A 57,671-nucleotide genomic window follows, 5' to 3' on the forward strand; every position below is an offset into this window, starting at 1 on the left:
ATGACCCCAATATCTACTACGAAGTGGACAACCCGCGGCTGTTTCAGAACGCGGCGATCAGCGAGCAGTACGAGCCGGGATCGGTCTTTAAGATCGTGACTCTGGCGGCGGGGATCGAGGAAGGGGTCATCCTGCCGGGCAGTACGTATAACGACCAGGCCAGCATGGAGTGCGGCGGGATCACGATCTGGAACTGGGATCGCGCCTCTCACGGCCTGATCGACATGACCCAGGTAATGGTGCAATCGCTCAACGTGGGCACGGCAACCGTAGCCCGCGAGATGGGGCCGACTCGCTTCTACCGTATGGTCAAGGCGTTTGGCTTCGGCGAGCCAACCCGCGTTGACCTGCAGGGGGAGGCTGCCGGGACAGTGCCCATGCCGGGCGACACCGTCTGGCAGGAAAGCCAGATTTGCACTAACAGCTTCGGGCAGGGGATCGCCGTGACGCCGTTGCAGATGCTGACGGCGGTCAACGCCATCGCCAATGACGGGTTGATGATGCAGCCGCATGTGGTGCACCAGATCATCGATGGCAAGACGGTCTACACGACCCAGCCCTCGCCGATGGGACGCCCGGTATCTGTCCAGACCGCCCGCATGATCCGCGACATGCTGGTGCAGACCGTGCAGTACGGGACGCCGGACGCGCAGGTGCCCGGCTACACCATCGCTGGCAAGACCGGCACGGCCCAGATTCCCATCCCCGGCGGCTATGAGCAGGACAAGTCAATTGTGTCGTTTGTGGGGTTTCTGCCTGCCGACGACCCTCAGGTGTCTATCCTGATCAAACTGGATCGCCCGCGGGAATACTGGGGCAGTGTGGTTGCTGCGCCCATCTTCGCCCATCTGGTGGAACGGCTGGTGATCCTGCTGGAAATCCCACCGGATAGCGTGCGGCAGGAACTGGCGTCGCAGGGCGGCATACTCGAAGCAGTAGATCGCTAGATCGGATAGCAGCCTATGGTGGGGGATTTGCCTGTTGCATTGACGATGCTCAGCCTGTCCTTCTTGCTGGCGGTGATCTGGGGCGACCCGTTCATCATTGTGCTGAAGCGACTGGGCCTGGGCAAGCGGATTCTGGAGAGCCTGCCGGGAAGCCATCAGGTCAAAGCCGGGACGCCAACATTCGGCGGCATCCTGATCATTGTGCCCGCCGTCTTGCTGACGCTGGCGCTCAACCTGGCCAGTCTGCTCAACCCGGAAATTCGTACCGGCGCCAGTATCCTGATGCCGCTGGGAGTGCTGCTGGGCTACGGGCTGCTGGGTATGCTGGACGACTGGGAAGGGGTGCAGGGCAAGCGCGAGCGCGGGCAAGGCATTTCCGCGCGGGCCAAGCTGGCCGGGCAGGTTGTCCTGGCGCTGGTGGCGGCCACGGTCATGTCCCTGTGGAATGGCGGTTTTCAGCACGCTAACACGGTCTTTCTGCCTTTCATTGGCATCCCGATTTCACTCCCGCCCTGGATCTGGATTCCGGTTGCGGCGTTCATCATTGTGGCGTCTTCCAACGCGATCAACCTGACTGACGGCCTGGATGGGCTGGCCGGGATCATTGCTGCGATGGCCTATGGCACTTACGGCCTGATCGCCTACCTGCAGGGCCAGATCTTCTTGACCCAGTTCTGTTTCATCATCGCCGGGGCCTGCTTTGCCTTCCTGTGGTATAACGCCTTTCCCGCCCAGTTGTTTATGGGCGATACCGGGGCGCTGGCGCTGGGAGCGGCGCTGGGCGTGGTTGCACTGATGACCGGGCAGTGGGCGCTGCTGCCGGTGATCGCCTTTGTGCCGGTGGCGGAAACGCTCAGCGTGGTGGTGCAGATAGCCTATCTGCGGCGCACCGGGCGCAAACTGTTGCGGATGAGTCCGCTGCATCTGCATTACCAGGAAATGGGCTGGAGCGAGGTGCAGGTGGTTCAACGCTTCTGGATCATTGCGCTGGTCGGTTCCATGCTGGGGATTGCCCTGGCGCTGGTTTAGGATGGGTGTTTAGCTGGTGGAAGACGATAGAGGCAGGCGCGTCGTGGCGGATGAGTTGCATGGCAAGCATGTGGTGGTGATAGGCTTCGCCCGGCAGGGGCAGGCACTGGCCCGCTGGCTGCCGGGGATCGGGGCGCGGGTGACCGTCACCGACGCCCGCCCGGAAGAGTCCTTTGGCGAGGTTCTGGCGTCTTACCGCGCTTGCGGCGTGCGTTTTGTCCTGGGCGGGCATCCGCTGAATCTGCTCGATGATGCGGACGTGCTGTGCGTCTCCGGTGGCGTGCCGCTGACGGCGCCGCTGGTGGCGGAAGCATTCCGGTGCGGTGTGCCGGTGACCAATGATGCCCAGTTGTTCATGGCTCGCTGCCCCGCGCAGACCATCGGCATCACTGGCAGCGCCGGCAAGACGACCACAACCTCGCTGGTTGGCGCCATGTGCCGCGCCGCCGGGCGTGTGACACACGTTGGCGGCAATATCGGCGATGTGCTGCTGGATGTGCTGCCTGCTATTCAGCCCTCCGACGTTGTGGTGATGGAGCTGAGCAGCTTCCAGCTTGAACTGATGACGGCCAGCCCGGCCATTGGCGCGATTCTGAATATCACCCCTAATCATCTTGATCGTCACGGGACGCTGGAAGCCTATGCCGCGGCCAAAGCGAACCTGATCCGCTACCAGAAGGCGGACGACCTGGCCATCCTGGGTCGCGACGATCCGGGCGCGGCGGCTCTGGCAGGCGTGGCGCCGGGGCGTGTGGCCTGGTTCAGCGCCCGTGAGGTCGTGGCGGATGGCGCCTATCTCGATGGCGGGCGCCTGACCGTGGTCGGTATGGCCAGCCCTGAGGGCCTCCCGCAGGCCGTGCTACCGCGGGCGGAAGTCCCGCTGCGTGGTGCGCATAACGTTCTTAACGCGCTGGCGGCATGCGCTATCGCCGGGGCGGCGGGCATCCCGCCGGAAACGCTGGCGGCAGCGATCCGGACTTTCCGCAGTGTGGCCCACCGGCTGGAAGTGGTGCGGGTGCGCGACGGTGTCACCTGGGTCAACGATAGCATCGCTACCGCGCCGGAGCGCGTGCTGGCCGCCGTGCGCAGCTATGACGAGCCGCTTGTCCTGCTGCTGGGCGGCAAAGATAAGAACCTGCCCTGGGACGGGCTGATCGACCTGGTAGTGCAAAAGGCGCGGGCGGTGGTCACATTTGGCGCGCACGGGCCGGTAGTGGCCGCGTTGCTGCACCAGGCGCTGGCCCGCGGCGCGGAGGGATTGCTGGCTCCGGAGCGTGTGCGGGAGGCTGTCACGCTGGAGGAGGCGGTGGCGGCGGCAGCAGCGCTGGCCCGCCCTGGCGATGTGGTGTTGCTCTCGCCTGGCGGCACCAGTTATGACGCTTATCGCGATTTTGAGGAGCGCGGCGCGCACTTCCGGGCGCTGGTCAACGCGCTCTAGGAGTGCTGGTTGGCGAGCAGGATTTGTCTGTCGGCTATAGAATACCTGCACAGGTTGACAATCAAGGACAGCACGCATGGCGACCATGCCACAGTTCTTTGAGGACAAAGCGCCACCCCCTGATTCGGCGCGCATTGCTGAGCGTAAGAAGCTCTTCCGCGCCCGGATTGACCTGTACCTGGTGCTGGTGGTGGGTATCCTGCTGGCGATCGGGCTGATGATGGTCTTCAGCACCACGTTCGACTGGAGCTACCAGACTTACGGCGATCCCTCCGTGATCTTCATGCGGCAGGTGCGGTCGATGGCGCTGGGGGGGGTGGTGACGCTTCTGCTGGCGTTGATCGATTACCGGATATGGAAGAGGTTCGCTCTGTGGATGATGCTGGTAGTGATCGCGCTGCTGATCGCGCTGCTGATGACCGCGCCGGAGGTGTTTGGCGCGCAGCGCGCTTTCATCAACGGCTCGCTCCAGCCCGGCGAGGTGGCCCAGCTGGTGACCATCATTTACATGGCGGCCTGGCTTTCCGCCAAGCAGAGCAAAATCCGCCGCATTAGCTACGGCCTGATCCCATTTTCGATTCTGATCGGCTCGGTGGGCGGGCTGATTGTACTCCAGCCGGACCTGAGTACCGCATCGCTGATTCTGATTACGGCGGTGACAATGTTCTTCCTGGCTGGCGCGGATTTGTTGCAGATGGGTATTATCGGGCTGTTCATGGGGGGGATAGGCTACCTGTTTGCCATGCAGATCAGCTACGCCGGGTCGCGTCTGGCTTCGTACCTGGCGAGTACGACCGATCTGACCAAGGCCAGCTATCATGTCCAGCAGGCGGTGATCGCCTTCCTGAATGGTGGGTTAACCGGCGTTGGGCTGGGCGAGAGCTACCAGAAGTTTGGCTTTTTGCCTGCGCCACATACGGATAGCATTTTCGCTGTGCTGGCGGAAGAACTGGGGTTGCTCGGTTGTATCCTGGTGGCGGGGTTGTTTGTGGTGCTGGCGGTGCGCGGCTACCGGATCGCCCGTGGAGCGCCGGATAGCTTCGGGGCGTTGCTGGCCGCCGGGGTCACCACATGGATTGTCGTGGAAGCGCTGCTGAACATCGCTGTGATGACAGCGGTGTTGCCGTTCAGCGGTGTGCCGCTGCCGTTTATCAGCTTTGGCGGTTCGGCGCTGGTGACTTCGATGGCGGGTGTGGGCCTGCTGCTGAGCATCTCCCGTGTGACGGCGCGCGAATCGGTACCGGAACGGAGAGCGCATGCGGATCCTGATCTCAGCCGGGGGGACCGGGGGCGGAGTGTACCCCGCGTTCGCCGTGGCAGAGGCGCTGCAACAGGGCGCTGACGATCTGCCGCCGGTGACGCTGTTCTTTGTGGGCGGCGTGGGCGCTGGCGGGATGGAACCGGAACTGATCGCCCGCAGCGGGATCGTCTGGCAACGGGTGGTGTACATCCAGGGCGGACCGATCCATGGGGTCAGCCCGGCGCGGCTGGCGGTCAGCGCGGCGAAGCTGGCGGTGGGGTTTATCCAGGCACTGGGGCTGGTGATGCGCTGGCGACCGGAGCGGGTCTTCCTGACCGGTGGTTGGGCCAGCCTGCCGGTCGCCCTGGCGGGCTGGCTGTGGCGCGTACCGGTCTATGCCTTTGTGCCGGATATCGAGCCAGGGCTGACGCTCCGGGTGGCCAGCCGCTTCGCCCGCCGGGTAGCGGCGACTTCCGCCGAGTCCGCCCGTTACTTCCGGGCGGGGCAGGTGGTGGAAACCGGTTACCCGTTGCGGCGGAGCGTGCTGGGAGCTACGCGAGCGGCGGCTGTGACCCACTTCCAGCTGGACAAGGGACGGCGGACGTTGCTGGTCTTCGGCGGGAGCAGCGGCGCGCGCAGCATCAACCGGGCGTTGCTGGCCATTCTGCCTGACCTGCTGGCGGATGAAAACTTGCAGGTGCTGCACATTAGCGGCAAACTCGATTGGCCGGAAGTCAGCGCGGCCCGGGAGCGTTTAGCGCAGGCAGCGCAGAAGCGTTATCATGCCTATGCTTATTTGCATGAGGATATGGGGCTGGCGCTGGCGGCGGCTGACCTGGTGGTAAGCCGGGCAGGGGCCAGTACGCTGGGGGAGTTCCCGCAGTTTGGCCTGCCAGCGATCCTGGTGCCGTATCCGCATGCCTGGCGTTACCAGAAGGTCAATGCGGACTATCTGACATCGCGGGGGGCGGCGATCTGGCTGGCCGACGATCAACTGGCTGAGGCGTTGTATCCGGCGATCCGGCGCCTGCTGGACGATCCGGCGGCGCTGGCGATGATGGGGGAAAAAGCGCGGCAACTGGCCCGCCCGGAAGGCGCCCGCGCGATTGCCCGCCTGCTGGTGAGGGCATGCGAAGTGGAGGGGCGATGATACAACTGTCCACGGTTCTGACAGGCATGATCATCATGTTCGGCATCATCGGTTTTTCGCGCGGGTGGACCAAGGAGATCATCGCCTCAACCGGCATTGTGCTGGCGCTGTTCACCATAGAGCAATTCAAAGCTGTCTTCTTGGAGCCGCTGACCGCTGGCGCTGACCCGGCGCAGAAGTTCTATTTTTACGCGGCTATCCTGCTGATCATCACTTTTTTCGCTTATCAAACGCCGGGACGCTTTGAGCGACGCACCCGTCCCCGGAGAGGCCTGCGTGAAGGCGGTCTTCAGGAGAGCCTGCTGGGGGGTGTGCTGGGGGCCTTCAACGGGTATTTGGTGGCCGGCTCCCTGTGGTACTACATGCGTGTGCTGGGTTACCCCCTCAATCCGAATATCCCGGCTCCCTATGTGGGCACGGTCAGCGAGGCCATGCAGTACAGCCTGCCGCTGGACTGGCTGCTGGAGGGCAATCTGCTGACGTTGCTGGTTGTGATCCTGTTTCTGTTCGTGATTATTGTGCTGATCTAATCGGACGGCCCGGCGCGCCGGCGGGATAGTGGTGCCGTTATGGTCCAACTGGGCTACTTTCTCTGGGCAATGGTGGCTCTGTTCGCGGTGATCGGATTCATCCGCGGTTCGACCCGCGAGATGATCGCCATGGCCGGGATCGTGCTGGGACTGTTTGTGCTTGAGCAGCTCGGCGATGTGATTCTGACTCCGCTGATTGGCAGCGCCCCCCTGGCCCAGCAGTTCTATGTGTATGCTGGCATCCTCACCGTGATCACACTGTTCGCTTATGAGACCCCGGCACGCTTTGAGCGCGGCGAGCGGGCAGAACGCTCCGGACACGACGCCCGCGAGGGCCTGCAGGAGGGTCTTCTGGGGGCGACGATCGGCGGCGTCAACGCCTATCTCTTCTTCGGGTCGCTGTGGTACTACATGGACGTGCTGCACTATCCACTCAGTCCCTCGATCATGGCCCCGCCGCTGAACTCGGCCAGCGCCCAGTTTGTCAACCAGTTGCCGCTGGTGTTCCTGCTGGAAGGCAACCTGCTCACGCTGCTGGTCATTGTCCTGTTCCTGTTTGTAGTCGTTGTGCTGGTCTGAGCCTATGCTGATGCCCGGCCAGCATGTCCATTTTGTCGGGATTGGTGGTAGCGGCCTTTCGGCCATCGCCCGCGTGATGCTCCAGCGCGGCTATCGCGTCTCCGGTTCCGATCGCCAGCTGAACGAGTTGACGGCGGCGCTGGCCCGCGACGGCGCAGTGATCTACGCCGGTCACCGGGCGGAACACATCGGCGACGCTGCGCTGGTGATCATCTCCTCGGCTGTCCCGGCGGATAATCCCGAAGTGCTGGCGGCGCGGGCGCGCGGCCTGCCTGTCCTCAAGCGTAGCGACATTCTGGCGGAATTGATGGCCGGGCAGGTCGGCGTTGCCGTGGCTGGAACGCACGGTAAGACGACAACCACAGCGATGATCGTGCATATCCTGCGGGAGACGGGACGCGATCCCTCGTTCATCGTCGGCGGCGTGGTGCCGGGTGTGGGCACCAACGCCGGGGTGGGCCGGGGGGAGGCGTTTGTCATCGAAGCTGACGAATACGATCATATGTTCCTGGGGTTGCAGCCAACAATCGCCGTGATCACCAATATCGAGCATGACCATCCAGACCTCTTCCCGACTCTGGAGGTATTGACGGAAGATTTCCGCCGCTTTGCCGCGTTGCTTCCAGCGGACGGCCTGCTGATCGCCTGCGCTGACGATCCCGGCGCGGCGAAGCTGGCGGCTGAGCGGCAGTCAGTAGGTGCAGTGGTGACGACCTACGGCCTGGCCAGCCCACAGGCCGACTGGCGTGCTGTAGACGTACAGGCGCGGGGGAAGGGAATGGCCTTCCGCGTGGTACGGGCGGGGCGGGATATCGGCGCCGGGTTGCTGAGCGTGCCGGGCGCTCACAATGTGCAGAATGCCCTGGCAGCGCTGATTGCGGCGATGCGGCTGGGCGTGCCGGAGAAGGATGCGCTGGCAGCGCTGGCAACCTACAGCGGCGCCGGGCGGCGCTTTGAGGTGCGCGGGCAGGCCGGTGGCGTGACTGTGATCGATGATTATGCCCACCACCCGACAGCTATCACCGTGACGCTACGGGCGGCGCGGGCTGCCTATCCGCAGGCGACGATCTGGGCGGTCTGGCAGCCACATACCTTCTCGCGCTTGCGGGCGCTTTTTGACGCTTTCGCCGCAGCCTTTCCGCCGGAAGCCGCCGACCATGTCCTGATCACCGATGTCTATGCCGCGCGGGAGCAGCAGAGCGACGGCCCCGGCATTCCCGAACTGATTGCCCGTATTTCTCATCCAGACGTGCGCCATACACCAACGCTGGACAGCGCCGTCGAGGCGCTGGCAGTGGGGGTGCAACCGGGCGATGTGGTGCTGATCCTCAGCGCCGGTGACGCGCCAACGATCGGCGTCCGCCTGCTGGAGCGACTGCGCCAGGGTCGTTAATAGCGGTCGCTTTCTTTTCCGTCTTTTTGCGGAGGGTCTGGTGGCTGTGGACTACACGCTCCTGGAGGAGCGCTTTGGCGACCGTCTACGGCGGGACGAGCCGCTGGCCCGCCATACGGCGGCCCGGCTGGGCGGCCCGGCGGATGCGCTGGTGGTGGCCCACAACCTGGCCGATCTGATCTTTGCCGCCCGGTTTGCCTGGGAACGGGGTGTGCCGCATCGTATTCTGGGCGGTGGCTCTAATGTGCTGATGGCCGATAGCGGCTTCCGGGGACTGGTCATCATCAACCGGGCAGCGGCGCTGACAATTGGCGCAGACGGCGTCGTCCGGGCGGAAAGCGGAGCCAGCTTGAGTACGGTGGCGCGGCGCTGTATGGCGCGCGGCCTGCGCGGGCTGGAATGGGCGGTCAGCGTGCCGGGTACGATTGGTGGGGCGGCGATCAACAACGCCGGGGCATACGGGGGCGATATGACCGCCTGTGTCCGGGAGGTGGAGGTATACCGCGCGGCGGGGGTGGCTCGTTACGCTGTCGCTGATATGGCCTATGCTTACCGCACTTCGGCACTCAAGGGTATGCAGGAGCCGTACCTGGTGACGACTGTCACGCTTCAGCTGGCGCCTGGCGCTGATCCAGCGGCGCTCAAAGCTCAGGCGGCGGAATACATTGCTCATCGTAAGCGCACACAACCGCCGGGGGCCAGCCTGGGCAGCATCTTCAAGAATCCGCCGGGCGACTACGCTGGACGCCTGATCGAGGCTGCCGGGCTAAAAGGGGCGCGGCGCGGTCAGGTGCAGATCTCAGAGAAGCACGCCAATTTCCTGGTCAACCTGGGCGAAGGCGGCACGGCGACGGACTACCTGGCGCTGATCCGGCTGGCTCAGGAAACCGTCGCGGCCAGGTTCGGTGTGCGGCTGGAACTGGAGATCGAACTGCTGGGCGATTTCAGCACCTGAAACAATGCCTGCCAGCGGTATGAAGTCGTAAATTTCCTGTGAAATCGCCGGGCGGTGGGGTGCGTGCCGCGGCGGGACTTACTTTTTTCACGCTTGGCATATCATGGGATAAGTGGGAAAATAGAGGAACCAGGGGCGCTGGTACAGACTTCGTCTGAGTTTCCGTTGTGATCACTGGCAGGACTGCACGGACAGGTTGGGAATGCTCAGCCTGCCGATGATCGCCTGGCCTGGCTCATCGGCGAGACGCGCTCTAGCGGGCGGGACGAAAGCATTCATGATCGCATCCTCCGATACGGCCAGCAAGTCCCGGCGCAGGCGCCGGGTGCAATCGTCCCATGTGGCGCCACGCGGCCAGCGCGAGCGGGTGGCGCGTCCGGTAGTGCGCCACGTCGAGCCGCTCCCGGTAGTACGGGCGCCAGCGCGTCGTCGGCGTGCAGCGCGGCGGGAGGCGGCAGCCCGGAACGGCGTAAGCGGCGCTGTGGCCATGACGCAGCGGCGCAGCGGCCATCTGGAAGCCATCCTTTCTGCCCGGACGCTCAGCGCGGTCACCGTGGCCAGTTTGCTTGTGGTGCTGTTGATGTTTATCCAGTCGGATGCCTTCTATGTGCACCACATTGAGGTGGGTGGACTGGTCAACCTGACGGCGGAAGAGGTCTTTGCGCTCAGTGGGGTGGCCAATCTGCACCTTTTCTGGGTGGATCCGGCGGAAGTACGGGCGCAGGTGTTGCGCTCGCCGAGTGTGGCGGATGCCGAGGTTCGGGTGGGCTGGCCGCCACACCTGATCCAGATCGAGATTCAGGAGCGCGAACCGGCGCTGATCTGGGAGCAGGCCGGAGTCCGTACCTGGATCGATGTGCGGGGTCGGGTGATGCAGCAGCGGGTGGACCGCACCGATCTGCTGCGGATTGTAGTTGAGGGCAGCGATGCCCCGATCGGCCCGAATGTGGTCATCCCGCAGGATGTGGTGGATGCCGCGCTGCAATTGCGGGAGTTGCTGCCAGACCTGGAAGTCCTGATCTATGACGCTGTGGAAGGGCTGGGCTTTCAGGACCCTCAGGGCTGGCGAGCCTGGCTGGGAACCGGGACAGACATGGCGGCCAAACTCAACGTGTACAACGCCATTGTGGCTGACCTGAATGCGCGGGGCATCTACCCGGAATTCATTGATGTGGGGGATGTAGACGCGCCGTACTACCGCATCTGGTGGCGCGAAGATGAGACCGGTACAGGGCAGTGATCCTCGCCTGTGGGAGCGAGCTGGCGGATTGTTATGGGTGAACTAGTGGTTGGTATCGACGTGGGCACGACCAAAGTGTGCACCATTGTCGGTGAGGTGCGCGAAGAAGATATTCATGTCGTTGGCCTGGGTGTGGAACCGAGCCGCGGCATGCAAAAGGGCGTGGTGACGGACATGAACGCCCTCACGGCAGCGATCTCTTCTTCTGTGCACAAGGCAGAGCGCAGCAGCGGTTACGAGATCGGACGGGCGTTTGTCAGCCTGGCTGGCAGCCAGGTGTCTTCGATCAACAGCCGGGGCGTGGTGGGGATCAGTGGCACGCGCCCGGTAGGGCCGGAGGATGTCACGCGGGCCATCGCTAATGCGCGGGCGATCGCCATCCCGCATAACCGCGAGGTGTTGCACGTTATCCCGCGTACCTACAGCCTGGACGGCAACGAAGGGGTGCGCAGCCCGCTGGGGATGCACGGCTTCCGGCTGGAGGTGGAGACGCACATCATCACCGCCTCGACTTCGACCGTGCAGAACCTGGAAAAATGCGTCGAATCGACCGGCGTCTATGTCGACCGCTTCATCCTTAACCCATTGGCGTCGGGGGATGTGGTGCTTTCGCCCACGGAACGGCAGATGGGCGTGATGGTGGTGGACATCGGCGGGGGCACGACCGACCTGGCAATCTTCATCGAGGGCACTGTCTGGCACACGGCGGTACTGCCCGTGGCCGGTTGGCACATCACCAACGATATTGGCCATGGATTGCGCCTGCCCTTTGAACTGGCGGAAGCGGTCAAGCTGCAGTACGGGCATGCCGACCCGCGTGTCCTGGACTCGGTCGAGTCGTTCGCCGTGCAGCCTTTCGGCGAGGAGTTGCCGAGCAAAGTGCTGCGCTACGACCTGGCGCGGATCATCGGCGCGCGGGTGGAAGAGATTTTCGAGCTGGTGCTGCAGGAAGCCAAACGCTCCGGCTACGACGGCCTGCTGCCCGCGGGCGTGGTGCTCACTGGCGGCAGCACGCTGCTGCCGGGCATCCGCGAAGTGGCCGCGCGGGTAATGCACCTGCCGGTGCGCCTGGCCCAGCCGGAGAAGATCACGGGCATGGCGGACACACTGCGCAGCCCGGCCTATAGCACCAGCGTGGGCCTGTTGCGCCTGGGCCTGGCGATGGACCGCGAAGACCGCCAGTACGCGGATAACGCAGGCGCGGCGCGTTCAGGCTTCAGCCTGGGCAAGATGCTCAGCGGGTTGTTCCGGCGTTTTGTGCCTGAAGACGAGAACAACTAGGGGGACGGGTAGCACTTTTGGACTATTTGGCCTTTTTCAGGGGGTGGCGCAGTTTTGCTGCGCAGCATTTTCGCATACAATAGCACAATAACCCACACGCAGGCCTAACAGGTGGTATCAAGCGCATGGCAACCAGGCGTCTTGATCTGAGGAGGCAGTGATGAGTGATTATGATTTGACCCCCGGTGAGAATTTCGCGCAAATCAAAGTCGTGGGTGTTGGTGGTGGCGGCGGCAATGCCATCAATCGCATGATTGAGGAGGGCATGGGCGGGGTGGATTTTATCTCCATCAATACTGATGCCCAGGCCCTGATGCTCTCCCAGGCCAAGACGCGCGTCCGTATTGGTGATAAGCTGACGCGCGGCCTCGGCGCCGGCGGCAACCCGGAAATCGGGCGCAAAGCGGCGGAAGAAAGCGCCGATGAGCTGTACGAGGTGTTGCGCGGCGCGGATATGGTCTTTATCACCTGTGGCATGGGTGGCGGCACCGGCACTGGCGCAGCGCCGATTGTGGCCCAGGTAGCCAAAGAGCTTGGCTCGCTGACGATTGGCGTCGTCACCCGGCCCTTCTCATTTGAAGGCAAACGGCGCCAGGATGCGGCGGAGGCCGGCATCGAGGCACTCAAGGACCATGTTGACACGCTGATTGTCATCCCTAACGATCGTCTACTGCAGATCGCCGATAAGCGCGCCAGCCTGCAGGACGCCTTCCGGCTGGCTGATGATGTGCTGCGCCAGGGCATCCAGGGCATCTCTGAACTGATCACGGTGCCCGGCCTGATCAACCTGGACTTCGCCGATGTGCGGACGATTATGTCCGAAGGCGGGGCAGCGCTGATGGCGGTCGGCCAGGCCAGCGGCGATGACCGCGCCCGCAAGGCGGCGGAGGCGGCGGTCAGCAGCCAGCTGCTGGATGTCACCATCGATGGCGCACGGGGCATCCTGTTCAATGTGACCGGCGGCACCGGCCTGAGCCTGTTTGAGGTCTATGAGGCGGCGTCGATCATCAAGGATACGGCGCACCCGGATGTCAACCTGATCTTCGGCGCGGTGATCGACCCCAATATGGGTGATTCCGTCCGTATCACGGTCATTGCCACCGGCTTCGAACAGAGCCATGTCGCCCGGCGGCAGGTACAACAGGGCGCTCAGCCGCTGCAAACACCACAGCGTGCCCCGGCTCAACCGGCCCAGCAACAGCCGGCCATGCAGCCTGCGTTGCGCCGGCCCATACAGCCACCACAGCCACCGCAGCAGCAGTCGTCGGTTGACTCCGGTAGCGACTTCTCGTCGTTTGACAGCGGCAATATGGATATCCCGACCTTCCTGCGCAAGCGGTAAGCGCGGCACAACCGGGAGCCGCGCCAGAGTGGGCTGACGCGGTGGCGCCCGGACCATTCTTCATACCTCCTCAGGGACAGGCCCTCCACCCTGTATTTCGGTCTGCGTGCCGGGTGGGGGGCTGCCTGTTTTCTGCCAGGCCGGGAATTTTAATGCAAAATAGTACCGGGGTACTGTTCAACCCTGCCCCCGACCGTGTTACAGTGAAAGCCCATTGACCACCATATGCAGGGGGTGATTCACAACATACCCCTATCTGTGGGGGTAGGTGGGCAGGTGGTCGGTGGCGCCGCGCGGATATTGGGGCCGGGAACCCGGGATGGGGGGGCCAAAGCCATGAAATGCCCGTATTGCGGTGCGACCGGGGCCTCGCGTGTGGTCGACACCAGTCATGATGCGCGAGGAGGAATTCGGCGACGGCGGGAGTGCCTGAAGTGTGGGGAGCGATTCAGCACCTACGAGCGGGCAATCCTGGCCACGCCGATGTTGATCAAATCGGGCGGAGAACGGGAAGCTTTTGATCGGGAAAAGCTGATCCAGGGGATGCGCATTGCCTGTGCCAAACGACCGGTAGCAGCAGCGGATCTGGAACGGCTGGCCGATCAGATCGAAGCCAAGCTACAGCGCATGGGCAAGGCGGAAGTCTCCAGCCGGGTGGTCGGCGATATGGCGATTGAGGGACTGAAAGCGCTCGATGCCATCGCCTATATCCGCTATGCCATCGTCTATCTGCGGCTGGATAACCTGGATAGCGTGCGCGCTGAGATCAACAAACTGCTGGCCGAACAGGACAGCAAAACCAAGGGGTCGCAGGCCGGCCGCTAGTCATCCCGGGCGCATCCTGCCGCGATCAGACTGTCACCCGTCGGTACACTCTGCCATGTAATGCCTGGGGATGGCCAATCCAATAGCAGCGCCTGACCAGGAATTGAGGGATGGCCGGACTCAATTCGTCTGTGTTGTATTGTTTTCAGGGGAAGGAGCTTCGCAATGACGACCAAGCAGTCAGGCAAGACCAGAACCGGAAGCCGACCAAACGGTCATTCCGGCCCTCCGTTGCCCCTGCGCCACCTGCCGCTTTCCGAAAATGCGCGGACCGTTCTGGCCAAGCGCTATCTGCGGCGCGGGCCGGATGGCCAGCCGGCGGAGACCGAGCATGAGATGTTCTGGCGGGTGGCCAGCCATGTCGCAGCAGCAGAGGCGGAACTGGCGGGGGATGTTGAACTGTGGTCGAACCGCTTCTATGAGCTGCTGACGGATATCCGGTTCTTCCCCAACAGCCCGACCTTCACCGGCGCGGGCACGCCGCTGGGCCAGCTGGCCGCCTGCTTTGTGCTGGCCATCGACGATGATATGGGGCGTACGCCTTCCGGCATCTTCCAGACGCTGCGGGACGCGGCGCTGATCCAGCAGACCGGCGGCGGCAATGGTTTTTCGTTTAGCCGCCTGCGGCCCAAAGGCGCGCTGGTGCGTTCCTCGATGGGCAAGGCGACCGGGCCGGTGGGCTTCCTGCGGGTGTACGACCAGGCTTTTGGCGAGATCGCGCAGGGCGGTTCCCGGCGCGGGGCCAATATGGCTGTGCTGCGCGTCGATCACCCGGATATCAAAGAGTTCATTACCTGCAAAACTAACGAGAGCCAGATCACCAATTTCAATATCTCTGTGGGCGTCACCGATGCATTTATGCAGGCGGTGGAAAATGACGAGGATTTCGAGCTGATCAACCCCGCCGATGGCGCTGTTTGGGAGACGGTGCGCGCCCGCGATCTTTTTGACCTGATTGCTCGCCAGGCGCACTTCAACGGCGAGCCGGGCATCCTGTTCCTGGACACTGCCAACCGTAGCAATCCTGTCCCACACCTCTACGAGCTGGAGGCCACCAACCCCTGCGGCGAGCAATGGCTGGGGCCGTTTGAAAATTGCTGCCTGGGGTCGATCAACCTGGCCCGGCATATGACGGACGACGACCGGCTGGACTGGGAAAAGCTACAGCGCACCATTGAGGAATCCACCCGCTTCTTGGATGATGTGGTGACGGCCAATGCCTATGTCCCTGCTGTGCCCCAGCTCAAGCAGGCGGCTCACCGGGTGCGGCGCATTGGCCTGGGGATCATGGGGCTGGCCGACATCATGTACCGCCTGGGGGTGCGCTATGGCTCCGAGGAAGGGCAGGAACTGGCCGGGCAGGTCATGGAATTCGTGCGCTACCATACCATGCGCACCAGCATCGAGCTGGCGCGGGAACGCGGCCCGTTCCCGGCCATCCGGGGTAGCCTGTATGACCCGGAGAATCTCAAATGGACACCACCTCGCCCGATCACGCCTTACCGCCACGACTGGGGCCGCCCGGTTCTGGACTGGGACGCCATCACCGCCGGGATTAAGGCGCATGGCATCCGTAACGGCGCGCAGAATACCGTCGCACCGACAGGCACGATCTCGACGGTAGCTGGCTGTGAGGGCTATGGTTGCGAGCCGGTCTTTGCCCTGGCTTATATTCGTCATGTCAACGACGGAGGACGCGACCTGGAGCTGCAGTATACCAGTCCGCTGTTCCAGCAGGCCATGCAACGCGCCGGTCTGGACGAGGAGACCATTCGCCGGGTAGTGGAGCAGGTTAGCGTCGATGGCAGTTGCCAGCATGTGGAAGAACTGCCGGAGGAGATCCGGCGCGTGTATGTGGTCAGCGGTGATGTCACGCCTGAGGAGCATGTCCGCATGCAGGCGGCGATGCAGGCTTTTGTGGATAACTCGATCTCCAAGACGATCAATATGCCCGCAACGGCCACCGTTGAAGACGTCAAAGAGGCGTATCGGCTGGCCTGGAAGCTGGGCTGTAAAGGTCTGACTGTCTATGTGACCGGCAGCCGTCAGAAGGTCGTCCTGGAAACGCGGGCCACCAAAGAGGCCAAGGAAAGCGGGACCGGTTCCGAAACAGTACCTGCTGCCGCGGAGCCATTGCCGCTGTTTAACGAGGACAAGAAACCACGTCCGCGCCGTCTGTCCGGCTGGACTTACCGCCTGCCGACGCCGCTGGGCACGACCTACCTGACGATCAACGAGAATGGCCAGCGGGGCGACCAGCCATTTGAGGTCTTCCTGCATACTGCCAAGGCCGGTTCCGATACCGCCGCTGTCTCGGAGGCGCTAGGCCGCCTGATCTCGTATGTGCTGCGGCTGGCATCGCCGGTCAGCCCGCGCAAACGGCTGAAGGAAGTGGTGCGCCAGCTGGCCGGGATCGGTGGCGGGCGGGCGACCGGCTTCGGCCCGGCACGTGTGCGCAGCCTGCCTGATGGCATCGCCCAGATGTTGCAGATGTACCTGGACGAGACGGCTGACCGCGATATGCAGGCTTCTTCGGGGGTGACTGCGGTGACGCCCGCCCAGGCGCCTGTCCAGCCAACCCTGCCGCTGAGCGAGTTGTCGCAGTCCCGGGTCGGTGATCTGTGCCCGGAGTGCGGCCAGGCGACCTTTATCAACGTCGAAGGCTGCCGCAAGTGCGATTCTTGTGGCTATAGTGAGTGCTAGACTTGCGGCAATACCCCCGGCAACTCAGGCGCTCCCACGGCTTCCAGTCGCGGGAGCGCTTTGCTTTCTGGCGGGCTACAGCTAACCTGACAACAGACTGACGATTCCCTTGCGCGGGGCATTGAACAACCGTTGACCACCCACTGATTGCCCCGAACATGAATTGTCCTTATGATCAAAATAGTCAATGACTGACTCCTGTTCGCTGGCCAAGGGCGGTTCTGCACCGCTTTAAGAGGGGGTATTCCATGAGGCCAAGGCACACTATAGTCTTAATGGGCTTGATCGGGTTGGTGTTGATCCTGGGAGTCTGGCTCCTGGGCGGGCCGGAATCGTCCGCGCAGGCTGGACCGCCGTTACAACAGGGTGCGCGTGCTGCGCCGCAGGTGGTCGATACCCAGCCACTGCCCGGCGAGGAAATCTCGCTGGATAGTACCGTCACATTCTACTTCGACCAGCCGATGGATCTGGAGAGCGTGCGGGCGGCGCTGAGCGTGACTCCGGTTACCCCGCTGAAGGTCGAAGCAGTCGATCCGCGCACCATCCAGATCACACCGGAAAAACCGTTGCTACGGGCCACCGGCTACACGTTCACGCTGAGCACAGAGGCCCGCAGTGTGGCCGGAGATCCGCTGGGCGAACCGTTCACGTTCAACGTGCAAACGGTGGGTTACCTGGCGGTGGCCGAGGTGCTGCCTGCACCGGATACCCGCCATGTCGCGACTGATTCAGCGATCACCGTGATCTTTAACCGGCCGGTGGTGCCGCTGGTGACAGTCGAGGAAATGGCAACCTTGCCCGACCCGCTGGTCTTTGACCCGCCGCTGGAAGGCGAGGGTGAGTGGCTCAATACCTCGATCTATATCTTCCATCCGGTGCGGCTGGAGGGTGGCACCACCTATACGGCTACCGTCCCCGCTGGCCTGACCGATGTTACCGGCGGTGTGCTGGATGCTGACTATGCTTGGCAGTTCACCACTGTGCCGCCGGCGATCCTGACCATCAGCCCTGGCCATAATGAGGATGGTGTGGCGCTGGACGCGCCGGTGGTGGTGACCTTTAACCAGGCCATGGATCGCGCCAGTGTGGAGAAGGCGTTTGTTCTCGCCGAGCAGGATGCTGGCGTGGTACGCGGATCGTTCTCCTGGAACGAGACGGCCTCGGAAATGACCTTCACGCCTGCTGAGCCGCTGGCGCTGGGTGGCTTCTACACGGCGCGGGTGGACGCCCATGTCGCCCGTGCAGCCAATGGCACCACACCGCTTGAGCAGACGATGACCTGGAACTTCATGGCCGTGGATCGTCCGCGCATTCTGCGCACTGAACCGACCAACGGCAGTAATCCGATGCCTTCGGGCGGCTTTGCCATCATCTTCGCCACGCCGATGGATCGTACCACGCTCGATGATAAGGTGATCATCGAGCCGGAGCCATACCGCGAGCCAGAAGCATACTATTATTCGTGGGATAACCGCTACGGGCTGAGCTTCGAACTGGAGCCGAGCACCGATTACACGATCCGCATCCTGCCAGGCATGGCTGATGTTTATGGCAACACGATTGATCAGGAGACGGTCATCCGCTTCACCACGCAGCCCTATGGACCCTGGGTAACGCTCAACACACCTGGCCGGGTGGGGCTGTACAGCGCTTACGCGCCGCAAACGCGCCTCTTCGCCCAGCATCTGAACGTTAGCCAGCTTGATCTGTCGCTTTACCGCCTGAGCCTGGCCGACCTGGCTCGCCTCAATGGGCCGGATAGCTGGGAACTGTGGGAGGACTTCCCGCGCCGCGAGGTTGATCTGCTGCGCCGCTGGTCGGTGCCCGTGGAATCCGGCGAGAATGAGCGCTGGTACGAACTGCTGACTATCACCACCCAGGGCGGGAGCCAGCCGCTGGAATGTCCTGGCGCTCCTGATCCGCGCCTGGAAGTCGGCGGCACGGCAGTGGTGATTACAGAGCCGGATCCGCTCCGAGCGCGAGGGGGCAGCCCGACGGGCGAGATCGTGGCCCTGCTCTACAAGGACTACCAGCTGCCGGTCGTGGGCGGCCCGGTCTGTGAGCAGGGGTTGTATTGGTGGCAGGTGGAACTGCGCGATGGCTCGCTGGCCTGGATCGCTGAGGGCGATACCAGTGAGTATTACGTCGCGCTAAAGACTCCCGCGCCGCGCCCGGAAACAGTTACGGACGTGCAGACGGCGGCGGTCGGCGGGGAACAGGCGCTGCCGCCCGGCGCATACTTCCTGATCGTCTCCACGCCAGAGACGCGCAGCCGGGGTTTTCAGTCACTGCAGCACGCCATGATCGTGGCCAGCGCCAATGTCACGCTCAAATTCTCGGTGGATTCCGCACTGGCCTGGGTGACTGACCTGCAGACTGGAGAACCGCTGGCCGGCGTACCGGTCACCTTCTACGACCGGGCTTTCAACCCGGTGGCCAGTGCCGTGACTGACACCGGCGGCCTGGCGACGGCGTCCATCCCGCGTCTGGAAAGCCTGTACGACTATGTGTATGCCGTGGTCAACACGCCGGAGGCGTTCGGCTTCGCTGCCAGCGAGTGGACGTGGGGCATCGAACCATACGACTTCAACCTGATGGCGGACTACTTCCCGGTGGATGTGCGGGGCTATCTGTATACGGACCGCCCGATCTACCGTCCGGGGCAGCCGGTGTACTTCCGCGGCGTGCTGCGCAGCCGCGACGATGTGACCTATACGCCGCCGAACCTGAGGGAACTGCCCATCCGGGTGCAGGATAACCTGGGCGAAACGATCTACGAGGCAACACTGCCCCTGACCTCCTACGGGACCTTCAGCGGCCAGTTTGACCTGGCCGAAGATGCCGGGCTGGGCTACTACCAGATCACGGCAGTGGTTGACCCGACTGAGGACTATAGCCCGCGCAACTTCAGCGTGTCGTTCGGTGTGGCCGAATACCGCGCTCCGGAGTTCCAGGTGACGGTCACACCGGAATCCGATCAGGTGGTGCAGGGGGAGACAATCCGCGTGCTGGTGGACAGCCGCTATTTCTTCGGCGGCGCAGTCTCGGCGGCGCGGGTGGCCTACAGTGTGCTGGCCCAGAACTACTTCTTTGAGTACAGCGGGCTGGAGCGCTACGAGTTCATCGACTTCAACTATGATGAAGGTCCCAGCGTCTACTATGGCGGCGGGTACGGGTCTGTGGTGGCGGAGGGTGAAGGCGTGACCGACGCTGAAGGCCGCCTGTTGATCGAAATACCCGCCGATCTGGGTGAGGCAACCCAGAGCCAGACCTTCACCATCGAGGCGTCAGTCACTGATGAGAGCGGTCAACTGGTTGCTGGACGGGCAACGGTGATCGTCCACCAGGGCCAGGTTTACGTGGGCATCCGCCCGGAGCGTTACGTTGGTCTGGCGGGCGAAGCCAACACGATCAACCTGATCGCGGTGGACTGGGAGAGCGCCCCGGTGGCCGGGCAGGAGATCCGCTACGAAGTCGTCGAGCGGCGCTGGTCGAGCGTCCAGGAAGAGGATGAATATGGCCGCGCTATATGGACGTGGGAGGTTGAAAATATCCCGGTAGAAGGCGCGTCCGGGACAGTGGCGACCGGCGCTGATGGTACGGCGACGTTTGAGTTCGTGCCGCCCATCGCCGGGACGTATAAGATCCTGGCGACGACGCGCGACGGGCGCGGCAACGAAGTACGCGCCTCCGGCTTCATGTGGGTCTCCGGGCGGGAGTATGTGGCCTGGCGGCAGCAGAATAGCAACCGGATCGAGCTGATCACCGACCGCGATAGTTACAAAGTTGGCGATATGGCCGAAGTGTTGATCGCCTCGCCGTGGCAGGGCCGGGCGATGGCGCTGCTGACGATCGAGCGCGGCGATGTGCTGCACCACGAGATCATCCCGCTGGAGACTAACAGCACGGTCTACCGCTTCCCAATCGAGGATGCTTACGCGCCTAACGTGTATGTGTCAGCACTGCTGGTCAAGGGCGTGGATGAGAATACGGCGGTGGCTGAATTCCGTGCCGGTATGGCCCAGATCGCGGTTGACCCGGAGCGGCGCGAGATCACCGTGACTGTCCGCCCGGATCGCGAGCAGGCCGGCCCGCGTGAGACAGTCACCTATACCGTGGAAACCAGGGACTACGCCGGGAACCCGGTGGCGGCGGAGGTTGGCGTCGGCCTGACTGATCTGGCTGTTCTGACCATTGCCGAGCCGAACAGTTCGCCGTTGATGCAGGTCTTCTACGGCCAGCAGGGGTTGAGTGTGCGCACTGCCGTGCCGCTGACGCTCAGCGTCGACCAGCTCACCCAGACCACCCTGGACACGGTCAAAGGTGGTGGCGGCGGTGGCGGTGAAGGCGGCATCTTTGAGGTGCGGGAGGAATTCGTCGATACGCCGTACTGGAACCCGGTCGTGCTCACCGGCGAGGATGGCGTGGCAACGTTCGAGGTCACCTTGCCCGATAACCTGACGACCTGGCGGCTGGATGCCCGCGCTGTGACTGACGGGCGGAATGGCATCACCCTAGTGGGGCAGACCACCCAGGACCTGATCAGCACCAAGCCGCTGCTGGTGCGCCCGATCACACCACGCTTCTTCGTGGCAGGCGACGCTCTGACGCTGGTGGCGGTGGTCAACAACAACACCGGCGAGCCAATGACCGTTGACGCCTCCCTGCGGGGAGCTGGCCTGACCTTCAACAGCCCACAGGATGTCACGGCGGAGATTCCGACCGGTGGGCGCCACCGCTTTGAGTGGATGGTCACCGTCGAGGATACCGAAGCCGTTGACCTGACCTTCTATGCCAGCGGCAATGATGGCGCTTATACCGACGCCAGCAAACCGCCGCTCGGACAGGGGGATGACCGGCTGCTGCCGGTCTACCGCTACGAAGCGCCGGAAGTGGTGGGCACGGGCGGCATGCTTGCCGAACCGGGCACGATCACCGAGGCGATCGCGCTACCGCGCCGCTATGACGTGACCCAGGGCGAACTGACAGTGCGTGTGGATCCGTCACTGGCGGCCACCACGCTCGATAGTCTGGACTACCTGGAGAACTTCCCGCACCAGTGCATCGAGCAGACGGTTAGCCGCTTCCTGCCCAATGTGATGACCTACCGGGCGCTGGAATCGCTGGGCGTGGCCGATGAGACGTTACGTGCCAATCTGGATCGCGAAGTGTCCTTTGGCCTGCAGCGGCTCTATGCTCAGCAGAAATCTGACGGCGGCTGGGGCTGGTTTGTCAACGACAGAAGCGATCCGCTGACCACTGCCTATGCCCTGATCGGGCTGGTGGAGGCCCGCAATAGCGGCTTTGCCGTCTCCAATGATGTGATCCTGCGGGCGGTGGCCTTCCTGAACGATCGCCTGATCGTGGTGGATGAGGGGACGGATGTCTGGCGGCTCAACCGGCAGGCGTTTATCCTCTACGCGCTGGCCCGCGCCGACCGGGGCAATGTAGCCCGCACTATGCGCCTGTTTGAGTTCCGCGACAAGCTTAGCCTGTATGCCCAGGCGTATCTAGCGGTCTCGCTGAACCGTATGGCGCTGGATATGCAGAGCGAGATCGACGGCATGGTTGCTTCGCTGGTCAGCCGGGCGGCGCTCAGCGCCACCGGCGCGCACTGGCAGGAGGCGTTCACCGACTGGTGGAACTGGAACACGGATACGCGCACCACAGCGATCGTGCTCGGCGCCCTGATCGAGCTGGATCCGGGCAATCCACTGCTGGCGCAGGCCGTGCGCTGGCTGATGGTCGCCCGCCAGGGCGATCACTGGGAGACCACCCAGGAGACCGCCTGGGCGATCATGGCTCTGACGGACTGGATGGTTACTACGGGTGAACTGGAGCCGGGCTATGCGATTGGCGTGACGCTCAACGGTGAACCGCTGCTGGACGCTGAGGCCACACAGGCGACTGTCCGCGAGAGCTATGTGCTGCGCATCCAGGTGGCCGACCTGCTCAAGGATCAGGCTAACCTGCTGGCGCTGACGCATGGCGACGGCCCCGGTGTGATGTACTACGCCGCGCACCTGCGGGCCTTCCTGCCTGTGCCGGAGATCGAGCCGCTCAACCGGGGGATCATCATCAGTCGGCGCTACAGCCTGCTGGACGACCCGGAGCGGACGCCGATCGAGGGTGCGCCGGTGGGCTACAATGTGCGGGTGACGCTGACGATCATCGCGCCCAATGACCTGCACTACGTCGTGATCGAAGACCCAATCCCGGCGGGCACGGACGCCGTCAACCCCAACCTGCAGATTTCGGAGCAGATCGGCACCCGACCGGAAGTCGACCGGGTTGATCCGCTCAGCCGGGGCTGGGGCTGGTGGTACTTCAGCAATACCGAGTTTCGTGATGAGAAGGTCGTGATCTACGCCACGTACCTGCCGCGCGGGACGTACGAGTACAACTACACGATCCGCACCGGGCTGCCGGGCGCGTTCAATGTCATCCCGACGACCGGTTACGAGTTCTACTTCCCGGAGGTCTACGGGCGTGGGGCGGGCACGCTGTTCACCATCACGCCGGAGGAGGGTACAGAGGGATAGCCATCCCCCTCATCTGAATGTACAGACAGCCGCCGGGGTGCTTCAGCTTGCCCCGGCGGTTTGTGTTGGGGACCGCCGGGAACAGGACGAATTGCAGGCCAGCGGGTGACTCCTGCCCCCGCTGGATTGGCCGGGTCTGGGATACAATTGGCAAGGCAGGGCTGGTATCCCGGTGAATGCCGTAGAGGTAATTTACAGCGCAGGACGGGCTGCCCCCGGTATAATCAAACAGGTTGAGCACTTGTTCGCAAGGTGGTAGCGCAGGCTGCGGGGAGCCGCAGACTGTTTTGCCGGGCGCCACGGTGCAGGGCGACCCGGTTTCAGAAAGGAGCACGTCGTGATCGTTACAACAGCGCAGTTGTTCAAGGTTGCTTACGGGCGCTTTGCCGTCGGGGCGTACAACATCAACAACCTGGAGCAGACGCGCGGCCTGTTTAAAGGCAACATCGACTCGCAGGCCCCGTTCATCATCCAGATCTCCAAAGGTGCACGTAAGTACGCTGGCGTCAAGATGCTGGAAGGCATGATCCGCGCCGCGCAGGAGGAGTTCCCGGCGGCCGTCTTTGCCGTGCATATCGACCATGGCGACGAGGCCACCTGCTATGACGCGATCGACTCCGGGTTCTACAGCTCGGTGATGATCGATGCCTCGCATGAGCCGTTCGAGAAGAACATCGAGATCACCCGCCGCGTGGTGGAGCGCGCCCATGCCAAAGGTCTCAGCGTGGAAGCCGAACTGGGCATGCTGGGCGGTGTGGAAGAGGATATCTCTGTTGATGCGGGTAGCGCTTTCCTGACCGATCCCGATCAGGCGGTCGAGTTTGTGGAGCGCACTGGATGTGACAGCCTGGCGGTGGCCATCGGCACCAGCCATGGCGCATATAAGTTCACCGGTGCGCAAGGTGTTCGCTTTGATCGCCTGGCTCAGATTCAGGCCAAGCTGCCGGGCTTCCCCCTGGTGATGCATGGCTCGTCCTCTGTCCCGGCGGAAGAGGTGGCCCGCATCAATGCCGCCGGCGGCAAGATTGATCCATCAGCCAAGGGTGTCAACGAGGATGATTTTGCCAAGGCTGTACCGCTGGGCGTGACCAAGGTCAACATCGACACTGATGGCCGGCTGGTATGGACGCGTGTGCACCGCGAGTATTTCCGCGATCACCCGGAGCAGTTCGACTTCCGCAAGCCGGGCGAGGTGTTCATGAAGGAATATGCGGCCTTCATCGCGCACAAAAACGAGAAGCTTGGTTCCGCTGGCAAGCTTGATCTGGTTATGAAGGAACTGGGGTTGTAGGCAAGACCCCAGAGATGCTGTGGCGGGGTGGGCCTGGCCAGGGTGGCAGGCCCACCTTTGCATTTACTTGCGGAGCTTGACCACGATCTCAGGCTTGCATGGAGCCGCGCCGCCAGGCCTCGATCGGCAGGCGGTGCTCCCGGTAGTGTCCGTAAAAGGTGGCCAGCAATCGCCAGGGTGGCTGCCCGCCTTCCCAGACCGCCCATAGTGGGTCTGCCGGGTCTTCCGGCAGGGCGCGTAGTTCATCCATCAGCCGGGTGTAGATCGCGTCAAACTCGGCCAGCACGTCCTCCAGTGGGCGGTCGCGGTTGGCGGCGTAAGTGCAGGCGTTGAATTCCTCGATGTAGGCGTCCCAGCCGTTGCCTGGCGGGATGGGCAACGTCATACCCCGCTGTGCCATATCCAGCCAGTTGAGCAGATCGCGCTCCCAGGCGGTAATATGGGCCAGAATGTCTTTGATCGTCCAGGTATCCATCACCTGCGGAACGGTCATCTGTTCCGCGTTCAGCCCGGCGATGGCTTGCTCAAAGGCGGCGCGTTCGTCCGCCATACGCGCCAGGATGACGGCTTTGTTCAGTTGCCCGGTCATGGGCATCTCCCCTTGTTTTCAGTTGCCTGCTTTTTGCAGCCTGGCGCCACCGGTACGCCGCCGGCAGGCGGCAGGCTTTTGCAGGCCCCCGATGATAGCTAGCGCCCCGCAAGGGAGGTCGGAACCTGTGTGGCGCGGATCATGGAGTTCGACTCACTGGCGGGTTGCGGTACGCGGGTCGAGCACATCGCGCAGGCCGTCCCCCAGCAGGTTGAAGCCCAGCACGCCGAGCATGATCGCCAGGCCGGGGAAGAGCATCAGCCACGGCGCAGTCTCGGCCAGGCTGCGACTCTCGCTGAGCATCAGGCCCCAGGACGGTTCCGGCGGCTGGGTGCCCAGACCCAGAAAGCTCAGCCCGGCCTCGGTGATCAGTGACCAGGAGAGGGCCAGGCTGACCTGCACGATCAATGGCGCCATGGTATTGGGCAGCACGTGGCGGAAGAGTATGCGCTGCTCGCTGATGCCCAGGCAGCGGGCCGCCGTGACGAAATCCATCTCCTTAAGGGAAAGCACCGGGCCACGCGCCACGCGGGCGAAGATCGGGGTGTAAACCACCGCGATGGCGAAGACGGTATTCTGCAGGCCCGGCCCCAGCACCACAACCACCAGCAGCGCCAGCAGCAGGGTAGGGAAGGCAAAGAAGATGTCCATCACGCGCATGATCACGTTGTCGACCCGGCCGCCGATAAACCCGGCCACGATGCCTAGCAGCGTTCCGGCGGTACTGGCCAGCAAGACGGAGAACAGCGCCACCTGCAACGAGTTGGCCCCGCCGCGCATCAGGCGGCTGGCCAGATCGCGCCCGAAGAGGTCGGTGCCCAGCAAATAGGTCGTGCTTGGACCGGTTAGCCGATCGCGCGGGTGTTGTTCCAGCGGCGGGTATGGTGTCAGGCCGATGATCCCAAGCAGGCCAGTCAACACAAAGAGGCTGATCAACACCAGCCCTACCGCGCCGCTGCGGTTGGCGATCAGGCGGCGCCACAGGGCGGGTCGCCGACCGGTACGTAGTTCGGTGGTCATGGCTTCAGACTTTGCGATCATAGGAAATTCGCGGGTCAATGGCAGCGTAGATCACATCCACGACCAGGTTAATGACAACAAAGTTGAGGGCGACGAACAGGGTCACCCCCTGGATAAGGGCATAGTTACGCTGGGAAATGGCCCCTACAGCCAGCCGACCAATGCCCGGCAGGGAGAAAATCTGCTCGACAATGAATGCTCCGCCAAGCAGATAGCCAATCTCCACGCCGATCAGGGTGACGACCGGGATCAGGGCATTGCGCAGCGCGTGAACCAGGACGACACTCCGCTCCCGCAGACCCTTGGCCCGCGCCGTGCGCACATAATCCTCTCCCAGGACTTCCAGCATGGACGAGCGAGTCATACGCATCACGGACGCCGCAAACGAAAAACCCATGGCAAAGGCGGGGAAGATGAGTTGTTGCAGGTTGAGGACCGGATCCTCGTGGAAGTCAACATAGTTGCCGGAGTTGGGCAGGATACCAAAGAACACCGATAGCACATAAATGATCAGCGTTCCCAGCAGGAAGTTGGGGACGGAAAGCCCCAGCATGGAGATGATCCGGCCAAAGAGATCGAGAAAGGAGTTATGACGGATGGCCGCCATAATGCCGATGGGCAGGCCGATGATGAGGGCAATCACCACAGAAAGAAAGGCCAGTTCCAGGGTGACAGGGAAGTGGTTGAGGATGAGTTTGGTCACTTCCTCGCCATGCCGCACGGAATACCCCAGGTTGCCGCGTAGGGCATTGCCCAGCCAGGAGAAGTACTGCTCGACGATCGGCTTGTCCAGCCCGAAGTATTCTTCCAGCGCGGCACGCTGAGTCTGGGTTAGCATCCCGGCTTCTGTGCCGAGCATAGCCGTAATCTGGTCGCCGGGAACCATGCGGATCGCCAGAAAAACCAGGATCGACACGCCCAGCAGGGTTGGGATAAAGGCAATGATGCGGTTGATCAGGTAGCGAAACATGGCACCGTCCGGATGGGAGGTTGTGGGCAGGGGGGCGGCGCGCGCCCATGGATGGGATTTGGCGCCGCTCCCCCTGCAAATCAGGCAGATTCTGACGGCTTAGCGCTCCAGCGACACTTCGTGCAGGAAGTACAGCGCGTCGTTGGCGATCGGCTCCCAGCCTTTCACGTACGGCTGGTACGCAGTGTACTTGTACCCGGCATAGAGCCAGATCCAGGGCGACTTCTCGGTGAGCTGGCGTTCAAACTCGTGGAAGATCTCCAGACGCTTGGCGGGGTCGGTCTCCCGCTGACCCTGCTTCATCAGCGAGTCCAGCTCGTCATCGACATAGCCGGCTACCTGCTCGAAGCGGGCGCCATACTGCCAGTAACGGGCGTACATCGTGTACGGGTCGGTGCGGCCACCGTTGAGGGCGACGCAGGCGGTGAAGTCCGCGGCCAGCCAGCGATCAACGTACACACTCAGCTCCAGCGGCTCGATCTCGACCTTGATATTGATCTCGGCCAGTTGCGCTTGAATACTCTGCGCCTCGGAAAGTGCGGTGGGCGGCTCGGCATTGGCGACCATCACCGGCAGGGTGAAGCCATCCTGCAGGCCGACGGAAGCCAGCAACTCACGGGCCTTATCCAGATCTTTCTCGTAGCAGAACAGTTCGCTGGTGGGCAGGGCGAAGGCGGGCATGGTCAGCGGGCCGGTGACGCGGCCCTCGCCAAGGGCAGCCGAGTCCACCACTTCCTGGCGGTCGATGGCGCAGGAGATAGCCTGGCGGACTTCCAGCTTGTCCAGTGGCTCAACGGCGGCGCGGAGCTGCAGCACATGGTAGTCCAGGGCAGGGGTGCGGGCCAGCTTGATGTTCGGGTCATCGATCAGCAGCGTGGCGACCAGCGGGTCGTTCATCATGGCGAAGTCGATCGTCCCGGCGCGAAGCGCAGCCAGGATCGAGGCTTCGTCGGGGATGATACGGATTTCAACGCCGTCCACAAACGGCCCCTCGCCCCACCAGTCCGCATTGGCGGAGAGCCGGGTCACTTCCTCAGGCACCCAGCTATCCAGCTTGAAGGGGCCGGTGCCAATGGCGGTGGTGGTCGGATCGCCGCTCTCGATCAACTCGGAGGGCAGGATGGCTGCGTTGATGCTGGTCATGGCGGTCAGCAGCGGCACATCTGGTGTGCTGAGATGGAAGATCACGGTGTAGGGATCGGGCGCTTCCATCGACTGGATGCTGACATAGTTGGTTCGTGCAGCGGCTCCGGTGGCCTCGTCCAGGATGCGGGTGTAGGAGGCGATCACATCGTCGGCGGTGAAGTCGGAGCCGTCATGGAACTTGACGCCCTCACGCAGTTTGAAGGTCAGCGTCATGGCGTCATCGGCGAATTCCCAGCTTTCCGCCAGCGCCGGGGAGATCTCCAGGTTGTGGTTGGTGATGACCAGCGGCTCGTAAATCATATTGAGCAGCGCCAGGGAAGCGAAGGCGGTCTGGGTGTGTGGGTCGATGCCCGTGGCGTCAATAGCGCGGGCCATGATCAGGGTATTGCCCTGGGCGTTTAGCGGCAGGGCAGCCCCCAGCAGGGCGATGACAATCGCTACAACAGGCAAAATGTGGCGTATACGGGATGACAACATGTGGCTCCTCCTGACACAAGCTCTAGACAAGGACTCAATAGTTCGGGAGCGTCCGGCTTAGCTTATCGGTTAGGCTGAAGGCGCTAACAACCTCCTCTCTATCCCCCGGGGCTATGGCAACCTGTACGGCGAATCGCGTCGGTCATGCCCGGTCTTTTCGCTGGCATGGCTTCCAGAAGATCAACTCAGTGACATCCGGCAACACATAGGCCGGGATGGCACCGATCTGCCGGTAGCCGTGCCGGAGGTAGAACGCCTGGGCGTTGGTGTTGAAATCTGAAACCAACAGGAACAGATCGCGTCCTTCGCTGGCAGCCAGGCGTTCTGCTTCGGCCAGCAGCGCCGCGCCCAGACCCCTCCCGGAAACGTCCGGACGTACAGCGATCAGGCGGAGGTAGGCACTGCGGCCAAAGGCGCCGGTTGGCATGATCCAGGCAAAACCACAGGCCGACGCCGCCTCGGTATCGACCGCAATGACTGGCTCCTGCCGGTCAAGCGCCTGTGCCAGCATTCGCCGGGCTGCTGGCGTTTCCAGCCCGTAACGTTGCATAAGGGGTAGCCTGACCAGCCAATCAACCAGAGCAGGGATCTCTGCGGCGTCCAACGTACGAACTTTGTACATATTGCACATTTTACTGCCAACGCTGGCGGGAATCAATCAAGCGACCGGGCTTGCAGCGGGGTGCTCCGGCGCCGCAGCCAGGCCAGCAGGCGCGGCATCAGGGACTCATAAACACGGTAGAGGGCCGGGATCGGCGCGTAATCCCACGCGCCGATGTGCCGGGTGACCGTGCCGTTGAAGCCACGCTTGAACTCATAGACGCGCCACAGGCGGTCAGATTCATCGAAGATATCCGGTGCGCCGCGCAGGTCGTAGAGGCGATAACCGTGCTGCCTGGCCCAGCGGATGGCCGCCCATTGCAGGGCGTAGTTGGGCATCCGCTGGCGTTCCTCGTTGCTGGAAGCGCCGTAGAAGTACCAGCACTTGGCTCCGAAATGGAGCAGGATGACATGGGCCAGCGGGATGCCGTCATATTCAGCGATCAGCGGGTGGGCCAGTCCGGCCTGCATGAAGCTGCCCCAGGCGTCGTGGTAGTAGTCCAGTGGCCGGGTCAGGAAGCCATCGCGCTCCCCGGTGATGCGATATAGCTCGTAGAGAAGAGGCAGATCGGCGGTAGTCCCGTCCCGGATGGTGACGCCTTTCTTCTCCGCCGTGCGGATCTTGCGCCGTGTGCTCTGGTGCATGGCCATCAACAGATCGTCTTCGGAGCGCGACAGGTCGATGGTGATTGTGTTGCGGAATTGCACCTGGCTGGCCGAGAAGCGCCAGCCACGGGCACGGAGCCGATCGACCACGGCCAGCCCGACCGGGTCATCCCGCGCGTCCTCCTCGCCGGGAACGCCGTAGCCAAGCGGTAGTTCCGGATCGATCTTGAGCCAGATCGCTCTGCGCTGCCGGGCCAGGGATTGCAGGTATTCCAGGACGGTCTCGACGAGAGCGCTATTCGCGTAGTCAAGCGCAGGGCCACAGGCAACGTACATCACCCGCAGCGGGCCGGCGTGCCGGGTGAGTACCTGCGCGGCGGCGACGACCTGCCCGTCCTGCTGGAAGGCGATTCGCTCCGGTGTCCAGCCAGTCGTACGCCGCTTGAATTCCCCCCATTCCCAGGTTTGTTGAATATGGGCGCAGGGCAGGGGGCGCAGCAGGGCGTTCCAGGCGTTGCCGTTGGCTATGGAGGTCACGGTCAGCGATAGCGGAGCAGGCATAGGTTAGCGACTGGCTTTCTCCGGTGGGCAATCAGCGACGGTTTTGACGAAGTACACGCCACTGACGGAAATGCCGCTGTCGGTCGTGTACACCGCCGGGTGGATGGCGAAGCCCAGGCCGATCTTGAGCGCGTAGTTGGCGGTTTTGTCCAGCGAAGACCAGGAGCGGACCTGATAGCAGCCCAGATCGCGGGCCAGCTCCAACCCGGCGAGCTGCAGTGCGCGCCCGATGCCGTGACGGCGAAAGTCTTCATCGACGGCGAAAGTGTAGACGAACAACTCCTCCAGCGGCGTGCCGTCTGGCCCGACGATGGGCGTTTCCACCCCGCCGCTCCAGGCGGTCGCCGGGGCGACGATCGGCTGGCGCCTGAGCGATAGATGCCCGACAACCTGCCCTTCTTCGATGGCGCCCAGCAGATGCAGCCCCTCGTGGAGCAGGCCGCGTTCGTCAAGGACCCAGCGCAACATATCGGCGCGCTCCAGATGGGCAAAGCAGGCCAGCCACAGGTCATGGGTGGGGGTAAGGCTCAGAATCTGCACGGCGGTTATCCCTCCCGGCCGGTCAGACGCAAGTAGGCCTGATACGCCGCATAGATCGGGCGGCTGTAGACGAAGTCCCAGGCGGGCATGCGGCGGATCACCACGCCGCCCCAGCCGCGCTTGGTGCGGTAAACCCCCCACAGGCCATCTTCTCGCTCGTTGAAGCCTGCTTCCAGGGTCGCTTCGTCTTCGTCTGGCACGCCCCACAGGTCATAGATGGCACAGCCGCGTTCCCTGGCCCATTGGATAGCCGCCCATTGCGCAGCGTAGGTCGGCATGCGGTTACGCTCCTCGTTGGTAGAAGCGCCATAGAAGTACCAGGCGGTTCGGCCCAGAGCAAAGGCCATCACCCCGGCCAGGTCCTGCCCGGCGTAAGAAGCGATGAACAGGGCGGCCCGCCCCGCCGGAGCGAAAAGATCATAAGCGGTGCGGTAGTAGTCCGGGGCGTGCACGCCGAAGGCGTCGCGCTGCCCGGTGATCTGCATCATCGCGACGAAGCTATCGAGGTCAGCGGCAGTCGCCCGCCGGACGGTGACCTCCTTCTTCTCGCTCAGGCGGATGTTGTAGCGCGTCTTCTGCTTCATCCGCGCCAGGATGTCCTCCGGAGTGGCACGGATATCCAGCACGATTGTCCGCACCGGCTGGATGCTGTGCAGGGCGGGACGGAAACCCGCCGCGCTCAGGGCGGCAGCATAGCGAGGGGCCTCCGCCGCGCCGGTGGGGATGTCGCCATCCGCCGGGACGGCGGGGTCGGGCGCTTCGACCGTGAGCCAGTGCGCCCCCTGCCGCCGGGCCTCGGCGTGGATGGCTGCCCACAGGGGGGCCAGTTGCTCCGGTGCCTCCCACCAGCCGGGCGGCGTCAGCGGCCCCTTGGGGATGTAGGCCAGGCAACCCAGACGCAGGGGCAGGGGACGGTAGAGAATCTGCGCTCCGGCCACCAGCTGGTTGCCCGCCGCCAGCGCAACGCAAGAGGTTCGCCAGCCAAAACGCGCCTTGAGCGCCCCCCAATCAGGGAGCTGGAGGATATGGGCCTGAGGGTGGGCGCTGACAAAGGCATCCCACTTGCTGGCTGATGGCGAGAGTACACACAGAGGCTCCAAGCGAACGATCTCCTGTGCGGTTAGCGGCGTCACTGGCCCGCCGGAAACGCTGCGGGGTATTGTGCCGTTTGCAGGCGGCTTTGACAACTGAATAGCTTGATTGTGTTCCCGAAACCTTGTGGCTATAATGACTGGCGATTGTCTCCGCCGGGGTGGGTGCTGACGCAGGCGGAGAATCCTGATACAGGTTGTCATATCCGGATCAGGATGCTATACTGGCGCCGTTTGTCACAAACGGCCTCAGCAAATCACCTAACAAGCTTTTCCTTCTGTCTGTGCCTGTTGCCCAAGGAGCCATTACCAATGGATCTGAGCGAATGGGCCTTTATCGGAGTGTTTCTGGCAATCGCCGGAATCCTCCCTGCCGTGCCGATTGTGCTGGGCTGGTTGCTTGGCCCGCGCAAGCCCAACCCGATCAAGACCGATACCTATGAGTGCGGCATTGAAACGATCGGTGATGCCTGGGTGCAGTTCAAAGTCCAGTATTATGTCTTCGCGCTGGTCTTCCTGGTCTTTGATGTTGAGATGGTGTTGCTCTTCCCGTGGGCGGTCGCCTATGGCAAGCTGGGGCTGTTCGCCTTTGTGGAAGTGCTGATTTTCATTGCCCTGCTGGCAGTCGCCCTGGTGTATGTCTGGCGCAAGGGCGCGCTGGAGTGGACATAGCCCGCCATATCGGAAAACAGGCCGTGCATCCGCCCTGGATGTTCTGGCCTTTTTTGTCTTGCAAGGGGAGCGCTTATGCTGAGAGATGCCCTGATACAGGCTGGCATGAACGCAGGTCTGGCGACCTTCCTGGACATCCTGGGCGGGGTGTTGGTCGCAGCCACCTTCGGGATGGCGTGGGTGCTGTTTGGCATCTGGATCGAGCGCAAGATGGCGGCGCGCATTCAGAATCGGGTCGGCCCCAACCGGGTCGGCCCGTACGGCTTGATCCAGAATTTCGCCGATGCCCTCAAGTTGCTGATCAAGGAAGTGATCGTTCCGCGGAACGCTGACCGGCCGGTGTATTTTCTGGCTCCGGTGCTGATGGTGGTGTCGGTGATCCTGGTCGCCGCCGTCATTCCGTTCTCGTCAGTTGTGATCGGGACCGACCTGAACATCGGCCTGCTGTATGTGCTGGCGGTTGGCTCGCTGGGCACGCTGGCGGTGCTGATGGCCGGCTGGGGCAGTAACAACAAGTTTGCCCTGCTGGGGGCCTTCCGGGCGGTGGCGCAGCTGATCAGCTACGAAGTGCCGATGGTGCTGGCCCTGCTGATCCCGGTGATGCTGGCCGGGTCGCTGAGTATGCAGGATCTGGTGCGGTCGCAGCATGTATGGTTCCTGTTCGTCGCGCCCATCGCAGCGGTGTTATTCCTGATCGCGGCGCATGCGGAAAACGGGCGCGCCCCCTTTGACCTGCTGGAAGCGGAAAGTGAACTCATCGCCGGCTACAACATCGAGTACAGCGGCATGGCCTTCGCAATGTTCTACCTGGCGGAGTTCATGCACGCCTTCTTTGTGGCGATTGTGTTCAGCGTGCTCTTTCTGGGCGGCTGGCGCGGCCCCGGCGCGGAGACGTACCCGATTCTGGGCATGATCTATCTGGGCATCAAGTCGATGGTGGTCTATTTCGTCACGGTCTGGTTGCGCCTGACCGTGCCGCGCGTGCGCATTGACCACCTGCTGGCCCTGAACTGGAAGATCATGGTCCCGCTGGCGCTGGCCAATGTCGTCCTGACGGCTTTCCTTTTCAAGCTGGTACCAACGCCGGATTACAGCGCGGCGCGGGCGATTGCTGAAGGCGAATTCACGGGCGTGGCATCCGGGTTGTACCGCCTGCTGGGGCCGGAATTCGTGGCTATGCTCCCGCTGGCTGGCGTGTTGCTGGTGGGGAACATCGCACTGATCGTGGCTGCGGCGGCGCTGCTGCGCTGGCTGGCCCGACGCAGGCGCCAGGAAATTGAGGCACTGGTGGACGAGACGGAATACGCGCCCGGCGTGGCGGCGGCGGAATAGCGGGGGTGGCAATGGAAATCACGATTGAACTGCTGGTTTTCCTGGTATTTGCGCTCCTGACGCTGGCTGGCGGCCTGGGCGTGGTGCTGGCCCGGAATCTGTTCCGGGCGGCACTGCTTTTGTTGATGAGCCTGTTCGGGGTGGCCGGGCTGTTTGTGTTGCTGGCTGCGCCGTTCCTGGCCGCTGTGCAGGTGCTGATCTACATGGGCGGCATCACCATCCTGATTATCTTCGCTGTGATGCTGACGCGGGGGATGGTCAGGGCGCGCAATGTGTTCAGCGAGCAGTGGGACCTGGCGGCTATCGTCTCGCTGGCTTTCCTGGCGCTGGTGGTGTACCTGCTCTGGCAGTTGCAGCAGGGGAGCAGCGCGGCGCTGTTCGCGGCCCCTCCACCGGAGGGCGGGCTGGAGAACCCGATAGCGGCGCTGGGCGCGGCGTTGGTCGATCCGGCTCAGTACATGCTGCCGTTCGAAGTGGCGTCGGTGTTGCTGGCCGGGGCGTTGATCGGGGCGATCTACATCGCCCGCGATGATGAGGCGGAGTAAGAGCTATGGTGCCCTTGTGGATGTTCCTGCTGGTTGCGGCGGCGCTCTTCGCCATCGGGCTGTTCGGCGTGCTGTCCCGCCGCAACGCGGTGGCGATTCTGATGGGCGTCGAGTTGATGCTGAATGCTGTCAACATCAACCTGATCGCTTTCTGGCGCTACCGCACGCCTGACACCATGATCGGGCAGGCGTTTGCCGTGTTTGTGTTTGTGGTGGCGGCTGCTGAGGCGGCGGTGGGGCTGGCGCTGATTGTGGCCATTTACCGTCGTCGCCAGAGTGTGGCTGTTGAGGATGTCAACCTGCTGAAGTGGTGACGTCCAGGTAATCGCGACGCTGCCCGCTGGCCTGCGCCAGTCGGGAGGTGTGCCAAGTGGAGGACAGGTCCTGAATGATTGACTGGACAAATGCGAACTACCTGCCGTGGTTGATCCCGGTTCCACCACTGCTTGCGGCGGCCCTGATCTTCCTGGTCACCAATCGCAGCTGGTGGCTGACGACGACAACCGCCCTGGTGGCGACGATCACCTCCTGGGTGATGGCGACTGTGATGCTGCTGCGGGCGATTGGCGTCGCCTTTGGGGAGGCGCTGGGCGGCGAGGCCTTTGGCAGCACAGCCCCCTGGATGGACCTGGGCAGCACGCAATTCCAGATCGGCGTGCTGGTCGACCCGCTAACGACGGCCATGCTCTTCATGGTGCCCCTGGCCATTCTGATGATCATGATCTACTCCGTCGGCTACATGGCCCATGACCCGCGCCGGGAGCGCTTCTTTGGCTACATGAGCCTGTTTGCCGGGGCCATGCTCCTGCTGGTGGTCGCCGACAATCTGCTGCTGCTATTCATTGGCTGGGAGGTGATGGGCTTCTGTTCTTACTCGCTCATCGGCTTCTGGTTCGAGAAGGAAAGCGCTCACAGGGCCGGCGTCAAGGCGTTTATGACTACCCGCGTGGCGGATGTCATTATGCTGCTCGGCATTGCCTATCTCTACGCTGAGACGGGTACGCTGAGCTTCCGCGAAATCTTCTTCAACGAGGCGCTGCTGGCCGGGCTGGCGGATAAACCGGCCATTATCTTCGGCGGTCTGAGCGCAGCAGGACTGATCGGCGTCTTTCTGGTGATCGGCACGATCGGCAAGAGCGCCCAGTTCCCGCTGCATGTCTGGCTCCCGGACGCGATGGAAGGCCCGACGCCTGTCAGCGCGATGATCCATGCAGCGGCGATGGTTTCCGCCGGCGTGTACATGATCATCCGCATGTACCCGCTGCTGGAGGCCGGGGCCGACCCGCATCATGGCGTGTACAATGCGCCGCTGCTACTGATGGCCTATGTTGGCGCGTTTACCGCGCTGTTCTCAGCGGTGATTGCCGTGGCCCAGAACGATATCAAGCGCGTGCTGGCCTACTCCACGATCAGCCAGCTCGGCTTTATGATGGCGGCGCTGGGCATCGGGGCGTACATCGCGGCGGCTTTTCACCTGATCACGCACGGCATCTTCAAAGCCCTGCTCTTTATGTCTTCCGGCGCGGTGATCCACGCCATGGAACACGGTGAGCACCATGCTCATGAGCATGGCCACCATATCCATAATGCCTTCGGCGGGCATGGTCACTTCGACCCGCAGGACATGCGCAACATGGGCGGCCTCAAGGGGCGCATCCCGGTGACCTGGTTTGGCTTCCTGGCGGGCGGGCTGGCGCTGGCGGGCTTCCCGCTGTTCACCGCCGGGTTCTGGTCAAAGGATGAGATCTTCGCGGAAGCGTGGTACCTGGGCTTTGGCGAGGGCTTTGGCCCGGCGATGTTTGTCTTTGTGCTGCTGGCCCTGGCGGCTTTCCTGACCGCGTTCTACACCATGCGCCAGCTGGCCATGACCTTCGCGGGCGAGCCGCGCACCGAGGCGGCGGCTCAGGCCAGCCTGGGCGGGCCGACGACGGTCGTCTCCACCTTCATGCAGGGGCCGTTGATTGTGCTGGGGGTGGCGGCGCTGATCGCCGGGTACATTGGCGTGCCCCAGGACTTCCCGCTGTTCGGATGGTTGTTCAGCGGCAATGGCAACCCGTTCCATGACTTCGTGGGCGGTACGTTGCCGCATCATCCGCCGACGCTGGCCTTCAACGTTGTGCCGGTGCTGTTCTCGTTTGTGGTAGCGCTGGGAGGGCTGTATGTGGGTTACCGGGTGTACTGGCGCAGGCCACTGGCCGCCGGACAACCCGACCCAACCCAGGTGGCGCTGGACCGGATCAGCCCGTACCTGTGGCAGTGGATGTCGCACAAGTTCTATGTGGATGAGCTGTACCAGCGGGTGTTTGTCCAGCCCTCACAGTGGCTGAGCGAAGTTCTGACCAGCAAGATCATCGATCGCATCGTGATTGACGGCATCCTGCATACCATCGCTCATGTCGCCGGCTGGATTGGCGAGCTGTTCAAGCGCTTCAACCGCGTGGTCATCGATGGCGTCGGCGATGGCATCCCGCAGGCCATCGGCGCCTTCGCTGGCTGGTTCCGCCGTGTGCAGACGGGCAATGTCCAGCAGTACCTGTTGATGGCTATTCTGGCCGCGCTGGTGATCTTCCTGAGCGCTGCCGGGCTGCTGGTCAGGATCAGCCCGACGACCGTGTTGATCGCACTGGCGGCGCTGGTCGTGATCATCGTGGTGCTGAACTTGATCGGGAGGGTGTGGGGAGGCATAGCCGAATGATCGCGATTGGCAACCTCTTTGAGATTCCCCTGTTGAGCGCCATCATCTTCTTGCCGGTGCTGGGCGCGGTGGTGATGCTGCTGCTCCCGCGCGACAATAAGGCGCTGGTGCGCTGGACGGCGCTGGGATTCAGCCTGGTGGTCTTTGTACTGACGGTGGTGCTGTGGTTTGGCTATGACCGGGCGGTGGGCGGCTTCCAGTTCGTGGAGAAGACACCCTGGTTCAGCCTGCTGGGGGCATCCTGGCACCTGGGGGTGGACGGGATCAGCATCGTCATGATCCTGCTGACCGGCTTGCTGGTGCCGCTGGGCATCCTGATCAGCTTCGAGATCGAAGAGCAGGTCAACGTCTACATGATGCTCTTCCTGCTGCTGGAAGCGGGCATGATGGGCGTCTTTGTGGCGCTGGACCTGATGATTTTCTTCCTGTTCTGGGAGATCGGCCTGGTGCCGATGTACTTCTTGATCAACCGCTGGGGCGGCGAGAATCGCCTGTACGCTTCGGTCAAGTTCTTTCTGTACACCATGGCCGGGTCACTGGGGCTACTGCTCTCCATCCAGTTGATCGGTATCACCGCCGGGACGATGGATATCGTCGACCTGACCGCATTCTGGCCGACGTTCCAGGGGGATGGTGGCCAGTTCCTGGGCATTGGCGTAGATACAGTCAAGTGGCTGACCTTCCTGGCCTTCTTCCTGGCCTTTGCTATCAAAGTCCCGATCTGGCCATTCCACACCTGGTTGCCTGATGCCCACACTGAAGCGCCAACCGCTGGGTCGATGTTGCTGGCGGGTGTGCTGCTGAAGCTAGGCGCCTACGGGTTCCTGCGGCTGGTGATCCCGCTCTTTCCGGAGCAAGCGGCGGCCTTTGCGCCGGTGCTGGCGTTCCTGGGCATGATGGGGATCATTCTGGGCGCGTTCGCCGCCTACGGGCAGGATGATTTCAAGCGGCTGGTGGCCTATAGCTCGGTGAATCACATGGGGTTTGTGGTGCTGGGCATCGCCGTTATGGCCTGGGTCTACGGCATCCTCTACACCAACGGTGCAGCGCCCTGGTTGAACCTGGAAGCGGGGACGGTCGCCCTGGCGGATACGCAGAGCGCAATTATCGCCGCTAACGGCGCAGTGCTGCAGATGTTCAACCACGGCCTCAGTTCCGCCGGGATGTTCCTGCTGGTTGGCGCGCTGTACCACAAGGCGCACACCCGCGACCTGCGGAGGATGGGCGGGCTGTGGGTACTGGCGCCGGTCTATGGCGGCATCCTGATCTTCACCAGCATGGCCAGCCTGGGGCTGCCGGGGCTGAACGGCTTTGTCGGTGAGTTCCTGGTGGTGCGCGGGGCCTGGCCGGTGTTTACCGTGGCGACGTTGCTGAGCATGATCGGCCTGCTCTTCACAGGCGCTTATATTCTGAAGGCGTTGCAGAAGGTGCTGCATGGCAAGCCTGCCCAGGAATGGGTGGACTACCACTACAGGTATCACAACCTGGAGATCTCGCTGCGCGAAGTTGTGGCAATGGCACCATTGTTGGTTCTGTTTTTGGTGACCGGCGTGTTACCCAACTGGATCTTGCCCATGATCAACGAGACCGTGACCCGTTTGTTTGGCGGGTAATAGGCAGGGGGATTTATGTACGCAAGCATACCCGTACTAAGCCTCATCACGCTTACGCCGGCTGTTGCGGCGCTGCTGATCTTGCTGCTGCCCAAGACCGCCAAGCAGGAGGCGCGGATCATTGCGGCAGCGGCGACGGGCTTCAGCTTCTTGCTGGGCATCCTGATGTACTTTTCCTACGATGTCGCCTTCGCTAACGGCGCGCAGTCCGTGAGCGAGATGTTCCAGTTTCAGGAGAGCGTCCCCTGGGTGGCGGCGCTGGGCATCAACTATCATCTGGGCGTCGACGGCATCAGCGCCCCGATGGTGCTGCTGACCGGCTTCGCCTCGTTTGCCGGGGTGTTGATCTCGTGGGGCATTGAGGATCGCCCCCGCGAGTTTATGGCCTTCTTCCTGCTGCTGGTGGTGGGTGTGTATGGCGTTTTCGTGGCGATGGACCTGTTCGTGCTGTTCTTCTTCTACGAACTGGCCATCTTCCCGATGTACCTGCTGATCGCCACGTGGGGCTGGAAGGAACTGCGCGAATACGCAGCCATGAAGCTGACGCTGTACATCCTGGTCGGTTCGGTGGTGGCGATGATCGGCGCCATTGTCCTGTACATTGTCGCCGGGCAGGCGACCGGTACGTACAGCTTCGACATGGTCCACATGCTCGAAGTTGCCCAGATGCCGAACTCACCGTTCAATAACCCCGTAGCCGGGTTGGATGGCGTCACAGTCGCCCGGCTGTGGTTCCCATTGATCTTCATCGGCTTCGGCGTCCTGGCCGGTGTCTTCCCCTTCCACAACTGGAGTCCGGACGGTCATGTGGCCGCGCCGACGGCCGTCTCCATGATCCATGCCGGGGTGCTGATGAAGCTTGGCGCGTATAGTGCGCTGCGCGTTGGCGTACAACTTCTGCCGGATGGCGCGCGGGCGCATCTGCCGTGGATCGTGTTCCTGACGCTGATCAATGTGGTGTATGGTGCGTTTATTGCCATGCGCCAGCGTGACTTCAAGTATGTCATCGGGTTCTCGTCGGTCAGCCACATGGGGCTGGTGAGCATGGGCTGGGCGACGATGAACGTGACCGGTATGACCGGCGCGGGCCTGCAGATGTTCAGCCATGGCGCGATGACGGCGCTCTTCTTCTCCTGCGTCGGGATGGTCTACGACCGGGCGCACACCCGCGACATCCCCAGCCTGGGCGGCTTCAGCCGCAAGATGCCCTGGGTGGCCTTCGCTTTCATCATCGGCGGTCTGGTCAGTATGGGGATGCCAGGGCTGAGCGGGTTTGTGGCGGAGTTCCCGATCTTCATGGGGTTGTGGGATGCCAGCCCGGTCATCCAGCTGGGGATCGGTAACTGGGCGCTGGGGAATTACTTCGCGGTGATCGCGATCGTGGCCGTGCTCGGCATCATCGTGACGGCGGCCTATGTGCTGCGCGTCGTGCAGCAGGTGTTCTTCGGCGCCTTTAACGAGCAACGGTACGCCGAGGTCGGCGACGTGACGATCCTGGACAAAGTTGCGCTGGCGATCCTGGTCGTCCCGCTGATCCTCCTGGGAGTGTGGCCAAGCATCATGGCGCCGATGATCGAAAGCGCCGTCAGGCCGATCGCGCAATTGCTGCTGGGAGGTGCGTAATTGGACTTCCAAACGGTTGACTGGGGAACGAATCTGCTCGCCATTCTGCCGGAGATCCTGTTGACCCTCCTGGCAGTGGTGGTGCTGGCGCTGGATGCGATCTGGCCGGCGAGCCGGCGGCGCCAGATCGGGATCATCGCTGGCGTGTCGATGTTCGGCATTGTGCTGGTGCTGCTGATCTTCTCCGTGCCGATCGCAGCGGCGGTGGAGGAACAGTTGATTCTGGGCGGGATGTTCCGGCACGACATCCTGACGCAGATCTTCCGCACGATGGTGATCCTGGCCGGTGGGCTGACCTGCCTGTTGAGCGTCGACGCGCCGGGCGTGGGGCGCAAGGGGCATTACTACGCCCTGCTGATCATCGCCACGCTGGGCGCCAGCCTGATGAGCGCCGCCGCCGACCTGATCATGGCCTTTGTGGCGCTGGAAACCACCTCGATCACACTCTACATGCTGGCAGGCTCCCTGCGCGGCGATGAACGCTCCACGGAGGCTGGCGTTAAGTACTTCCTGTTTGGCGCGGTGATGTCGGCCATTCTGCTTTATGGCCTCAGCCTGCTGTACGGCTTTTCCGGGCAATCTAACTTCTACCTGCTGGCGGATGGACTGAAGGCCAGCGGTGTGCATGATCTGGCTGTGCTGCTGGCACTGGTGATGTTGCTGGCAGGCTTCAGCTTCAAGATCAGCGCGGTGCCCTTCCACTTCTGGACACCGGATGTTTATGAAGGTGCGCCGACGCCGGTGACGGCCTTCCTGAGCGTGGCCAGCAAGGCGGCCAGCTTTGCCCTGTTGTTACGGCTGTTCATGGCTGTCTTCCCGGAGTACGACCCGATCTGGGCGCTGGTGCTGGCGATCGCGTCCGTGGTGACGATGACGCTGGGTAATGTGCTGGCCCTGCGGCAGAGCAACATCAAGCGTATGCTGGCCTATTCGTCGATTGCCCAGGCGGGGTATTCCCTGATCGGCGTGGTGGCCATTGGCGCGCAGGATGGCGCGGGCATGGCGGCGGTGATCTTCTACCTGTTCATGTACACGCTGACCAACCTGGCCGCCTTCGGCGTGGTGATCTACGTCAGCCGGGCAACCGGCAGCGAGAAAATCGCCGACTTTGCCGGTCTGAGCCGCCGCAGCCCGGCGCTGGCGCTGGTGCTGACGGTGGCGCTGCTTTCGCTGGGCGGCATCCCACCGGCGGCGGGGTTCGTGGGCAAGTTCTTCCTGTTCCAGGCGGCAGTAGATTCCGGGCTGGCCTGGCTGGCCATCATCGGCGTGCTGAATGCGATCGTCGCCCTGTACTACTACCTGATGGTTATCAAGGTCATGTACGTGGATCGCAGCGCCGATGAGGACAAGCCGCTGGCTGTATCGCGGGCGGCAAGCTGGGCGCTTGTCCTGACGTCGATAGGCGTGATTGTGCTCGGCGTGGTAGCCGCGCCGGTGTATGAATGGGCGTTGCACGCCGGACAAGAGCTGCTGTTCTGATTGTGGTGGAGTGTGCTGGCCGGGTGAGGGGCAGGGGTGCCCCTCACCCGGAAGTTTTATTGGAGGAGGCAACGCGGGCCGGTCGGTAGTTCCGGCGGCCAGCGTAGGATGCCGGGAGTCCCCAGTGGGGCTGTACCGCCCGGCAACCGAAGTACGGATGACGCTTGTTTGCATCTTTATAGGACAAAAATTGGCGATATTTGCGACCTTGTGATAGAATGCACACGCTGCTGGCCAAGTGGGCCGGTATTCTGGAGAACACCAGGCCGTGAGCGATGAACTGCCACACCGCGAACTAACAGGCAGCCGCCCACGCAATCTGACCTATGCGGCGATTGCCGGGCAAGCCGGGCTGGTCACTATCCTCGTGGTGTTCATCGCCCTGTTTGCAGGACTGTGGCTGGATGCGCAGTTTGGCCTGCGCGGGCCGTTTACGATCGGCCTGCTGGCCCTCAGTGTGCCGGTCAGTCTCTTTCTGATGGTGCGGCTGGCGCTTTCCGCTACCGGCGCGATCCGGCCAGCCCGCCCGGAAGAACCAGCGACGATCGCCAAGGAGGATTAGTGATTGAGAAAAACTAAATTTGACTGGCAGAGAGGAGGCTCATGCAGTGAATAAAACTCAACGAGGTCTCCTCGTCCTGATCGGGATGGTGGTTTTTGTGGGGGTCTTTTGCCTGTGGATTCCCTTCATTCTGCTGCCCGGTGCGGGCATCGGCGTGGCGCTGCCGGTGATTTACGTGCCGGGCGAAATCCTGGTCAAAGATGTGCTGGGCGAGGGGTTTCACCTCACCAATACGCTGGTCGGGGTGTTGCTGGCCGATCTGGTGATCATCCTGATCGTGCTGGCCGTGTACCTGAGCGGCGGGATCAAGAAGGTTCCGGGGCGGCTGCAAAGCCTGCTGGAGTTGCTGGTCGGCTTCATGTACAACTTCGCCAAGTCGGTTGCTGGCACCCGCGCCGGGCGGATCTTCCCGCTGGTGATGACGATCTTCTTCCTGCTGCTTATCTCCAACTGGCTGGAGCTGGTACCCGGCGTGGATAGTGTTGGGCTGCTCCACTGCGCCGAGGAAGGATTCAGCGGCTACCCGATCAATGTTGAAGAGAGCCAGGCGCTGGAAGGCGTGATTTCCCTCCGTGTGACCAGCCCGCTGGACGCCGGCACGCGGGCCACAAAAGCCGATTACTGCGCCTGTGACGCGGTCAACCTGGGCCACTTCCCGGAGGGCAAGGAAGCCGCCTGTGTGGAGGCGCTAGCCGAGGCCGGGGTGGCGCTGCCGGAAGTGGGCGCAGAAGGCGGGCATGGCGAAGGTGAGGCAACCGCCAGCAATGAAACCCATGCCGAAGGTGAAGTGCACGCCAGCCTGCCTGAAGAGGTGATCACGGCGATCAGGTCCGCTGAGGAAGCTGGTCTGGTGCGATCTGACATCTTCATCGTGACGCCATTTGTGCGTGCGGCGGCTACCGATCTAAATATGACGGTCGCGCTGGCGATTGTCGCTGTGATCATGGTGCAGGTCTATGGCGTGTGGTCGCTGGGGCCGGACTACTTCCAGAAGTTCCTCAACCTGCGCGCGCTGGGTAACCTGGGCAAGAAGCCGCTGGGGTTGATCGATTTTGTGGTCGGCGTATTTGAGATCATCTCGGAATTCGCCAAGATCATCAGTTTTGCCTTCCGTCTTTTCGGCAATATCTTTGCCGGGCAGGTGTTGCTGTTCATTATGGCCTTCCTGGCGGCGACGATGTTGCCGGTGATCTTTTACGCACTGGAGCTGTTTGTCGGCCTGATGCAGGCATTCGTCTTTGCCGTGCTCACGCTGATCTTCAGCGCCCAGGCGATGCAAAGCCACCATCACGAAGAAGCGCATGGTGAGGCTCACAGCTAGCGGTGGTGCGCAACTAAACCTGGTTCAGACAACCTTTCTATCATAGGAGGACGTTTTCAATGACCGGAGATCTGAGTGTTGGTCTGAAGGCGCTGGGGGCCGGCCTGGCCATGATTGGCGCGCTGGGGCCGGGGATTGGCATCGGTCTGATGGTGCAGGGTGCGATGGGCGCGCTGGGCCGCAACCCCGAAGCCGCCGGCCAGATTCAGACGAATATGATTCTGGGTATTGTGTTCGCCGAAGCTGTGGCCATCTACGCCCTGGTGGTTGCCCTGATCATCCTGTTCGTGCTGTAGGCGCAGGGGAGGCGATTTGTGGAAGCACTAGGGATTAATGCAGGGTTTATCATCGCCCAGATTGTCAATTTTGGCGTGATTGTGCTGCTGCTGGGGGTGGCCCTGTGGCGCCCGCTGACCCGCACGCTGGATGAGCGGGCCATGAAGATCGCCCGCCAGCTTGAAGACGCCGAAGTTGCCGCCAAGGCCCGCGCTAACGCTGAAGCCGAAGCCGCCAAGATCCTTGACCAGGCCCGGCGCGAGGCCGCCAGAATCGCGGACGAGGCGCGCAGCCGGGGCGAGGAAGCCGGGCAGGGCCTGCTGGCCGAAGCCCGTGCCGAAGCAGAGAAAATCCTGGCGGACGCGCGGGAGAAAGCGATTGCTGAGCGCAACCGCCAGCTGGCCGATCTGCGCGATCAGGTCGCCGGACTGGCAATGGCCGCTACCCGCAGGCTGATCGGGGCCTCGCTGGATGAGAAGCGCCAGCACGAACTGGTCAACCGCTTCTTTACTGAAGTGCCAGAGAGCGCCCGCAACCTGAGCGGCGTCGTGGAAGTCATTTCCGCCCTGCCGCTCACAGCAGAAGAACAGGCGGAGGTCAAGCGGCGTACCGGCGCCAGTGAGGTCAGGTTTGTGGTCGATCCGGACATCATGGGCGGCTTGATCATCCGCGCAGGCAGCCGGGTGATCGATGGCAGCGTGCGCTCCGGCTTGCGGGAGATGGCCAGCCGGCTCAACTGAAGCCAGCGGTTATCACTATTTTGCACAACAAGAGCAACCGGGGCCACGCCCCGGTTCTTTTTTCGTTCAGGCGTCCCTCTCTGCCGGGATGTCTGGTATACTCAGCAGGCCGTGCGGAACGGCATAGCGAGGCTGGGCAATGCGATTTTTCGAACTGCTGTCTTACCTGCCGGAAGCGACTACCAGCGGCCCGGACGTGCCCATTAGCGCCCCGGTGACCGACAGCGCGCAGGATGTGCAGCCGGGTGGGATATTCGTAGCCCGGCGGGGCGCGGTGGTTGACGGCCACGATTGGATCCCGGAAGCGGTCGCCCGTGGCGCGGCGGCGGTCGTTGGCGAACGCGCGCCGGAACAGGTAACCTGCCCGGTGCCTTACGCGGCTGTCCCTGACGCGCGGGCGGTGCTGGCCCTGCTCGCTGCCGCTTACCACGGTTTCCCGTCGCGGCAGATGGTCGTGATCGGCGTTACCGGGACTGATGGCAAGACGACCACGGTCTCGCTGATCTACAGCATCCTGCGGGCGGCAGGCCTCCGCGCCGGGATGATCAGCACGGTCAGCGCGGTGATCGGCGGCGATGCCCTGGAGACTGGTCTGCATGTGACCACGCCCCGCGCCCCGGAGGTGCAGGGCTACCTGGCGCGCATGGTTGAGGCCGGGCTAACCCATTGTGTGCTGGAGGCAACCAGCCACGGCCTGGCTCAGGGCCGGGTTGACGCGGTAGATTTTGACGTCGCCGTGATCACCAATATTCAACACGAGCATCTGGACTATCATGGCACCTGGGAATCCTACCGGGACGCTAAAGCGGAGCTGTTCCGCAAGTTGCGCCGGTCCGCGTACAAGCCGGGCCAGGACAAGGTGGCGGTGATCAACGCTGATGACGTAGCATCGGCGGATTTCCTGCGGGCTATCCCCGCTGATCGGCATCTGTTCTACGGCCTGGCATCAGCGCCCGTTGATTTCCGGGCCGAGGCAGTGGCATACCGGCCAGATGGTACGCATTTCAGTGTGCGCGGGCTGGCGGTACGCTCTCCGCTGGTCGGGGCCTATAATGTGTCCAATGTGCTGGCGGCGATGGCCGCGGCTGTGGCGGTGGGCATCCCGCTGGCGGCAATCGTCGAGGGCATCGCTGCACTGCCGCCGATTCCGGGCCGGCTGGAACGTATTGACGAAGGACAGGATTTTCTGGCGGTGGTGGATTTTGCCCATACGCCGAATGCGTTGCGGCAGGTGTTGACGGCGGCACGGACGCTGATTGCGCCCGGACGGCGGGTGATCTGTGCGGTGGGCAGCGCCGGGCTGCGCGACCGGGCCAAGCGGCGCATGATGGCGGCGATCGCCGCGGAGCTGGCGGATTTTACCATATTGACGGCGGAGGACCCGCGCACCGAGTCGCTGGAAGCGATCCTGGCGGAGATGGCGGAGGGCTGTCGGGCCGCTGGTGGGGTGGAGGGCACCACGTTCATCCGCGTCCCTGATCGTGGCCAGGCGCTCTATGAGGCTGTGCAGCGGGCCGGGGCGGGCGATATCGTCCTGGCCTGCGGCAAGGGACATGAGCAGAGCATGTGCTTCGGCGAGATTGAATATCCCTGGGATGACCGGCAGGCGTTGCGCGCCGCTTTGCGCGGCCAGCCGCTGGCCACGCTGCCTACCGCCCGCACCTGACCGGCGTGGGGCGAGCGTTGTTTGAGCCTGACCAGGCTGTGGTAAACTAGCAAGAGCAGGAGAGCAACCGAACGGAATGACCGATCTGGGGATTGTGATCGTCAACTGGAACACGTGCGACCTGCTGCGGCGCTGCCTGCAGACCGTCCTGGCCAGCCAGGGTGTGACCTTCCGGGTGGTGGTGGTGGACAATGCCTCAACCGATGGCAGCCCGGATATGGTGCGTGCGGAGTTCCCCGGCGTTGACCTGATCGTCAGTCCCATAAACGGCGGTTTTGCCTATGCCAACAATCTGGGCCTGCGGGCGTTGGGTTTTGGGCGAGGATGCGGTGAGGATGCACCCTGTTACGCCCTGCTGCTCAACCCGGATACCGAGGTTCCGCCGGACGCCCTGCGGGAAATGGTGGCCTTTATGGACGCTGATCCCCGCATCGGCGTGGCCGGGCCGAAGCTGGTCCTGCCTGATGGGTCGCTGGACCTGGCCTGCCGGCGGAGCTTCCCGACGCCGGAAATCTCGGCCTATCGGATGATCGGCCTGTCCAGGTTGTTCCCGCGCAGCCGGCGCTTCGGGCGATACAACCTGACTTACCTTGACCCTGATCTGGTCACGGAAGTGGATTCGGTGGTCGGGGCCTATATGCAGGTGCGCCGGGAGGCGATCGCCAGCGTCGGTTTGCTGGACGAAGTGTACTTTATGTATGCGGAGGATATCGATTGGGCGTATCGCGTGAAACAGGCGGGCTGGACGGTCTGGTACAACCCGAGGGTGACCGTGCTTCACGTCAAGCGCGCCGCCAGCCGCCGCAACCCCCGAGCGCAGCGGGAGTTCTACCGGGCGATGCTGATCTTCTACCGGCGGCATTATCGGGCGGGGACGCCCCTGTGGCTGCACAGTCTGATCCTGCTGGGCCTGCTGCTGAAGGGCGGGCGGGCGATCTGGACAGAGATCTGGAACCCGACGCCGTTGCCCGCCGTCTGATCCGGGCGGAGGCCAGCCGTCGGCGCAACCGGCGCATCCGCGCCGCCCTCAAGCTGCTGGTGGCAATCGTCGACATCAGCATGGCCCTGCTGGCCTTTATCGTGGCCTACTATGCCCGCGAGGTAGTGCCGCTTTCGCCGCTACCGCCGGATCCGCCGGGGCTTTTTGACTTCTACCTGCCGACGATGATCCTGCACGTTGGCTCGGTTATCGTGGCGGCGTATTTCTCCCGGCTGTACCATCAGCCGCGTGCGGCCAGCCGCTTTGATGTGGCCTACCGCATTCTGGGCGCGGTATCTCTGGCGGTGTTTCTGTCAGTGGCCTTCCAGACGGTGCTGTTCAAGAATAGCCCCTTTGAGACCGATTACCCCCGCTCGCTCCTGCTATACGTATGGTTCTTCACCGTCGTGCTGATGATTCTGGGTCGGGAGCTGCACAACCAGATTGTGCTGCGCCTGCGAGCGCGGGGGATAGCCCGCGATGATGTGCTGATTGTCGGGGATGGCGAGGCGGCCCGCTATATCGTCCAGAAGATTCAGTGGTCGCCGCAACTGGGCTTTGACCTGGCCGGTCTGGTGACGGAAAGCGGGCGCGGCAATGTGCTGGGCCTGCCGGCGCTGGGTGCTTACCAGGATCTGCCGGCGCTGATTGATGAACTGGAGATCGACACGGTCATCATTGCCCTGCCGGAACTGGATCGGCGTCAACTGGTCAGCCTGGTGACCCTGTGCCAGCGTGGCCAGGTGGATGTCAAGGTGTACCCAGATGTCTTTGCCTATATGTCCGCCGGGCTGTCGGTGGACGATCTGGGTGGCCTGCCGCTGCTCAACGTGCGGGATGTCGCCCTGCGCGGTTGGAACCTGAGCCTCAAGCGGGCGCTGGACATCCTGGGCGCGTCGTTGGGGCTGGTGTTCCTCTCGCCGCTGATGATCGCCATCGGCCTGATCGTCAAGTGGACTTCGCCGGGGCCGGTATTCTTTCACCAGTACCGGATGGGCCTGGACGGCAAGACCTTCCCGGTCATCAAGTACCGCACCATGCGCCCTGACGCGGAGAAGGACGGGCCGGGCTGGACGGTCGAAAACGATCCGCGCGTCACGCCAATCGGGCGCGTGTTGCGTCGGTCCAACCTAGATGAACTGCCACAACTGATCAACGTCCTGCTGGGGCAAATGAGCCTGGTCGGCCCGCGCCCGGAGCAGGAAGCGTATGTCCAGCAATTCCGCCAGTACATCCCACGCTACATGGAGCGCCACCGCATGAAAGCGGGGATGACCGGCTGGGCGCAGGTCAATGGTCTGCGTGGCGATACGTCGGTTGAAGAGCGCACCAAGTACGATCTGTGGTATGTGGAAAACTGGTCGCTCTGGCTGGACATCAAGATCATCATCCGTACCCTGGCCCAGACTCTGCGGGGGCGTAACCCGAATGCCATCTGATCCTGCCCGTCCACCGATGACCCTGGCAGAACTGACGCAGGCCATGCATGCCTTTGTGGCCGCCAAGGGCTGGTACGCCCCCGGATCGCGCCGCCCGCAGTCGCCGCGCAATATCGCCACCTCGCTGGTGATCGAGGCCGCTGAGGTGCTGGAGCATTTCCAGTGGGACGATCAGGTCAGCGACCGGGCGGCGCTGGCGGGTGAACTGGCCGATGTCGCCCTGTACCTGTTGCAGCTGGCCAGCCTGACGGAGATCGATCTGCAGGAAGCCATTCTGGCCAAGCTTGCCCGCAACTACGATCGCTCCTGGGATTGACCGGTGGTTGACCCACAGCCTGCTTCTGATTCCGTCCAGCACGCCTCCCGCCAGGACTGGCCGTTCAGCCGACCGACGCTGATGGCCGGTCTGCGCCGTTATCTGGTTGCTCCGCGCCTGCGCCTGCTGGACATCCAGCCGCTGGCGCTACCCGATCTGCGTCCTGGCGGCATTCCGGATACACTTACCTCGGTGCGGGGGTTGTCGGTTGGTGTGGAGATCGACGGCGTGCAGCGGCGGCTGGCGCTGGTGCTCAAGGAAGCGCCGGTCAGCGAGGGCGGGCGGGTGCTCTCTACGGTTGGCTGGCGCGAATACGGCGTCTATCAGCGGCTGGCCCCGCATCTGCCGCTGCTGGTTCCTGGCCTGGTAGCTGGCGATCCGGCGCGGGGATGGATTGTCGTGGAAGCGCTGACCGGCCTGCGTGGGCCGGAGGCGTGGACCCGCGAAGACTACGCCCAGGCGATCATCAATCTGGCGGCCATGCACGACCGCTTCTGGGGGCTGGGGGAAGACCTGGCCATCTTCCCCTGGCTGGGGCGTCCGCTGGAAGCTGACTATCAGGCAACGGTCATGGCTGCGGCGGAAGCTGTGCAGACGCTCATCCGGGAGGAGCGCCTGCCAGCCCTGGTCACTCCGCGCCATTTCCAGGCGTTCGGTGCGCTGGTACAGCAGGCGGATGAGATCGCCGCGCCGCTGCAGGCGGAACCGGTGACGCTGCTGCATGGTGACTACTGGCCGGGCAATATTGCCCAGCCGGATGAGGGCCGCCAGATTGTATTCGACTGGCAGCGGGCGGCCATCGGCCCAGCCATCCTGGACCTGCAGCACTTTTGCCTGACGGTCGCCATGGTTCTGCAGCCGCCCCTGCCGGTGGAGGAGCTGGTGGCCCTGTACCGCCAGGAGATGGCCCGGCGCGTGGCCCCGGACTGGGATGATGAACGCTTCGCTTTGCTACAGGATCACGCGCTGCTGTGGCACTTCCTGAGTTACTGGTTGCGCCGTCTGGCGACCCTGGAGCCGGAAACATACGCGCCGTATGCAGAGCGCTTCGAGCGCGTGTGGCTGGAACCGGTCATTGCCGCAATGGAGCGGCGATTGGGCCTCTGTCTGTCAACTTAGGTGTTAGCCGATGGGTCGGCAAGCCGGTCTTGTAACTGCGAGTGATTCTGTTATAATCGCTTACGGTGCACCGCGGGGTGCAAATCGCATACCTGGACCGGCCCGCCCGCGTCCGGTGGGCCTGGTGACAGAGACACAGGGGACGACACCAGCAATGAGCCTAACACCAGCTGAAAAAGAAGCCATCATCCGTGAATTTGCCCTGCACGAGACCGACACCGGTTCGCCGCAGGTGCAGATTGCTGTGCTGACGGAGCAGATCCGCCAGCTCACGGAACATCTGAAGGTGCACACGCACGACGAACATTCGCGGCGCGGTCTGCTGAAGATGGTGGGTCTTCGTCGCCGCCATCTCAAGTATCTGAGCCGCACCAATCCCGAGGCTTACCAGGAGCTGATCCAGCGGCTGGGGCTGCGGCGCTAACGGCAGAGCGTATCCGGGGCGGTCACCTGACTGCCCCTGTTATGCCGCTTGGCGAATGCTTTGTGATCTTGGCCAGGGCGGGGCCTTAACCGCCTGTATCGGTCTGCAGTGCCCGGGGTGACAGGAATTGGAGCATGAAGCCAAACCCAGCACGCGCGTTGGCTTTATGGTCCAGTCCCTGACCTCCGGGCACTTGCTGCTATGGAGGAAAACATATGATTGGAAACATGGGTGAAATTCATCGATTCTCCGCGATGGTCGGCTCCAAGGAAGTGATCATTGAAACCGGTCGCTTTGCGGAGCAGGCCGGCGGCGCCGTGACCGTCCGCATGGGCGATACCATGGTGCTGGCGACGGCGACGATGAGCAAGGAGCCGCGCGAGGGCGTCGATTTCTTCCCGCTAAGCGTGGATTATGAGGAACGTATGTACGCCGCCGGGCGTATTCCCGGTAGTTTCTTCCGCCGGGAGGGTCGGCCCAGCGAGACGGCCATCCTGATCTCGCGGGTGACTGACCGGCCCCTGCGGCCGCTCTTCCCGAAAGACCTCTTCAATGAGGTCCAGGTGATCGTGACTGCGCTCAGCCACGACCAGGAAAATCACTCCGATATGCTGAGCATCATCGGCGCCAGTGCGGCCCTGATGATCTCCGATATCCCCTTTGACGGGCCGGTAGGCGCCTGCCGCGTTGGCTTGATTGACGGCCAGTTTGTCGGCAACGCCACCATCTCCGAGATGGAAAACAGCGTGCTTGACCTGCGCGTGGCTGGTACCGCCGATTCGATCAACATGGTCGAGGCTTCAGCCAACGAGGTTGACGAAGAGACAATGCTCCGTGCACTGGAGTTCGGGCATCAGGCCATCCAGGGCATCATCGCCGTGCAGCGGGAGATGGCGGCCAAACTGGGTAAGCCCAAGGCTGTGATCACCCCGGTGCCGGTGGATACGGCCCTGCGGGAGGCTGTCTTTGCCCGCGCTATGCCGGAGATCAAGCGTATCGTGGCTGAGGTACTCGACCGCGACGCTCGCAATGCGGCCATCGACGCCCTGCGGGAGACCATCCTGGCTGAGTATGAGGCGCAGGCTACGGAAGGCAACCCGCCGGATTTTGTTGCCATCCGCGGTTTTCTGCAGGAAGCGCTCAAAGAAGAGGTGCGTCGCCGCATTCTGGAAGATGGTATCCGTCCCGATGGTCGCGATTACACAACCATCCGCCCGCTGGCGGTGGAAACGGGCGTGATCCCGCGCGTGCATGGTTCCGGCCTGTTCCGGCGTGGGCAGACTCAGGTGCTGAGCGTGGCCACTCTGGGAACACCCCGCGACGCCCAGGAGCTGGACAACCTCAATCCTGAGGATACCAAGCGTTACATGCATCACTACAACTTCCCGCCGTTCTCGACCGGCGAAACCTGGTTCCTGCGCGGCCCCAAACGCCGCGAAATCGGGCATGGTGCGCTGGCGGAAGCGGCCCTGCGGCCCATGATCCCGCCGGAAGACGAATTCCCGTATACGCTGCGCGTGGTCAGCGAGGTGATGAGCTCCAATGGCAGTACCAGCATGGCCAGCGTATGCGGCAGTACCCTGGCGCTGATGGACGCCGGTGTGCCGCTGGTGCGCCCGGTAGCCGGGATTGCTATGGGTCTGATCTCCGACGGCCAGCGCTACGCTGTCCTGACCGACATTCAGGGTATGGAAGATCACCTGGGCGACATGGACTTCAAGGTGGCCGGGACGGCCAAGGGGATCACCGCGCTGCAGATGGACATCAAGATCAAGGGCATCCCGACCGATGTCATGCGGCGGGCGCTGGCCCAGGCGCGTGACGCCCGGCTACAAATCCTGGATGTCATGCTGCAGGAAATCCCGGCGCCGCGTGCGGAGCTAAGCCCGTACGCGCCGCGCATCACCACCATCCAGATCGACCCGGAGAAGATCGGCGCGGTGATCGGGCCGGGCGGCAAAGTCGTACGTGGCATTCAGGACAAAACCGGCGTCAAGATCGACATCGAGAATGATGGTACGGTGTACATTGCGGCGGCGGACGGCCCGGCGGCTGACATGGCGCTGGAGATGATCCTGGGTCTGGTTGAAGAGCCGGAGATCGGTCGCATTTACACCGGCAAAGTTGTGCGTATCGAGCCGTACGGGGCGTTTGTGGAATTCATGCCCGGTCGCGAGGGCATGGTACACATCAGCCAGATTGCCGATTATCGCGTCGAGCGCATCGAAGATGAGGTGCGGCTGGGCGACGAGATCATGGTCATGGTGACCGACATCGATCCCGGCGGCAAGGTTCGTCTCAGCCGCCAGGCTGTGCTGGAGGGCTGGACCGCTGAAGAAGCGCAGGCCCGCGATAAAGGCGGACGGGCGCGCAGCGGCGGCGGTGATCGCGGGCGGCGGCCCAGCGGCGACCGCGGTGGTGACCGTGGCCGACGCCCCGGCAGCGACCGTGATCGGCGCGGCGGACGCAGCTAGCCCACAACTTTCTCACCCAAGACAGGCGATCCTGGCCCCGGCCGGGATCGTTTGTCTTGTGGACCGTGCCGGGTTCCTGTGGCGCTTGACGTACTCAACTGTTTAACCGGGAGTGCACGTATTCATAAGAAGGCCGGCAGAAATTCCTTTGGTGATTGCTACCCCCCTTTCCATCGCGTACAATTATCGGGTATGCCGGATTCCGGCTCAATGTCGCCGGTTTTAGAGGTTGCCTGAATGGACGCGCAGTTCATCACCTCGCCTGCCTGGTCCCCGCGTACAAGGCGCACAGTCGCCCTTATCGCCCTGCTGGTAGTGGGCGTTTTTGCCTGGCGACTGGGGGATATGTGGCCGCCGATCATCATTGCCCTGGTGCTGGCCTACCTGCTCAGCCCGATTGTCGGCCTGGCTGAGCGTTGGCTGCCGTTTGGCAACCGCAGGATGCGGCGCATGATCGGCACGGTGCTGGGGTTTGTGACGGCTATCCTGGCTATTGTCATTGTGCTGCTGATCATCGTCCCGGCCATCGGGGCGCAGTTGCGCCAGTTCGGGGATGTGTTGCCGGCGTTGTATGACCAGATCGAGAGGCTGGTGAACGATCTGCTGGCCATGACAATCACCATTGGCGGCCAGACTATCCACTTGCAGGAATTCTTCGGTGGTTCGGTCGATGTTGAGCGTGCTTTTACCCTGGCGGAACGCGACCTGGCGACATTTATGCGATCGTTGCTGGGGCCGCTGGCGACGCCTGTGCTGGGAGCGGTCGGCACGGCGCTGAGCGGCATTATCAGCGCAATCTTCGTGTTGACGATGGTCTTCTATCTGATGCGCGATGGCCCGCGCTTTACTGAAGAAATCCTGCGGATTGTCCCGGCGCCATACCGTGGCGATGTCCAGTATCTGCTTCGCCGGCTGGGCGAGATCTGGAATGCGTACCTGCGCGGCCAGTTGTTGCTCTGCCTGACGATGGGCGTGGTGGTCTTTACGGCGGCGACGATTCTGGGCCTGCGCAATCCGGTGGTGCTGGGGCTGTTGAGCGGTGTGCTGGAGTTCATCCCCAATCTTGGCCCGGCGCTTGCCTTGATCCCGGCGGCGTTGTTCGGCCTGTTCTTCCCCAGCCAGACTATTCCCGGCCTGGAGGGGGTGTTCTTCATGCTGGTGGTGATCGTGGTTTGGACGGGGCTGCAGAACCTGGAAGCGATCTTACTGGTGCCGCGTATCATGGGCAACAGCCTGGATTTGCATCCGTTCATCGTGATTGTGGCCGTGATCGGCGGGGCGACGCTGGCAGGGGCGCTGGGAGTCATCCTGGCGGCGCCGGTAGTCGCCTCGTTGCGTTTGCTGGGGGGCTACCTGTATTTGAAGCTGATGCAGCCTGAGCCTGGCCCGCTTGCCGGATTGCAGGTGATTGACGAGGTTCGGGTCAGCCAGCAGGAGGAACCTGTGTGACGACAGCGGTGAACAAAGCGGGAATTCAGTTTAACCGCGCCGATTTTCACATCCGCCCGGTGACGGCCGCCGATCGGGCGGCTATTGAAGCTATCGCGGCCCAGATCTGGGATGGCGAAGACTATCTGCCGATGGTACTGGATGCCTGGCTGGCGGACGTCAGCGGCCTGTTCTGCGCCGGGGTGATCGGTGAGCGGCTGGTCGCCGTGGCCAAGCTGACGCACATGGGCGGCGACCAGTGGTGGCTGGAAGGGTTGCGGGTGGATCCGGCCTTTCAGGGGATAGGTCTGGGGCGGATCATGCACCACTATATGGTCAACTACAGCCGTCGCTACGCTCCCGGTACGCTGCGTTTCAGCACGGCATCGGGCAATCACGCAGTCATCCGGATGGCCGCGGAAACGGCTTTTCAGCAGGTGGCAGCTTTTGTTGCGTATGGCGCCGAGGCCGATCCTGCCATCCCGATCGATCGGCTGGTGCGCCTGGAGCCTAGCGATATCGACCGGGCCTGGGCACGGCTGATCAAGCTGCCGTACTTTGAGGCGGCGCAGCGCACACTGGAAGATAGCTGGCGCTTCCTACCGTTGACTCCTGACCGGCTGCGCGAGCGATTGGCCGCCGGACAGGTCTACGGCTGGACGCGGTCCGGCGATATGCCGGGGCTGGCCGGGCTGGCGATCCTCAATACGCCACGTGGCACTACCGGCGAGGAAGAAGCTACACGGCTGTATGTGGGCTATGCTGACGCCCTACCGGACGAGTTTGCGGCCCTGGCGCTGGCGTTGCGCGGGCTGGCCGCGTGGCAGGGCTTCGAGCGCGTATCGTGGAAGGTCCTGGATGACGCGGTGTTGCTGGCCCGGCTGAAGGCGGCCGGCTACCAGCAACGCTGGGATGAGCAGGTGCTGCTCTTTGCCCGCGAGCTTTCCCTGACCGAACACGCGATGATCCGGACGTAGACGGGCGCGTGACCGCGCTGGAGGAGTACGATGACCGATCCATCTGATATTCCCACCGAAGTGATTGCCGAGACTGAGCATTACCAGGTGTGGGTCTCCGAGGAACCGGATGGCGAACTGGTTTACCATGTTGAACTTGGCCTGGTGACCATCCACCTGTTTGCCGAGGAATTCGAGGAGTTCGTCCAGCTGATCAAGCGTGTGAAAAAAGCGTGATCTACTGCCCCGCCGGGCAGGCAGGCGCGCCTTCACCAGTCAGGATGATTCGTGGGAAAGTTACTTCAGGTTGCGCCCTGCCCGGTGTGCAACTATTACATCGAAGGCGAACTTCATTACGGTGGCAGTAACCGCAGCCGCCTGTTCATCTACTTTCGCTATGTGCTGGCGATCTGCCACAGTTGCCGTCAGGTGGTTTCTGTGCTGATCGAAACGCCTGCCTACGATCTGCCGCAGGTGCTGGAAGCCGCGCAGCGCGAAATCACGGTGCTGGAAGGGCGGGTGGAGCAGGGTGATCCGGTGGCACGACGGCTGCTCTCCCTGCATCGCCAGGCACTGGAAGAGGACGCTGCGGCGCTGGACGGCGTGGAAATCGCCCTCTGTACTGTGTGCGGCAGCCGCGACCTGGCGATCTACGACCATCTTGGCGGCGACGCTGGTGAGCACTTTGAGGATGGCTCCGCCTGGATCGACTGCCCGCGCTGTGACGAGGGCCGGCTGTGGATCTATGCGACGGGCAGCTGGGATGAGATCGACAACGGGCTGTAGCACAGGGGCGATCAGCGGGGCAAGGCCCTCAGCCGCCGGTCGAGCGCATCCCAGTTGGTATCGTCTGGCGCCAGCAGGGCTGCCCCATTTGCCAGCAGCGCCGTGTTGCCGGCGCTCCCGTTGTCTACCGCCAGGATGGGACGCCCCTGTTTGTAGGCAAAACGGGCGGTATACAGGCTGCCACTCTCTTCGCCCGCTTCTACCACGATCACGGCCCGGCTCATCCCGGAAATGATACGATTGCGGGCGACCAGCGCTGGCGGGCTGGCCGGTGTATCTGGATGCCATTCGCTGAGCAGGGCGCCGCTGGCGGCGATGCGGGCTGCCAGCGCGTGCTTGGCTGGTGGAATCTGGTTCAGACCGGAACCGAGAATGGCGATGGTGCGTCCGCCGCTCTGTAACGCGCCCGTATGCGCCGCCAGATCGATCCCCCAGGCCAGGCCACTGACGATCGTCCAGCCGCGAGCAGCCAGCCCTTCAGCCAGCGCCGCGGCATAGGCGCGTGCAGCGGAAGATGGCTGGCGGGTGCCTACGATGCCGACCGCCAGATCGTCGGTTGGCTGCAAAACACCCCGGCAGAACAGCAGCGGCGGCGCGTCGCGCAGGTCATGCAGGAGCGCTGGATAGCGGGGGTGCGAACCGGTCAACAGGGTGAAGCCTGCCTGTTCCCAGGCAATCATCGCCGCAGCGACCTGCCGCACATCCACGGCTTTGATCGCCGCAGCCAGACGCGGCCCGATACCCGGCACGCTCCGCAGGGCCACTGGGCTGGCGGCATAGACGGCCTCGACATCGCCGAAGTGATCAAGCAGGTTGCGCAGGGTGACACCGCCAATGCCGGGGATCAGGCAAAGACCAACGAGAAAGGCCAGCTGACTCACCTGGTCTGCGGATCCTCCAGCGTGCGGGCCAGATCATGCAGCGAAAGGTCAAGCTCCTGGCGGCGGCTGATCACTTCCACCAGCGGGGTGGTGATGATCTGGTGTCCGGAAACGCCAACCATCACGCCGTGCGTGCCGCTGGCCAGGCAGTCTACCGCGGCGGCGCCCAGGCGTGTAGCCAGGATGCGCTCGTAGGCGGTAGGTTTGCCGCCGCGCTGAATGTACCCCAGGATGGAGGTGCGCACGTCAAAGCCCAGTTC

General features: G+C 63.1%; 49 protein-coding genes (2 of these 49 running past the window's edge). 39 read left to right on the plus strand and 10 right to left on the minus strand.

Annotated features, from left to right (window positions below; translation table 11 throughout):
- The 16 genes from HPY64_04075 to HPY64_04150 all read left to right on the plus strand — a co-directional run.
- Window positions 1-947 carry the 3' portion of a penicillin-binding protein 2 gene (locus HPY64_04075; GenBank protein ID NPV66304.1) on the plus strand. 778 nt of this gene lie to the left of the window's left edge, so 947 of the gene's 1,725 nt are visible here — the last part of the coding sequence; its start codon lies off the left edge, out of view; the stop codon is at window positions 945-947.
- 18 nt (window positions 948-965) lie between these two features.
- Window positions 966-1,976 carry a phospho-N-acetylmuramoyl-pentapeptide-transferase gene (locus tag HPY64_04080; protein ID NPV66305.1) on the plus strand — a complete coding sequence of 337 codons (1,011 nt, stop codon included), beginning with the start codon at window positions 966-968 and terminating at the stop codon, window positions 1,974-1,976.
- A 16-nt stretch (window positions 1,977-1,992) separates the two neighbouring features.
- Window positions 1,993-3,414, plus strand: a complete 1,422-nt coding sequence (gene murD / locus HPY64_04085) for a UDP-N-acetylmuramoyl-L-alanine--D-glutamate ligase (GenBank protein NPV66306.1) — start codon at window positions 1,993-1,995, stop codon at window positions 3,412-3,414.
- Window positions 3,415-3,490: 76 nt separating this feature from the next.
- Window positions 3,491-4,756, plus strand: coding sequence for a cell division protein FtsW (locus tag HPY64_04090; protein ID NPV66307.1), 1,266 nt, complete (start codon window positions 3,491-3,493; stop codon window positions 4,754-4,756).
- Complete coding sequence (locus HPY64_04095; GenBank protein ID NPV66308.1) at window positions 4,710-5,804, plus strand: UDP-N-acetylglucosamine--N-acetylmuramyl-(pentapeptide) pyrophosphoryl-undecaprenol N-acetylglucosamine transferase; 1,095 nt, start codon at window positions 4,710-4,712, stop codon at window positions 5,802-5,804. The genes HPY64_04090 and HPY64_04095 overlap by 47 nt, the downstream gene beginning before the upstream one ends.
- Window positions 5,801-6,334 (plus strand): hypothetical protein, encoded by a 534-nt coding sequence (locus HPY64_04100; protein ID NPV66309.1) that lies wholly within the window; start codon window positions 5,801-5,803, stop codon window positions 6,332-6,334. The genes HPY64_04095 and HPY64_04100 overlap by 4 nt, the downstream gene beginning before the upstream one ends.
- A gap of 39 nt (window positions 6,335-6,373) precedes the next feature.
- Entirely contained in the window at window positions 6,374-6,913 is a 540-nt protein-coding gene (locus tag HPY64_04105; protein NPV66310.1) for a hypothetical protein, read from the plus strand.
- Between the two features lie 4 nt (window positions 6,914-6,917).
- A complete protein-coding gene (locus tag HPY64_04110; GenBank protein ID NPV66311.1) occupies window positions 6,918-8,306 on the plus strand; it encodes a UDP-N-acetylmuramate--L-alanine ligase in 1,389 nt (462 codons plus the stop codon).
- Window positions 8,307-8,346: 40 nt separating this feature from the next.
- The gene (murB, locus tag HPY64_04115; GenBank protein NPV66312.1) at window positions 8,347-9,261 is read left to right on the plus strand and encodes a UDP-N-acetylmuramate dehydrogenase; all 915 of its coding nucleotides are present in this window, start codon (window positions 8,347-8,349) and stop codon (window positions 9,259-9,261) included.
- Window positions 9,262-9,538: 277 nt separating this feature from the next.
- Window positions 9,539-10,501, plus strand: a complete 963-nt coding sequence (locus HPY64_04120) for an FtsQ-type POTRA domain-containing protein (GenBank protein ID NPV66313.1) — start codon at window positions 9,539-9,541, stop codon at window positions 10,499-10,501.
- Between the two features lie 33 nt (window positions 10,502-10,534).
- The gene (gene ftsA, locus HPY64_04125) at window positions 10,535-11,782 is read left to right on the plus strand and encodes a cell division protein FtsA (protein ID NPV66314.1); all 1,248 of its coding nucleotides are present in this window, start codon (window positions 10,535-10,537) and stop codon (window positions 11,780-11,782) included.
- A gap of 160 nt (window positions 11,783-11,942) precedes the next feature.
- Window positions 11,943-13,124, plus strand: coding sequence for a cell division protein FtsZ (gene ftsZ, locus HPY64_04130; GenBank protein NPV66315.1), 1,182 nt, complete (start codon window positions 11,943-11,945; stop codon window positions 13,122-13,124).
- A 336-nt stretch (window positions 13,125-13,460) separates the two neighbouring features.
- Window positions 13,461-13,949 carry a transcriptional repressor NrdR gene (nrdR, locus tag HPY64_04135; GenBank protein ID NPV66316.1) on the plus strand — a complete coding sequence of 163 codons (489 nt, stop codon included), beginning with the start codon at window positions 13,461-13,463 and terminating at the stop codon, window positions 13,947-13,949.
- A gap of 165 nt (window positions 13,950-14,114) precedes the next feature.
- The gene (locus HPY64_04140) at window positions 14,115-16,652 is read left to right on the plus strand and encodes an adenosylcobalamin-dependent ribonucleoside-diphosphate reductase (GenBank protein NPV66317.1); all 2,538 of its coding nucleotides are present in this window, start codon (window positions 14,115-14,117) and stop codon (window positions 16,650-16,652) included.
- A 248-nt stretch (window positions 16,653-16,900) separates the two neighbouring features.
- Window positions 16,901-23,194, plus strand: coding sequence for a hypothetical protein (locus tag HPY64_04145; GenBank protein ID NPV66318.1), 6,294 nt, complete (start codon window positions 16,901-16,903; stop codon window positions 23,192-23,194).
- A 337-nt stretch (window positions 23,195-23,531) separates the two neighbouring features.
- Window positions 23,532-24,485: a class II fructose-bisphosphate aldolase gene (locus HPY64_04150; protein ID NPV66319.1), complete on the plus strand. Its 954-nt coding sequence runs from the start codon at window positions 23,532-23,534 to the stop codon at window positions 24,483-24,485.
- Window positions 24,486-24,573: 88 nt separating this feature from the next.
- Here HPY64_04150 and HPY64_04155 read toward each other — a convergent pair whose 3' ends face one another.
- From HPY64_04155 to HPY64_04190, 8 genes are all read right to left on the minus strand, one after another.
- Window positions 24,574-25,074, minus strand: a complete 501-nt coding sequence (locus HPY64_04155) for a ClbS/DfsB family four-helix bundle protein (protein ID NPV66320.1) — start codon at window positions 25,072-25,074, stop codon at window positions 24,574-24,576.
- 153 nt (window positions 25,075-25,227) lie between these two features.
- The gene (locus HPY64_04160; protein NPV66321.1) at window positions 25,228-26,094 is read right to left on the minus strand and encodes an ABC transporter permease; all 867 of its coding nucleotides are present in this window, start codon (window positions 26,092-26,094) and stop codon (window positions 25,228-25,230) included.
- Window positions 26,095-26,098: 4 nt separating this feature from the next.
- Window positions 26,099-27,064 (minus strand): ABC transporter permease, encoded by a 966-nt coding sequence (locus HPY64_04165; GenBank protein ID NPV66322.1) that lies wholly within the window; start codon window positions 27,062-27,064, stop codon window positions 26,099-26,101.
- Between the two features lie 99 nt (window positions 27,065-27,163).
- Window positions 27,164-28,687 carry an ABC transporter substrate-binding protein gene (locus HPY64_04170; GenBank protein ID NPV66323.1) on the minus strand — a complete coding sequence of 508 codons (1,524 nt, stop codon included), beginning with the start codon at window positions 28,685-28,687 and terminating at the stop codon, window positions 27,164-27,166.
- A 142-nt stretch (window positions 28,688-28,829) separates the two neighbouring features.
- On the minus strand, window positions 28,830-29,237 hold the full coding sequence (locus tag HPY64_04175; GenBank protein ID NPV66324.1) for a GNAT family N-acetyltransferase: 408 nt from the start codon (window positions 29,235-29,237) through the stop codon (window positions 28,830-28,832).
- A gap of 104 nt (window positions 29,238-29,341) precedes the next feature.
- Window positions 29,342-30,454: a peptidoglycan bridge formation glycyltransferase FemA/FemB family protein gene (locus tag HPY64_04180; GenBank protein ID NPV66325.1), complete on the minus strand. Its 1,113-nt coding sequence runs from the start codon at window positions 30,452-30,454 to the stop codon at window positions 29,342-29,344.
- 3 nt (window positions 30,455-30,457) lie between these two features.
- Entirely contained in the window at window positions 30,458-30,994 is a 537-nt protein-coding gene (locus HPY64_04185; protein ID NPV66326.1) for a GNAT family N-acetyltransferase, read from the minus strand.
- 5 nt (window positions 30,995-30,999) lie between these two features.
- Window positions 31,000-32,094: a peptidoglycan bridge formation glycyltransferase FemA/FemB family protein gene (locus HPY64_04190; GenBank protein NPV66327.1), complete on the minus strand. Its 1,095-nt coding sequence runs from the start codon at window positions 32,092-32,094 to the stop codon at window positions 31,000-31,002.
- A gap of 303 nt (window positions 32,095-32,397) precedes the next feature.
- On the opposite strand from HPY64_04190, the gene HPY64_04195 reads away from it, so the two are divergent.
- The 23 genes from HPY64_04195 to HPY64_04305 all read left to right on the plus strand — a co-directional run bounded on the left by HPY64_04195 (window position 32,398) and on the right by HPY64_04305 (window position 56,530).
- Window positions 32,398-32,757: an NADH-quinone oxidoreductase subunit A gene (locus HPY64_04195; protein NPV66328.1), complete on the plus strand. Its 360-nt coding sequence runs from the start codon at window positions 32,398-32,400 to the stop codon at window positions 32,755-32,757.
- A gap of 75 nt (window positions 32,758-32,832) precedes the next feature.
- The gene (gene nuoH, locus HPY64_04200) at window positions 32,833-34,089 is read left to right on the plus strand and encodes an NADH-quinone oxidoreductase subunit NuoH (protein ID NPV66329.1); all 1,257 of its coding nucleotides are present in this window, start codon (window positions 32,833-32,835) and stop codon (window positions 34,087-34,089) included.
- An 11-nt stretch (window positions 34,090-34,100) separates the two neighbouring features.
- Window positions 34,101-34,634, plus strand: a complete 534-nt coding sequence (locus HPY64_04205) for an NADH-quinone oxidoreductase subunit J (protein ID NPV66330.1) — start codon at window positions 34,101-34,103, stop codon at window positions 34,632-34,634.
- 5 nt (window positions 34,635-34,639) lie between these two features.
- A complete protein-coding gene (nuoK, locus tag HPY64_04210) occupies window positions 34,640-34,948 on the plus strand; it encodes an NADH-quinone oxidoreductase subunit NuoK (GenBank protein NPV66331.1) in 309 nt (102 codons plus the stop codon).
- Window positions 34,949-35,022: 74 nt separating this feature from the next.
- Window positions 35,023-37,329 carry an NADH-quinone oxidoreductase subunit L gene (locus HPY64_04215; GenBank protein ID NPV66332.1) on the plus strand — a complete coding sequence of 769 codons (2,307 nt, stop codon included), beginning with the start codon at window positions 35,023-35,025 and terminating at the stop codon, window positions 37,327-37,329.
- Window positions 37,326-38,942 carry an NADH-quinone oxidoreductase subunit M gene (locus HPY64_04220; protein NPV66333.1) on the plus strand — a complete coding sequence of 539 codons (1,617 nt, stop codon included), beginning with the start codon at window positions 37,326-37,328 and terminating at the stop codon, window positions 38,940-38,942. Before HPY64_04215 ends, HPY64_04220 begins: the two co-directional genes overlap by 4 nt.
- A gap of 15 nt (window positions 38,943-38,957) precedes the next feature.
- Window positions 38,958-40,565: an NADH-quinone oxidoreductase subunit M gene (locus HPY64_04225; protein ID NPV66334.1), complete on the plus strand. Its 1,608-nt coding sequence runs from the start codon at window positions 38,958-38,960 to the stop codon at window positions 40,563-40,565.
- Window positions 40,566-42,044, plus strand: a complete 1,479-nt coding sequence (locus HPY64_04230; GenBank protein ID NPV66335.1) for an NADH-quinone oxidoreductase subunit N — start codon at window positions 40,566-40,568, stop codon at window positions 42,042-42,044.
- Window positions 42,045-42,312: 268 nt separating this feature from the next.
- Window positions 42,313-42,606 (plus strand): AtpZ/AtpI family protein, encoded by a 294-nt coding sequence (locus HPY64_04235; GenBank protein ID NPV66336.1) that lies wholly within the window; start codon window positions 42,313-42,315, stop codon window positions 42,604-42,606.
- A 46-nt stretch (window positions 42,607-42,652) separates the two neighbouring features.
- Window positions 42,653-43,927, plus strand: a complete 1,275-nt coding sequence (locus HPY64_04240; GenBank protein NPV66337.1) for a F0F1 ATP synthase subunit A — start codon at window positions 42,653-42,655, stop codon at window positions 43,925-43,927.
- Window positions 43,928-43,986: 59 nt separating this feature from the next.
- A complete protein-coding gene (atpE, locus tag HPY64_04245) occupies window positions 43,987-44,223 on the plus strand; it encodes an ATP synthase F0 subunit C (GenBank protein ID NPV66338.1) in 237 nt (78 codons plus the stop codon).
- 18 nt (window positions 44,224-44,241) lie between these two features.
- Window positions 44,242-44,943, plus strand: a complete 702-nt coding sequence (gene atpF / locus HPY64_04250; protein ID NPV66339.1) for a F0F1 ATP synthase subunit B — start codon at window positions 44,242-44,244, stop codon at window positions 44,941-44,943.
- A gap of 139 nt (window positions 44,944-45,082) precedes the next feature.
- Window positions 45,083-46,609, plus strand: coding sequence for a UDP-N-acetylmuramoyl-L-alanyl-D-glutamate--2,6-diaminopimelate ligase (locus HPY64_04255; protein ID NPV66340.1), 1,527 nt, complete (start codon window positions 45,083-45,085; stop codon window positions 46,607-46,609).
- A gap of 76 nt (window positions 46,610-46,685) precedes the next feature.
- On the plus strand, window positions 46,686-47,588 hold the full coding sequence (locus HPY64_04260) for a glycosyltransferase family 2 protein (GenBank protein ID NPV66341.1): 903 nt from the start codon (window positions 46,686-46,688) through the stop codon (window positions 47,586-47,588).
- Window positions 47,492-49,027 carry an undecaprenyl-phosphate glucose phosphotransferase gene (locus HPY64_04265; protein NPV66342.1) on the plus strand — a complete coding sequence of 512 codons (1,536 nt, stop codon included), beginning with the start codon at window positions 47,492-47,494 and terminating at the stop codon, window positions 49,025-49,027. Before HPY64_04260 ends, HPY64_04265 begins: the two co-directional genes overlap by 97 nt.
- Before the next feature lie 16 nt (window positions 49,028-49,043).
- Complete coding sequence (locus tag HPY64_04270; protein NPV66343.1) at window positions 49,044-49,343, plus strand: nucleotide pyrophosphohydrolase; 300 nt, start codon at window positions 49,044-49,046, stop codon at window positions 49,341-49,343.
- Between the two features lie 3 nt (window positions 49,344-49,346).
- Window positions 49,347-50,462 carry an aminoglycoside phosphotransferase family protein gene (locus HPY64_04275; protein ID NPV66344.1) on the plus strand — a complete coding sequence of 372 codons (1,116 nt, stop codon included), beginning with the start codon at window positions 49,347-49,349 and terminating at the stop codon, window positions 50,460-50,462.
- 154 nt (window positions 50,463-50,616) lie between these two features.
- Window positions 50,617-50,886 carry a 30S ribosomal protein S15 gene (rpsO, locus tag HPY64_04280; protein ID NPV66345.1) on the plus strand — a complete coding sequence of 90 codons (270 nt, stop codon included), beginning with the start codon at window positions 50,617-50,619 and terminating at the stop codon, window positions 50,884-50,886.
- Window positions 50,887-51,113: 227 nt separating this feature from the next.
- Window positions 51,114-53,360: a polyribonucleotide nucleotidyltransferase gene (locus tag HPY64_04285; protein ID NPV66346.1), complete on the plus strand. Its 2,247-nt coding sequence runs from the start codon at window positions 51,114-51,116 to the stop codon at window positions 53,358-53,360.
- Window positions 53,361-53,597: 237 nt separating this feature from the next.
- On the plus strand, window positions 53,598-54,809 hold the full coding sequence (locus HPY64_04290; GenBank protein ID NPV66347.1) for an AI-2E family transporter: 1,212 nt from the start codon (window positions 53,598-53,600) through the stop codon (window positions 54,807-54,809).
- The gene (locus HPY64_04295; protein NPV66348.1) at window positions 54,806-55,765 is read left to right on the plus strand and encodes a GNAT family N-acetyltransferase; all 960 of its coding nucleotides are present in this window, start codon (window positions 54,806-54,808) and stop codon (window positions 55,763-55,765) included. The genes HPY64_04290 and HPY64_04295 overlap by 4 nt, the downstream gene beginning before the upstream one ends.
- A gap of 30 nt (window positions 55,766-55,795) precedes the next feature.
- Window positions 55,796-55,981, plus strand: a complete 186-nt coding sequence (locus HPY64_04300; GenBank protein ID NPV66349.1) for a hypothetical protein — start codon at window positions 55,796-55,798, stop codon at window positions 55,979-55,981.
- Window positions 55,982-56,032: 51 nt separating this feature from the next.
- Window positions 56,033-56,530 (plus strand): hypothetical protein, encoded by a 498-nt coding sequence (locus tag HPY64_04305; protein NPV66350.1) that lies wholly within the window; start codon window positions 56,033-56,035, stop codon window positions 56,528-56,530.
- A gap of 11 nt (window positions 56,531-56,541) precedes the next feature.
- On the opposite strand, the gene dprA is transcribed toward HPY64_04305, so the two are convergent.
- Together dprA and HPY64_04315 are read right to left on the minus strand one after the other, a co-directional pair.
- Window positions 56,542-57,411: a DNA-protecting protein DprA gene (dprA, locus tag HPY64_04310; GenBank protein ID NPV66351.1), complete on the minus strand. Its 870-nt coding sequence runs from the start codon at window positions 57,409-57,411 to the stop codon at window positions 56,542-56,544.
- Window positions 57,408-57,671: the 3' portion of a 6-phosphofructokinase gene (locus HPY64_04315; protein ID NPV66352.1), read on the minus strand. The gene runs 720 nt beyond the window's last position; the window shows 264 of its 984 coding nt (coding positions 721-984); the start codon falls outside the window, past its right edge; the stop codon is at window positions 57,408-57,410. Before HPY64_04315 ends, dprA begins: the two co-directional genes overlap by 4 nt.

The organism is Anaerolineae bacterium, from assembly GCA_013178165.1.
Taxonomy (GTDB): Bacteria; Chloroflexota; Anaerolineae; order Aggregatilineales; family Ch27; genus Ch27.

Bases quoted from the DNA above. Each gene is read 5' to 3' on its own strand.
- ftsZ (NPV66315.1), top strand. From the start codon at position 11,943: ATGAGTGATTATGATTTGACCCCCGGTGAGAATTTCGCGCAAATCAAA.
- nuoK (NPV66331.1), top strand. From the start codon at position 34,640: ATGGTGCCCTTGTGGATGTTCCTGCTGGTTGCGGCGGCGCTCTTCGCC.
- HPY64_04180 (NPV66325.1), bottom strand. From the start codon at position 30,454: ATGCCTGCTCCGCTATCGCTGACCGTGACCTCCATAGCCAACGGCAAC.
- HPY64_04145 (NPV66318.1), top strand. From the start codon at position 16,901: ATGAGGCCAAGGCACACTATAGTCTTAATGGGCTTGATCGGGTTGGTG.
- HPY64_04140 (NPV66317.1), top strand. From the start codon at position 14,115: ATGACGACCAAGCAGTCAGGCAAGACCAGAACCGGAAGCCGACCAAAC.
- HPY64_04105 (NPV66310.1), top strand. From the start codon at position 6,374: ATGGTCCAACTGGGCTACTTTCTCTGGGCAATGGTGGCTCTGTTCGCG.
- HPY64_04165 (NPV66322.1), bottom strand. From the start codon at position 27,064: ATGTTTCGCTACCTGATCAACCGCATCATTGCCTTTATCCCAACCCTG.
- HPY64_04195 (NPV66328.1), top strand. From the start codon at position 32,398: ATGGATCTGAGCGAATGGGCCTTTATCGGAGTGTTTCTGGCAATCGCC.
- HPY64_04300 (NPV66349.1), top strand. From the start codon at position 55,796: ATGACCGATCCATCTGATATTCCCACCGAAGTGATTGCCGAGACTGAG.
- HPY64_04290 (NPV66347.1), top strand. From the start codon at position 53,598: ATGGACGCGCAGTTCATCACCTCGCCTGCCTGGTCCCCGCGTACAAGG.
- ftsA (NPV66314.1), top strand. From the start codon at position 10,535: ATGGGTGAACTAGTGGTTGGTATCGACGTGGGCACGACCAAAGTGTGC.
- nrdR (NPV66316.1), top strand. From the start codon at position 13,461: ATGAAATGCCCGTATTGCGGTGCGACCGGGGCCTCGCGTGTGGTCGAC.
- HPY64_04220 (NPV66333.1), top strand. From the start codon at position 37,326: ATGATCGCGATTGGCAACCTCTTTGAGATTCCCCTGTTGAGCGCCATC.
- atpE (NPV66338.1), top strand. From the start codon at position 43,987: ATGACCGGAGATCTGAGTGTTGGTCTGAAGGCGCTGGGGGCCGGCCTG.
- HPY64_04160 (NPV66321.1), bottom strand. From the start codon at position 26,094: ATGACCACCGAACTACGTACCGGTCGGCGACCCGCCCTGTGGCGCCGC.
- HPY64_04170 (NPV66323.1), bottom strand. From the start codon at position 28,687: ATGTTGTCATCCCGTATACGCCACATTTTGCCTGTTGTAGCGATTGTC.
- HPY64_04285 (NPV66346.1), top strand. From the start codon at position 51,114: ATGGGTGAAATTCATCGATTCTCCGCGATGGTCGGCTCCAAGGAAGTG.
- HPY64_04110 (NPV66311.1), top strand. From the start codon at position 6,918: ATGCTGATGCCCGGCCAGCATGTCCATTTTGTCGGGATTGGTGGTAGC.
- HPY64_04155 (NPV66320.1), bottom strand. From the start codon at position 25,074: ATGACCGGGCAACTGAACAAAGCCGTCATCCTGGCGCGTATGGCGGAC.
- HPY64_04090 (NPV66307.1), top strand. From the start codon at position 3,491: ATGGCGACCATGCCACAGTTCTTTGAGGACAAAGCGCCACCCCCTGAT.
- HPY64_04225 (NPV66334.1), top strand. From the start codon at position 38,958: ATGTACGCAAGCATACCCGTACTAAGCCTCATCACGCTTACGCCGGCT.
- HPY64_04215 (NPV66332.1), top strand. From the start codon at position 35,023: ATGATTGACTGGACAAATGCGAACTACCTGCCGTGGTTGATCCCGGTT.
- rpsO (NPV66345.1), top strand. From the start codon at position 50,617: ATGAGCCTAACACCAGCTGAAAAAGAAGCCATCATCCGTGAATTTGCC.
- nuoH (NPV66329.1), top strand. From the start codon at position 32,833: ATGCTGAGAGATGCCCTGATACAGGCTGGCATGAACGCAGGTCTGGCG.
- HPY64_04270 (NPV66343.1), top strand. From the start codon at position 49,044: ATGACCCTGGCAGAACTGACGCAGGCCATGCATGCCTTTGTGGCCGCC.
- HPY64_04255 (NPV66340.1), top strand. From the start codon at position 45,083: ATGCGATTTTTCGAACTGCTGTCTTACCTGCCGGAAGCGACTACCAGC.
- HPY64_04175 (NPV66324.1), bottom strand. From the start codon at position 29,237: ATGCAACGTTACGGGCTGGAAACGCCAGCAGCCCGGCGAATGCTGGCA.
- HPY64_04260 (NPV66341.1), top strand. From the start codon at position 46,686: ATGACCGATCTGGGGATTGTGATCGTCAACTGGAACACGTGCGACCTG.
- HPY64_04205 (NPV66330.1), top strand. From the start codon at position 34,101: ATGGAAATCACGATTGAACTGCTGGTTTTCCTGGTATTTGCGCTCCTG.
- HPY64_04100 (NPV66309.1), top strand. From the start codon at position 5,801: ATGATACAACTGTCCACGGTTCTGACAGGCATGATCATCATGTTCGGC.
- HPY64_04120 (NPV66313.1), top strand. From the start codon at position 9,539: ATGATCGCATCCTCCGATACGGCCAGCAAGTCCCGGCGCAGGCGCCGG.